Origin of the sequence: Sphingobium lactosutens (genome assembly GCF_013393185.1) — a bacterium.
Taxonomy (GTDB): Bacteria; Pseudomonadota; Alphaproteobacteria; order Sphingomonadales; family Sphingomonadaceae; genus Sphingobium; species Sphingobium lactosutens_A.
The window spans coordinates 111,087-153,623 of record NZ_QJQX01000029.1; the positions used below are offsets into that span (position 1 = coordinate 111,087).

Annotated in this window: 43 protein-coding genes and 1 tRNA gene; 22 read left to right on the forward strand and 22 right to left on the reverse strand. The window is 64.6% G+C overall.

Annotated features, from left to right (window positions below; all coding sequences use genetic code 11):
• Positions 1-125 precede the first annotated feature (125 nt).
• Positions 126-1,340, forward strand: coding sequence for an LPS export ABC transporter permease LptF (gene lptF, locus DM806_RS03845; protein WP_179041913.1), 1,215 nt, complete (start codon positions 126-128; stop codon positions 1,338-1,340).
• A 4-nt stretch (positions 1,341-1,344) separates the two neighbouring features.
• On the forward strand, positions 1,345-2,445 hold the full coding sequence (lptG, locus tag DM806_RS03850; protein ID WP_179041914.1) for an LPS export ABC transporter permease LptG: 1,101 nt from the start codon (positions 1,345-1,347) through the stop codon (positions 2,443-2,445).
• A 181-nt stretch (positions 2,446-2,626) separates the two neighbouring features.
• On the opposite strand, the gene DM806_RS03855 is transcribed toward lptG, so the two are convergent.
• The gene (locus DM806_RS03855) at positions 2,627-3,694 is read right to left on the reverse strand and encodes a fatty acid desaturase family protein (RefSeq protein WP_179041915.1); all 1,068 of its coding nucleotides are present in this window, start codon (positions 3,692-3,694) and stop codon (positions 2,627-2,629) included.
• Between the two features lie 150 nt (positions 3,695-3,844).
• Here DM806_RS03855 and DM806_RS03860 point away from each other — a divergent pair, with 150 nt between their 5' ends.
• Positions 3,845-5,002, forward strand: a complete 1,158-nt coding sequence (locus DM806_RS03860) for an N-acetyltransferase (RefSeq protein WP_179041916.1) — start codon at positions 3,845-3,847, stop codon at positions 5,000-5,002.
• Between the two features lie 56 nt (positions 5,003-5,058).
• On the opposite strand, the gene DM806_RS03865 is transcribed toward DM806_RS03860, so the two are convergent.
• On the reverse strand, positions 5,059-5,955 hold the full coding sequence (locus DM806_RS03865; protein WP_179041917.1) for a diacylglycerol/lipid kinase family protein: 897 nt from the start codon (positions 5,953-5,955) through the stop codon (positions 5,059-5,061).
• Positions 5,956-6,038: 83 nt separating this feature from the next.
• Between DM806_RS03865 and DM806_RS03870 the strand changes: the two genes are divergently transcribed.
• From DM806_RS03870 to DM806_RS03880, 3 genes are all read left to right on the forward strand, one after another.
• A complete protein-coding gene (locus DM806_RS03870; RefSeq protein ID WP_179041918.1) occupies positions 6,039-6,917 on the forward strand; it encodes a metallophosphoesterase family protein in 879 nt (292 codons plus the stop codon).
• A 342-nt stretch (positions 6,918-7,259) separates the two neighbouring features.
• On the forward strand, positions 7,260-7,943 hold the full coding sequence (locus DM806_RS03875) for a DUF433 domain-containing protein (protein ID WP_179041919.1): 684 nt from the start codon (positions 7,260-7,262) through the stop codon (positions 7,941-7,943).
• The gene (locus DM806_RS03880; protein WP_179041920.1) at positions 7,940-8,332 is read left to right on the forward strand and encodes a hypothetical protein; all 393 of its coding nucleotides are present in this window, start codon (positions 7,940-7,942) and stop codon (positions 8,330-8,332) included. Before DM806_RS03875 ends, DM806_RS03880 begins: the two co-directional genes overlap by 4 nt.
• Before the next feature lie 98 nt (positions 8,333-8,430).
• Here the strand turns inward: DM806_RS03880 and DM806_RS03885 are convergent, their stop codons facing one another.
• Positions 8,431-9,282, reverse strand: a complete 852-nt coding sequence (locus DM806_RS03885) for a class I SAM-dependent methyltransferase (protein WP_179041921.1) — start codon at positions 9,280-9,282, stop codon at positions 8,431-8,433.
• Positions 9,283-9,323: 41 nt separating this feature from the next.
• On the opposite strand from DM806_RS03885, the gene DM806_RS03890 reads away from it, so the two are divergent.
• The 5 genes from DM806_RS03890 to DM806_RS03910 all read left to right on the forward strand — a co-directional run bounded on the left by DM806_RS03890 (position 9,324) and on the right by DM806_RS03910 (position 11,793).
• The gene (locus tag DM806_RS03890) at positions 9,324-10,061 is read left to right on the forward strand and encodes a ComF family protein (protein WP_179041922.1); all 738 of its coding nucleotides are present in this window, start codon (positions 9,324-9,326) and stop codon (positions 10,059-10,061) included.
• A gap of 42 nt (positions 10,062-10,103) precedes the next feature.
• Positions 10,104-10,361 carry a glutaredoxin 3 gene (gene grxC / locus DM806_RS03895; protein WP_179041923.1) on the forward strand — a complete coding sequence of 86 codons (258 nt, stop codon included), beginning with the start codon at positions 10,104-10,106 and terminating at the stop codon, positions 10,359-10,361.
• A gap of 5 nt (positions 10,362-10,366) precedes the next feature.
• The gene (locus tag DM806_RS03900; RefSeq protein WP_179041963.1) at positions 10,367-11,197 is read left to right on the forward strand and encodes a carbon-nitrogen hydrolase family protein; all 831 of its coding nucleotides are present in this window, start codon (positions 10,367-10,369) and stop codon (positions 11,195-11,197) included.
• Entirely contained in the window at positions 11,194-11,682 is a 489-nt protein-coding gene (locus tag DM806_RS03905) for a DUF1178 family protein (protein ID WP_179041924.1), read from the forward strand. The genes DM806_RS03900 and DM806_RS03905 overlap by 4 nt, the downstream gene beginning before the upstream one ends.
• 34 nt (positions 11,683-11,716) lie before the next feature.
• A tRNA-Arg gene (locus DM806_RS03910) sits at positions 11,717-11,793 on the forward strand.
• 16 nt (positions 11,794-11,809) lie between these two features.
• Here DM806_RS03910 and DM806_RS03915 read toward each other — a convergent pair.
• Positions 11,810-12,178, reverse strand: coding sequence for a YciI family protein (locus tag DM806_RS03915; protein ID WP_179041925.1), 369 nt, complete (start codon positions 12,176-12,178; stop codon positions 11,810-11,812).
• Between the two features lie 566 nt (positions 12,179-12,744).
• Between DM806_RS03915 and DM806_RS03920 the strand changes: the two genes are divergently transcribed.
• Positions 12,745-13,998, forward strand: a complete 1,254-nt coding sequence (locus tag DM806_RS03920; RefSeq protein ID WP_372859233.1) for a glycoside hydrolase family 16 protein — start codon at positions 12,745-12,747, stop codon at positions 13,996-13,998.
• On the opposite strand, the gene DM806_RS03925 is transcribed toward DM806_RS03920, so the two are convergent.
• The 18 genes from DM806_RS03925 to DM806_RS04010 all read right to left on the reverse strand — a co-directional run bounded on the left by DM806_RS03925 (position 13,983) and on the right by DM806_RS04010 (position 32,850).
• The gene (locus DM806_RS03925; RefSeq protein WP_256869086.1) at positions 13,983-14,912 is read right to left on the reverse strand and encodes a glycosyltransferase family 2 protein; all 930 of its coding nucleotides are present in this window, start codon (positions 14,910-14,912) and stop codon (positions 13,983-13,985) included. The genes DM806_RS03920 and DM806_RS03925 overlap by 16 nt on opposite strands.
• Positions 14,909-15,991, reverse strand: coding sequence for an acyltransferase family protein (locus tag DM806_RS03930; RefSeq protein WP_179041927.1), 1,083 nt, complete (start codon positions 15,989-15,991; stop codon positions 14,909-14,911). The genes DM806_RS03925 and DM806_RS03930 overlap by 4 nt, the downstream gene beginning before the upstream one ends.
• Positions 15,988-17,136 (reverse strand): endo-1,4-beta-xylanase, encoded by a 1,149-nt coding sequence (locus tag DM806_RS03935; RefSeq protein WP_179041928.1) that lies wholly within the window; start codon positions 17,134-17,136, stop codon positions 15,988-15,990. Before DM806_RS03935 ends, DM806_RS03930 begins: the two co-directional genes overlap by 4 nt.
• The gene (locus DM806_RS03940; RefSeq protein WP_256869087.1) at positions 17,133-18,086 is read right to left on the reverse strand and encodes a glycosyltransferase family 2 protein; all 954 of its coding nucleotides are present in this window, start codon (positions 18,084-18,086) and stop codon (positions 17,133-17,135) included. Before DM806_RS03940 ends, DM806_RS03935 begins: the two co-directional genes overlap by 4 nt.
• A gap of 11 nt (positions 18,087-18,097) precedes the next feature.
• Complete coding sequence (locus DM806_RS03945) at positions 18,098-19,051, reverse strand: glycosyltransferase family 2 protein (protein WP_179041930.1); 954 nt, start codon at positions 19,049-19,051, stop codon at positions 18,098-18,100.
• Complete coding sequence (locus tag DM806_RS03950; protein WP_179041931.1) at positions 19,048-19,977, reverse strand: glycosyltransferase family 2 protein; 930 nt, start codon at positions 19,975-19,977, stop codon at positions 19,048-19,050. The genes DM806_RS03945 and DM806_RS03950 overlap by 4 nt, the downstream gene beginning before the upstream one ends.
• The gene (locus DM806_RS03955) at positions 19,970-21,355 is read right to left on the reverse strand and encodes an O-antigen ligase family protein (protein ID WP_179041932.1); all 1,386 of its coding nucleotides are present in this window, start codon (positions 21,353-21,355) and stop codon (positions 19,970-19,972) included. The genes DM806_RS03950 and DM806_RS03955 overlap by 8 nt, the downstream gene beginning before the upstream one ends.
• A 3-nt stretch (positions 21,356-21,358) precedes the next feature.
• Positions 21,359-22,651: a polysaccharide biosynthesis protein gene (locus DM806_RS03960; protein WP_179041933.1), complete on the reverse strand. Its 1,293-nt coding sequence runs from the start codon at positions 22,649-22,651 to the stop codon at positions 21,359-21,361.
• Positions 22,644-23,423 (reverse strand): WecB/TagA/CpsF family glycosyltransferase, encoded by a 780-nt coding sequence (locus DM806_RS03965; RefSeq protein WP_306294740.1) that lies wholly within the window; start codon positions 23,421-23,423, stop codon positions 22,644-22,646. Before DM806_RS03965 ends, DM806_RS03960 begins: the two co-directional genes overlap by 8 nt.
• 23 nt (positions 23,424-23,446) lie before the next feature.
• Positions 23,447-24,352, reverse strand: a complete 906-nt coding sequence (locus DM806_RS03970) for a capsular biosynthesis protein (RefSeq protein ID WP_179041935.1) — start codon at positions 24,350-24,352, stop codon at positions 23,447-23,449.
• On the reverse strand, positions 24,349-25,707 hold the full coding sequence (locus DM806_RS03975; protein WP_179041936.1) for a GNVR domain-containing protein: 1,359 nt from the start codon (positions 25,705-25,707) through the stop codon (positions 24,349-24,351). The genes DM806_RS03970 and DM806_RS03975 overlap by 4 nt, the downstream gene beginning before the upstream one ends.
• Complete coding sequence (locus DM806_RS03980; RefSeq protein ID WP_179041937.1) at positions 25,704-27,122, reverse strand: ATP-binding protein; 1,419 nt, start codon at positions 27,120-27,122, stop codon at positions 25,704-25,706. Before DM806_RS03980 ends, DM806_RS03975 begins: the two co-directional genes overlap by 4 nt.
• Positions 27,119-27,949 (reverse strand): polysaccharide biosynthesis/export family protein, encoded by an 831-nt coding sequence (locus tag DM806_RS03985; protein ID WP_218647355.1) that lies wholly within the window; start codon positions 27,947-27,949, stop codon positions 27,119-27,121. The genes DM806_RS03980 and DM806_RS03985 overlap by 4 nt, the downstream gene beginning before the upstream one ends.
• Before the next feature lie 40 nt (positions 27,950-27,989).
• Complete coding sequence (locus tag DM806_RS03990) at positions 27,990-29,147, reverse strand: hypothetical protein (protein ID WP_179041965.1); 1,158 nt, start codon at positions 29,145-29,147, stop codon at positions 27,990-27,992.
• A gap of 300 nt (positions 29,148-29,447) precedes the next feature.
• Positions 29,448-29,627 carry a hypothetical protein gene (locus DM806_RS03995; RefSeq protein ID WP_218647345.1) on the reverse strand — a complete coding sequence of 60 codons (180 nt, stop codon included), beginning with the start codon at positions 29,625-29,627 and terminating at the stop codon, positions 29,448-29,450.
• Positions 29,628-29,771: 144 nt separating this feature from the next.
• Entirely contained in the window at positions 29,772-31,163 is a 1,392-nt protein-coding gene (locus DM806_RS04000; protein WP_179041940.1) for an exopolysaccharide biosynthesis polyprenyl glycosylphosphotransferase, read from the reverse strand.
• 277 nt (positions 31,164-31,440) lie between these two features.
• Positions 31,441-31,674, reverse strand: coding sequence for a hypothetical protein (locus DM806_RS04005; protein ID WP_179041941.1), 234 nt, complete (start codon positions 31,672-31,674; stop codon positions 31,441-31,443).
• Between the two features lie 207 nt (positions 31,675-31,881).
• On the reverse strand, positions 31,882-32,850 hold the full coding sequence (locus DM806_RS04010) for a magnesium and cobalt transport protein CorA (RefSeq protein WP_179041942.1): 969 nt from the start codon (positions 32,848-32,850) through the stop codon (positions 31,882-31,884).
• 227 nt (positions 32,851-33,077) lie between these two features.
• Here DM806_RS04010 and DM806_RS04015 point away from each other — a divergent pair, with 227 nt between their 5' ends.
• The 10 genes from DM806_RS04015 (at position 33,078) to DM806_RS04060 (ending at position 42,488) form a co-directional block, all read left to right on the forward strand.
• A complete protein-coding gene (locus DM806_RS04015) occupies positions 33,078-33,602 on the forward strand; it encodes a hypothetical protein (RefSeq protein ID WP_179041943.1) in 525 nt (174 codons plus the stop codon).
• A 118-nt stretch (positions 33,603-33,720) separates the two neighbouring features.
• Positions 33,721-34,179: a hypothetical protein gene (locus DM806_RS04020; protein WP_179041944.1), complete on the forward strand. Its 459-nt coding sequence runs from the start codon at positions 33,721-33,723 to the stop codon at positions 34,177-34,179.
• Positions 34,176-34,886 carry a winged helix-turn-helix domain-containing protein gene (locus DM806_RS04025; RefSeq protein ID WP_179041945.1) on the forward strand — a complete coding sequence of 237 codons (711 nt, stop codon included), beginning with the start codon at positions 34,176-34,178 and terminating at the stop codon, positions 34,884-34,886. Before DM806_RS04020 ends, DM806_RS04025 begins: the two co-directional genes overlap by 4 nt.
• A 182-nt stretch (positions 34,887-35,068) precedes the next feature.
• Complete coding sequence (locus tag DM806_RS04030) at positions 35,069-35,767, forward strand: carbonic anhydrase (protein ID WP_179041946.1); 699 nt, start codon at positions 35,069-35,071, stop codon at positions 35,765-35,767.
• A gap of 3 nt (positions 35,768-35,770) precedes the next feature.
• Positions 35,771-37,267, forward strand: coding sequence for a SulP family inorganic anion transporter (locus DM806_RS04035; protein ID WP_179041947.1), 1,497 nt, complete (start codon positions 35,771-35,773; stop codon positions 37,265-37,267).
• Between the two features lie 294 nt (positions 37,268-37,561).
• Positions 37,562-38,419: a TorF family putative porin gene (locus tag DM806_RS04040; protein WP_179041948.1), complete on the forward strand. Its 858-nt coding sequence runs from the start codon at positions 37,562-37,564 to the stop codon at positions 38,417-38,419.
• A 329-nt stretch (positions 38,420-38,748) separates the two neighbouring features.
• The gene (locus DM806_RS04045; protein ID WP_179041949.1) at positions 38,749-39,459 is read left to right on the forward strand and encodes a response regulator; all 711 of its coding nucleotides are present in this window, start codon (positions 38,749-38,751) and stop codon (positions 39,457-39,459) included.
• On the forward strand, positions 39,456-40,769 hold the full coding sequence (locus DM806_RS04050; protein ID WP_179041950.1) for an ATP-binding protein: 1,314 nt from the start codon (positions 39,456-39,458) through the stop codon (positions 40,767-40,769). Before DM806_RS04045 ends, DM806_RS04050 begins: the two co-directional genes overlap by 4 nt.
• Positions 40,770-40,872: 103 nt before the next feature.
• Positions 40,873-41,895 (forward strand): serine O-acetyltransferase EpsC, encoded by a 1,023-nt coding sequence (gene epsC / locus DM806_RS04055; protein WP_179041951.1) that lies wholly within the window; start codon positions 40,873-40,875, stop codon positions 41,893-41,895.
• 302 nt (positions 41,896-42,197) lie between these two features.
• Positions 42,198-42,488: a GIY-YIG nuclease family protein gene (locus tag DM806_RS04060; protein WP_179041560.1), complete on the forward strand. Its 291-nt coding sequence runs from the start codon at positions 42,198-42,200 to the stop codon at positions 42,486-42,488.
• Positions 42,489-42,537: the final 49 nt, after the last annotated feature.

Consider the following 42,537-nt stretch of genomic DNA (forward strand, 5'->3'; position numbering starts at 1 on the left):
TCCTGGAAGCTATAGCCGTCCGGATGGACCGGACGGCGAGCCCCTGTTCGCCCCGCAATTCTACCTGACTCGCATATGAGATGGGTTTGCGGCCAAAACATGGTGATGGGACGACGACTTAGAGAATGCTGACCGCCACCGACCGTTATCTCGCTCGCCTGATCGCTGTGCCGATGCTCGGCACGCTCGTGATCGCTGCGATGCTGCTGGTGCTCGACAAGATGTTGAGCCTCTTCGACTTCGTTGCGGCGGAGGGCGGACCGGTCAGCGTTGTGTGGCGGATGCTCGCCAACATGCTGCCCGAATATCTCTCGCTCGGCATCCCGATCGGGCTGATGCTGGGCATATTGCTTGCCTTCCGCAAGCTGGCGACATCGTCGGAGCTGGACGTGATGCGCGCGGTCGGCCTGTCCTACGGCCGGCTGCTGCGCGTGCCCTATATGTACGCGATCGCGCTGGCGCTGATCAATTTCGGCATCGTCGGTTTCGTCCAGCCGCTCTCGCGCCACGCCTATGAGGCGCTGCGCTTCGAACTGCGATCGGGCGCGCTGGGCGCGTCGATCAAGGTCGGCGAGTTCACCAATCTGGGCAAGCGGATGACGCTGCGGATCGAACGCAGTATGGATGAAGGCCGCAATCTTCAGGGCATCTTCGTGCGCGCGGTCAGTCGCGATGGGCAGTCGGTCGCGGTGACGGCGGCGCAGGGCCGGTTCCTGGCCACCGACGATCCCGACACGATCATCTTCCGCCTGCGCGACGGCGTGCTGGTGAACGACGCGCCCAAATATAAGACGCCGCGCATCCTGTCCTTCTCCAGCCATGACCTGCCGATCGACCTGCCGCAGATCGAGGCGTTTCGCGGGCGCGACGTCGACCGGGAAAAGACGATACCCGAACTCGTGGTGATCGGCAAGAATCAGGCGACGCCCGACAAATTGCGCAACGAGGTGCGCGCCAATTTCCATTTCCGCATGGTCGAAGTGGTGTTCATGCTGCTGTTGCCGCTGGCGGCGCTGGCCTTCGCCATCCCGCCCAAGCGATCGACCTCGGCGCTGGGGGTGTTCCTGTCGATCGTCTTCATCGTCACCTATCACAAGATCAACCAATATGGCGAAAGCGTAGGGGCGTTGGGCAAGATCGACCCGATCATCGCGCTCTGGGTTCCGTTCCTGCTCGCATCGGGTTTGGTCCTGTGGATGTTTCATGTGATCGCGCACCGCCCCGGAGGGCAGCCGATCGCCGCGCTCGAATATGCCTTCTCCAAGCTTGGCAAGCAGGTCGCGCGCCTGCTGCGTTTCGGGCGGCGGCGCGTCCCGGCGGAAGCGGAAGGAGCCGCCTGATCCCATGAATCTCGATTTCTTCCCTTCGCGCCAGATCGGCCTCTACATGATCCGGCTGTTCCTGACCCGCACCTTCGCGGTGCTGATGCTGCTGGTCATCGTGCTCCAGACGCTCGATCTGCTGGGCAATTCGGGCGATATCCTCGCCTATCCGGGCAATGGCGATGCGCAACTGTGGCACTATGTCGGCCTGCGCGCGCCGCAGATCGTGGCGCGATTCCTGCCTTTCTCCGTGCTGCTCGGCACACTGGTCATGCTGGCGACGCTCAACCAGAATAGCGAGATCATCTCGATGAAGGCGGCGGGCCTGTCGGCGCACCAGATATTGGCGCCTCTGGTCGTGGCGGCGCTGGGCGTGTCGGCGATCAGCTTCGTCTTCAACGAGCGCATCGTCGCCCGCTCGACCGCGGCGCTCAGCGCCTGGGAAGCGGTGGATTATGGCCCGATCCCGCCCGACAGTGGGGTGAAGAGCAATCCCTGGGTTCGCGACGGCAATAATCTGGTGAACGCGGCGATCGTCGCGGGACGCGGCACGGCGGTGCAGCTGCGCAAGGTGCAGATCTACAACCGCGTCAACAACAGCCTGACGACCATCGTTCAGGCGCCCAAGGGCCATTATGACGCGGCCGACAAGAGCTGGGTGCTGGAAGACGCGCGGCAGTTCGACGTGGCGCGCGGCACGGTGCGCGATGTGGGGACGGTCCGCTTCGGCCGCGACATCCGCCCCGACCAGTTCACCCTGGCCAAGGTCGATCCCGATGGAATGACCTTCAGCGAACTGGAAGCCGCGATTTCCGACCTGCACGATGCCGGTCGGCCGACGGCGGAACTGGAAGGAAGCCTGTGGCACAAATTGTCCGGGCCGCTATCCGCGCTGCTGATGCCGATCCTGGGGTCGGTCGCGGCCTTCGGTTTGGCGCGATCGGGGCAGCTGTTCCTGCGCGCGGTGCTGGGAATGGCGCTGGGCTTCGCCTATTTCGTCGCCGACAATTTCTCGCTCGCCATGGGCAATCTGGGCGCCTACCCGCCGGTTTTGGCGGCCTGGGCGCCCTTCTTCCTGTTCCTGCTGGTTGGCGAGACGGTGCTGTTCCGCACCGAGGAATGAACTTCAAAGAAAAACGCCCCGGCGACCAAGGGACGTCGCCAGGGCGTTCATAGGGGGCGTTCCGATCCTCAGAGGGGGGGAGAAGTGACCGGAACGCCCCCGATATGGGGGCGCGTTTCCCCGTTTCAAGCTGCAACTGAAAAATAATCGGGCGGCCTGTCACGGCCTCCCGATCTTCGCGTCAACGCGCCGTCATGGTGCTGCGGGCGATCTTGCCGACCAGCGGCATCATCCCCTTATAATTGCCCTTCCGGTAGGGCGATTCCATGTCGAGCGTTTCCATCAGGCGAACGTGCGCCTTGCCCAGCGCGTGATAGGGGACGCTCGGCAGCAAATGGTGCAGCGCATGGTAGCGCAGACCGACCGGCGCCCAGAGCGCGGGCAGGGTGCCGGGCGGCGGCACATTGACCGAATCCAGATATTGCGCCGTCACGGTCATCGGATCGCCCTCATTCTCCCAAAGATGCGCGACCAGCGTGCGTAACTGGTTGATGACGGTCATCGCCGAATGCACGGCCATATAGACCAGCAAGGGCTTCCAGCCGAAGGCGAAGACGCTGCCGACCAGCGCCAGCGCGAACAGGCTGGCGCCTGCTTCCTGCCATGCCCATTGACGGGCGAACTCGCCTTCGGGCGCGCGGCGACGATAGGCGGGATTGATCGACAGCGCCGAAAATTCCGCCACCACCTTGCGCCGCAGCGCCGGGATCAGCAGCGACAGCGGCGTCAGCAGGCCGAAGCGCAGGATAAGGCCGATCGGCGCCAGCGACGCGACGATGATGAACAGCGGCAGCGACCAGGGCTTCATCAGCGCCAGCGGCAGATATTCCGGATCTTCCGCCGTACCGTAGCGGGTGCGGGCATGATGCTGGGTATGGACGCCTTCATACATGAAGGACGGGATCATCAGCGGTACGCCGACGATCAGGTTCCAGCCCAGGCGGAAGCCGGGGAGAGCACCCTTGCGGATATGGGTCAGCTCATGGATGAAGCTCGCCGCGCGATAGAGCGCCAGCATCGCCACGATGCCGCAGGCGACCGCGACCGCCATAGTGTCGATCAGGATGGCGCCGGCCAGAGCGGTCCAGCCGATGAGGGTGGAAGCCAGCAAGTCGGGCCAGTAGATGCGCGGATTGGCAACCGCATATTCGCGCGACATCTCCGCCGCTGCTCGCAGCATGGCGGTGTCATCGGGAATGGCCGCGCGCGCCCGCTGCGCGGCGGCAAGGATGGGATCATGCACTGTCATGCGGCCGGTCCTAGCCTCCAAATGCGCTGATATCATGGCAGCACCATGACATATTCACCATGTTACGCGCCCGGATGCGCGCGTGATTGACATTCCGCAAACAAGCGCCGAACTGCACCGCACTCCATTTTTCCTTCGAAGGCGGCACCTGTGGCGCAAAACGATCTGGTCATTACCCCTGTTTCCGGCAAGACCGACCTCAAGGCTTTCATCGATCTGCCCTGGCGGCTCTATGCCAATGATCCCAACTGGGTGCCGCCGCTGAAGGGCGAGGTGAAGGAATTGCTGACGCCGGGGAAGAACCCCTTTTTCGGCCATGCCGAGGCGCAATATTTCCTCGCTCGCCGGGGCGGCAAGGTGGTCGGCCGCATTTCCGCCCATATCGACCGTCTCGCGCTCCAGCAGCCGGTCGAGCAGGGCATGGGGCCGGGGACGGGCAATTTCGGCCTGTTCGAGGCGGAGGATGCGGAAACTGCCAAGGCGCTGATCGCGACCGCCGAGCAATGGCTGCGCGGCAAGGGCATGACCCGCGTGCTGGGGCCGATCTCGCTCTCCATCTGGGAGGAGCCGGGCCTGCTGATCGCCGGGCATGATCATCCGCCGACGGTGATGATGGGCCATAACAGCCCGGCCTATCAGGCGATGATCGAAGGCGCGGGCTATGCGCCGGTCAAGCAGCTCAAGACCTATGAGCTGGACATCACGAAGAATTTTCCGCCGCTGATCCAGCGCATCGTCCAGTCGGGCGAGAAGAATGGCCGCATCCGCATCCGCAAGGTCGATAAGTCGAAGTTCGACCAGGAAGCTGCGATCATCCTGTCGATTCTGAACGACGCCTGGGGCAACAACTGGGGCTTTGTGCCGATCACCGACGAGGAGGTCGCGCATACCGGCAAGAAGCTGAAGCCGATCGTGTTCGAGGATCTGATCATGATCGCCGAACTGGACGGCGAGCCGGTCGCGTTCATGATGACGCTGCCCGACCTTAATGAGGCGGTCGCGCCGCTTAACGGCTCGCTTTTCCCCTTCGGCTGGATCAAGCTGCTGTCCTGGTTGCGCAAGCCCAAGGCGCGCACGATGCGGGTGCCGCTGATGGGCGTGGTGCAGCGGCTGCAAAGCTCGCGCATGGCGAGCCAGCTCGCCTTCATGATGATCGAGACCATCCGCCGCGCTGCCATTGCCAATTATGGCTCGACCCGTGGCGAGATTGGCTGGGTGCTGGATGACAATCAGGGCATGAACGCCATCGCCGACGCGATCGACAGCAAGGTGAACAAGGTCTACCAGATTTACGAGAAGGGGCTGTAAGGCAGCGCCCCCTCTCCGTTCGGGCTTAAACTTCGCTCAGCTCGAACAGTAAGATATCAACTCTCCCCCGGCACCGCCACCTCGACCGCGCCGGCCGCGATCTTCACCGTAACGGGGGTCTTCGCGAGCACTTCGCCGTCGATCGAGATGCGCTGGCGTGGCTTCGTGTCGAGGCGGAACGATTTACCGTGAAATTCCTCGGTATGGGCGTTGCGGTCGCGCAGCTTGACGAATTTGGCATACCAGTCCCAGGCGAGGCGCGGCTTGCTGCGCCCGACCACGGCCTGGATCACGATCTCGCCGGTGTCGACATCTGCATGGTCGGACAGTTCGACCCCGCCATGATAGGGGCCGTTCAGGATGCGCACTTCGGTCGACCACATTCGCCGCTCCCGCGTTCCGTCGTCGATGGTCAGGCGGAAGGCGCGGAAACCGACCGAGCATTTGAGCGCCCACATCAGATAGCCGATCCGGCCCAGATAGCGCTTCAGCTTGTGCGGCACCGTCTGCCCGATCATGGGGGAGAGGCCGAGGGAAGCGGCGTTCACGAAATAGTCGCGGTCGATCATGCCCAGGTCGACGCGCCGCCGCTTGCCGGTCGCGATCGCCTGCACCGCGCCGTCCAGGTCGAGCGGCAGGCCCAACGTCCGGGCGAAGCTGTTCGCGGTGCCGAGCGGCAGCACGCCGAACACGCAGTCCTTGCCCACGAACTCGTCCACCGTGCCCGACATGGAGCCGTCGCCGCCGCCCACGATCACCATCGGCGCGCCGCTTTCCACCGCATCGCGCACCGTCGCGGCCATCTGTTCGGGGTCTCCCACGGCATGGGCGGCGATCAGGCGGACACCCGCCGCCGCCAGCTTTTCCCTGGCCTGCGTGAAATTGTCCTGCCCGCGTCGGCTATGGGCGTTGACGACGAGGATGGCGTCCTTGGGGAGGGGTTTCGTTTCCATGCCGCAATAACTCCGCACAAGGAATTTAGGTCCGGGGATTCGGGTCCTGGGGAAACTCAATCGCCCGCAATCGTTACTCCGGCATGGCTCGCATCGCCCATCTGTCCGATATCCATTTCGGCGCGCATGATCGCAAGATCGTGGACGCCGCCACCGCCTGGCTGGAAGAACGCCGCCCGGACCTGATCGTCATCAGCGGCGATTTCACCCAGCGGGCGACGGTCGACCAGTTCCGGCAGGCGGCGGCCTGGCTGAACCGGTTGCGCTCGGCGGGACTCAAGACCCTCGTCATTCCCGGCAATCATGACGTGCCGCTCTATGACGTGGTGCGTCGTTTCGCCCGGCCGCTGACGCGCTACAAACGCTATATCAGCCGTGACCTCTGCCCCTTTTACGAGGATGAGGCGGTCGCGATCCTGGGCCTCAACACCGCGCGGTCGTTGACGATCAAGGATGGGCGGATCAATCATGACCAGATGGACATGCTTCGCGACCGGTTTGCGCAGGTGCCGCCGGACAAGACCCGCATCCTCGTCACCCATCACCCGCTCTTCGCCATGCCGATCGGCAAGGGCGGGGAGTTGAGCGAGGCGGTCGGTCGGCATGACGATGCGGTGAAGGCGGCGTGCGAGGCGGGGGTGCATCTGGCGCTCGCCGGCCATTTCCACCGCACCTATGCGCAGGCCGCGCAGAAGATGGTGGCGCATAGCGGCGGCGCGCTGGTGATCCAGGCGGGCACCGCAACCTCGACCCGGTTGCGCAATGCCGAGCCGCAAAGCTTCAACTGGCTGCATGTCCGCCGCAACAACGAGATGGAGTTGCAGGTGATCGTATGGGACGGCGCGGCGTTCCGCCGGGCGAGCCATGTGGAATATCGGCGCGACGGGGAGGAATGGGCATCGCGCGATGTGGCGGATGCGCCGAGGGTCGGTGAGATGGCGTTGCGGCGTGGCTTGGGATGAGGGCGGGCGTAGGAAGCGCGGCGCTTAACTTCGCACATTTCCCGCAGATTTTGATATATTGTGAGGGGTGTTGGAAATTTTATTACGCGATGCGTTGGCTGCGCGGCTGACGGTGAGAAAGAGCGGTCGGCGATTTTATCATGGGTCGCGGCGATAGGACAGATGTTGAGCGGTGATGGCCGGTGAGGGACTGTCCGATTACCGGCGGGTACAAGCTGTTAGCTGCCATACCTGAACGCCGAGAGGCCGTTATCTTGAGGCAACGCGGTCACCGAGCTGCGTAGCAACCAATTATAACCAAAGCGCTTGGCGCTCGGCAAACGCTGTGGCTATACAGCGAACATGGAGACCACTGAATTTGGCATAGGCGCATACACCGCCCTAGAGGCTGCCCGCATGGTCGGGATGAGCCCTGCCACGCTGCGGCGATGGCTCCTTGGCTATGTACATGATGGTCGTTCAGAGGAAGCCCTTTGGCGCCCACAATATGCGCATGACGAAGACGGCGTTCTACTTGGATTTCGTGACCTCATTGAAGCGAGAATTGTTAACGCACTGCGTGAGAAGCGTATCGGTCTTCCTATGATCAGGAAGTGTATTGAACGTGCTCGAAAGATTGTAGGCGACGAGCGCCCATTTTCGACACAACAATTCAAGACCGATGGAAAGACGATCTTTCTCGAGATCACCCGCAATCTCGATGAGCCAGTATTCATCGATCTGCGCAAGAGCCAAGGTGTTTTCAAGAGGGTAGTCGAGCCAAGTTTACAGGATCTGGATTTTGGTCCGACTGGTGCAGAGCGCTGGTGGTTGCTGCATGGTAAGAAAACTATTGTAGCAGATCCTGCTCGTTCATTCGGCCAACCGATATTGACCGATTATGGTATCTCCACTGCCCGAGTTGTTGAGATTGTCGAGGCAGAAGGTTCGGTGGATCGCGCAGCGAAGGTGTACGAGATCAAACCGCGCGTAATCCGTGATGCCATTGCCTACGAGGCCAGCATCGGCAATCGCAAAGCAGCGTGAAGCTCTTAGTCGATAACAACCTACCTCCACGCCTCGCCCGAGGGCTTGCCGCGTTCTTTGATGACGAGCATGTCGTCATCCACATCAAGGACAAGTTTGGCAGAGGTAACCTCTCCGACGAAGATTGGATCAAGATTCTCGGACAGGAAGGACGCTGGTGCGTGCTGACTGGAGATCGCAATATTGCAAAGAAGCGCCCGTCTCGACAGCTATTCTTAGCCTCCGGCTTGATCGGCTTCTTTCCATCACCATCGGTTGCCAAATGGCCAGTAGAGCGCACTGCAGCACGACTGCTGACGCTTTGGCCATCCCTCGTCAACCTATCGGAATCGGTGAGCTCAGGTTGCTATGAAATCAGCGCGACAGGCGACCGCCTACGTGGGTTCTGACGTGCAAGGCGCGAATGTCCAATTGCAAGCTCAGTGAAATTGCAGGTGAACGGCTACAACTGGCGCATTTTACCCAGCCAAGCCGCAAACCCACATCCTCACTCCTTCCCCTTCAACGCCGCCGCCAGCGACATCGTCGCGCTGCCGCGGCGGGCGGGGGCGGCTTGGCTGGGGTCGGGTTTCCAGCCGGACAGGTAGATGAGCGCCATCTGCTCGGCGGTGCGGCCGTCCGGGTCGGCGGCGTCAGCGAAATGGGCGGCGGCGCGCATCAGGACGTCGCGCGTCAACGCCGGCGATCGGGTCGCCAGCGCATTGCCCGCGCCCATGCCGCGCAGGTCGTGCATCAGGCGCACCACGTCGCCGTAGCGGATATTCAGCACCTCCCCGTCGGCAACCGGCATGGCGAAGCCGGCGCGGCTGAGCAGATCGCCTGCCGACCGCACATCGACCTGCGGATGGACATGCTGGCCCGGCCGGTCGCCCTCGGCGGCGAGCAGCGCGGCCTTGAGGCGCGGCAGGCTGCCCGCGCCGGCGAAGGCCGCCAGCATCAGGCCGTCGGGCCGCAGCACGCGGCGCATCAGGATCAGCGCGCCGGGCAGGTCGTTGACGCTGTCGAGCGTACCGCAGGCGATGACCAGATCGAAACTGTCATCGGCGAAGGGCAGGGCATCCTCGTCCGCCTGCACGCCGCCGGCTGCTTTTGCCGCGAGGAAGCCGGGGTCGGCGCAGGCGACGCGCTTGCCCATCGCTTCCAGCGCGGCCCTTGCGCTGCCGTCGGGGCAGCCGATCAGCAGCACTTCGGGCAGATCGCGCTGCACGTCGCCCAACCGGTCGAGCAGTTCGTCGAGCATCGCGCGGTGGAGGAAGTCGTGATCGGCGAAACCGGCGATCATGCGGTCGCGATAGCGGGCGCGGCGAGTGCGGTCGAAAATGTCGGGGCGGGGTTCCATGGCGGGCCTTGTGCAACGGGCGCGAAGTGCGGACAAGGCAGATGATGTCGCTCCTTCCGCTTCTCAAGACCGCGCTGCGCCCGGCGGTCGATTATGCACTGCCGCCGCGCTGCCCCGGTTGTGGGGCGATCGTTGGGGAGGATTTCGCTTTCTGCCTGTCCTGCTGGAGCGGGATGGAATTTCTGGGTGAACCCTGCTGCGCGCGATGCGGCGTGCCCTTTCCGCATGATCTGGGGGAAGGGGCGGCGTGCGGCGCCTGCCTTGCCGAGCCGCCACCCTGGGACAGCGCGCGGGCGGTGCTGGCCTATGGCGATGTCGCGCGGACGGTCGCGCTGCGGCTGAAATATGGGCGGCGCATTGGCCTCGCCCGGCTGATCGCGAGACAGATGGTGCGGCATGTCGGGAGCGAGGAGGCGCTGATCGTGCCGGTGCCGCTGCATCGCTGGCGGCTATGGAATCGCGGCTTCAACCAGTCGGCGCTGATCGCCGATCATCTGGGGCGGCTGACCGGATGGGCGGTCGAGAAGCAGGAGTTGCGACGCGTGAAACGCACGGTACCGCTGCGTGGCATGAACCCGGCGGCGCGGGCAAAAGCGGTGCGCGGCGCGTTCGCATTGAAGCCGGGCCATGGCTTTACGGGACGGCGGGTGCTGCTGATCGACGATGTCCATACCAGCGGGGCGACGGCGGCGGCGTGCGCGAAAATGCTGAAGCGCGGTGGGGCGGGGGAGGTGCGGCTGCTCTGCTGGGCGCGCGTCCTGCCCGATGCCGTGGATTGACAAAGCAGGGCTTTGCCCCAATTTCCGGGGAAAGGAGTTATCATGGCCAAAGTCGAAATCTATACCAAGGACTGGTGCGGTTATTGCGCGCGGGCGAAGGCGCTGCTGACCGACAAGGGCGTGGCTTATGAGGAATATGACATCAGCCTGGGCGGCCCGAAGCGCGACGAGATGCTGGAACGTGCGCCCGGACGGACCAGCGTGCCGCAGATATTCATCGACGGGCAGCATATCGGGGGCAGCGACGATCTGTCGGCGCTGAATCGTGAGGGCAGGCTGGACGCGCTGCTGGGCCTGTGAGCAAGATGCGCGCCGCCCTGTTCCAGATGACCAGCGGGATCGATCCCGCCGCCAACGCCGCCGCCATCGTCGAGATGGTGAAGCGTGCCAAGGGCGAGGGCGCGGACATATTGTTCACGCCCGAAATGGCGGGATGCCTGGACCGCGACCGGGCGCGGGCGGCGGAGACGCTGCGCAATGAAGCGGAAGATGTGGTGCTGGCGGCGGTGCGCGAAGCCGCCGCGCGCGAGGGAGTCTGGGTGCATATCGGATCGCTGCCGCTGAAGGGCGAGCGGGCCGACGGGCGCTGGGCCAATCGCAGCTTCCTGATCGACGATGCCGGGGAAATCCGGGCGCGCTACGATAAGATCCATCTGTTCGACGTCGACCTCGCCACCGGAGAGAGCTGGCGCGAATCCTCGGTCTACGGTCCAGGCGAACAGGTGGTCGCGGCCGACACACCCTGGGGGCGGATGGGTTTTTCCATCTGCTACGACATGCGTTTCCCCGACCTCTACCGGGCGCTGACCAATGCGGGGGCGACGATCCTGCTCGCGCCCGCCGCCTTCACCGTGCCGACGGGGCAGGCGCACTGGCATGTGCTGCTGCGGGCGCGGGCGATCGAGGCGGGCTGCTATGTCATTGCGACTGCGCAGACGGGGCGCCATGAGGATGGCCGCGTCACCTATGGCCATAGCGTGGTGATCGATCCCTGGGGCGACGTGCTGCTCGACATGGGCGAGAGCGCGGGACTGGGGCTTGCGGACATCGACCTGTCGCGCATAGGGGATGTGCGCGGGCGCGTGCCGGCGCTCGCCAACCGCCGTATGATACCGAAGGACGTGACAATTTCGTGATCGTGTTCGACCTGAAATGCGGGAGCCATGGCCATGTGTTCGAGGCATGGTTCGGATCCAGCGCCGATTATGAGGATCAGAAGGCGCGGGGTTTGCTCGCCTGCCCGATGTGCGGCGATGGCGACGTGACCAAGGCGGTGATGGCCCCGGCCGTGGGCGCGAAGGGCAACAGCCGCCCTGATCCCGTGCCGGCGCCCGCTACCCCGAGCGGAGAGCCGGTCGCGCCGGTCATGAATGTCGCGGATCAGGCGAAGATGCAGGCGCTGGTCGAGGCGCTGGGGCAGGCGCAGGCCAAGGCGCTGGAAGGTTCCACCTGGGTCGGGCGCGGCTTTGCCGAACAGGCCCGCGCCATGCATTATGGCGAGCAGGATCGCGCCAGCATCCACGGCGAGGTCGCCCCGGCTGAGGCGAAGGCGCTGATCGACGAGGGCGTGGAGGTCGCGCCGCTGCCTTTTCCTGTGGTCCCGCCGCATGCGAAGAATTGACCGCAGCCGCGACGCGCAATAGAGCCGTCGCCGGGCACCCATAGCTCAGCAGGATAGAGCACCAGATTCCTAATCTGGGGGCCACTGGTTCGAATCCAGTTGGGTGCACCACCTTACCGTAAACAGGTCATTCCAGGCCGGTCAGATCGTGAAACGGCCGGATTTCGATCGCGCTTGGCCCCGACATCGGATTGGGGCATCGCTTCACCCAGGCGACCGCCTCGGCCATATCCTTGACCTCCCAGAGCCAGAACCCGGCGACCAGTTCATCGGGATTCGGGAAGGGGCCGTCGATGACACTGCGGTCGGACCCGTCGAAGGCGACGCGCTTGCCCGCAGAGGAGGGCTGCAGGCCGTCCGCCATGATCAGGATGCCCGCCTCGCGCAGTTCGTCGTTGAACCGGCCCATGGCCGCCATCATCGCCTTCGACTCGGGCGTGGGGGTAAAGCCCCCTTCGCTGTCCTCGGTCGCCTTCACCAACACCATCACGCGCATCCTCCGTCTCCTTCTTGTCGTCTGCGGCATCGACCGGCGGCTTTCGTTCCGGGCAGATCGCACCGGCAATTCCAGCTAGGGCAAGTGTCGGCGATTGAACGGAGCGTGCAAATCCTTTTCGATCGGCGACTCATCCGAATCCCGTCGGAACGCCCGATTTTGCGATGAGAGGAGTCCAATTCACGGCTCGTCGCAAAATGTCCTTGGAACACGATGAGCGGTTGTTGCGAGGAAGCTTTTGTTAACCCCCATCGCCGACCCTTTGGGTTAATCGACATCAAGTTCCAACGAAACCGAAAGCGCGGCTTTCGGGCACCGGAGACCGGACACTGGTCCGCCTATGCCGGAGCACGAATGGCGCGTCATGCCGGCAGGTGTGGGCTGAATGACGATTGGCCCTCGGGCACATAACAACATGGGGAATATCAATGGTCGCCAAACATACTGGCTCCCTTGTGGGAGCCGGGTTAGCCCTGTCGTGCGTCTTCGCTGCCGGGGCTGCCACCATATTGTCGATAAGCACGACGTCGACGACGAGTTCGGGCGGGTCGACGACGACTGCGTCTGTGTCCTCCGCGGTAGCGACGACGACGGCCACTGCGCCGATCGCCAACCCTCCGGCGTCATCGACGTCGATCGCCTTTTCGAGCTTCGACTTCGCAAACGGCACGAAGCTGCCGGACAAGGCGACCTTGTGGGTGGGCAATGCGACGTTCCGGCCGGGGAGCGGCGGCACGGCCTATGTGCCGGTGAAGCTGGACCGGGCGACGCCCAACACGGTGATCGCGCGGATCACCACGGTGAACGGGTCGGGCACATTGCGCGCCATTTCAGGCTATAATTACCAGACGGTCGACAAGGTCGTCATCTTCCGCCCGGGCGATCCACTGGAGCAGACGGTCGAGGTGCCGATCATCGCCGCAACCGCGGGGCAATTCTTCCAGCTCAAGCTGCGCGAGGCGCCCTGGGGCGCGCTGCAGGGCCAGTCGGTGGCGTCGGTCACGGCGAGTTATGCAGCGCCGACGGCGAAGTCGACAGGCAGCTTCCGTGCCGCGCGCACCTTCAAGGCGACGGGTACGCTGCAATTCACGCTGGCCAAGTCTACCCACAAACGGTCGCCCGATGGCGGATGGGATCGCTGGGCGACGTCGCTGTCGCATGGCCGCACCCAGATTGCCAATGAGGAAACCGGCCTCTATCTCGATTCATCGATCTGGCCGGGCATCGAGGGGCCGGTCTATTGGGGAACCAAGGGGCTGGTCCTGCATACGCAGAAGCTGGCGCAACCGATCTACCATGAGGGCCAGAACTGGAAATATGGTTCGTCGGTGCTGGACGGGCGCAACTTCATCGCGTCGCAGATCGGCTATGGCCAATATGAATGGGATGCGCGGATGCCGACCCGGCGCGGGTCATGGCCGGCCTTCTGGCTGGTGTCGACCAGCGGCTGGCCGCCGGAAATCGACGTCTATGAAGGCTTTGGCTATCAGAGCTACTGGGATTTCGACCGCCATATCGGCCAGACCATCCATGGCGGGTCGGGCGGCTACCGCGCCTTCCAGCGCGGCGTCGTGATCCAGACCGAGCAGGCCTATGGGCTGAAGGGCTATACGGAGGATTTCCACCGCTTCGCCGTCGATATCCAGCGCGACTACATCACCTGGTTCGTGGACGGGAAAGAAACCTACCAGTCGGTCAACCCGTTCAAGGGCTTCCGCTGGTATCCGATCATGGACGTCGCGGTGAAGACCAATGGCGCCTATAATGACGGAACGGGCGACATGACCATCCGCAGCTTCAAGATCTACAGCGCGCCATAAGCCTTCTGAGCGCCGCCCGCGAGCGCGTAGAGGCGGCCCCAGCTCTTGATCCACTGCCCGGCGATGTCGACACGATGTGCGCCGGGCAGCAGGATGGCGGGAAGGCCCGCCGTGCGCAGCGCCACGATGCCGACCGACCGGACCAGCAGCACGGGCATCGCCGTATCCTTGCACCGGGCCATGGTTTCGGTGCAGCCGATGCGCCACATGCGTTTGAATACCCAGGACAGGCGGGCGCGTTCGGGTGGTACCCATTCGCTGACCCGCGCGTCGGGCGCCCAGCCGAAACGCGCGCCGGCCCGCGCCAGCCGGGACAGATAGTCCAGATCCTCGCCGCCGCTGCGGTTGAAACGCGGGTCGAACCAGGGACGGTCCAGCATCTCCAGCGCGGCGCGGCGGATCAGCAGATTGTTGCTGGCCCAGAGCATGTCGGTTGCGCCGTGCGGACGTTCCTCGGCCCGGAACACCAAAGTCTCCCGCGCCCAGCGCGGGGCGGGGCCGACGAACATGGAATCGACCGGCCCGGCGACGACATCGGCATCCACCGCCGCCTGGCAGGCAAGCAGCGCGTCGAGCCAGCCGGGCTGGGGCCATTCATCATCATCGATCATGGCGAGAAAGCGCATCGCCGGGTCGCCCAGCGCAGTCGCGACGATCGCGTTGCGCACGGCGCACAGGCCCGGTTCCGGCACGGGCAGCAACGTCACCGGCAGGTCGTAGCCCGCGCCACGTAGCGCCTCCACCACGACGGCGCCTTCCTGCCCGGCCGGATCATTGTCGGCGATCAGCAGCATGACGTCATGCCCTGCGACGATGCCCGGCAGCGTCTCCAGCAGATGGCGCAGTTGCTGGGGACGGCGAAAGGTCGGGACGGCGATCCAGATCGGATGGCCCATGCCGGTCATGCCGGTCATGCCGTCGCCTGCCGCGCCTCGCGCCGCCTGCCGGCTTTTTGCAGCCACTTGATCAGCCGATGCCCGCGCACCTCGACCAGCGCATAGCTGGCCCAGCAGAGCAGCCAGGTCGCGACCAGCATGGCGAGGATGAACAGCCCGTCCATTCCGGTGACGCCGCGACCATGGGCCATCGTCATGGCGCGCGCCACGACGTCTCGGACGAGCGGATGCCAGAGGTAGATGGAATAGCTGATGAGGCCGAGATGGAAGCTGACCGGGTTGGACATGACGGCGCGCGCCGCCGGGCCGTTATAATAGCAGCTCAGCACCAGCGCCGGCATCAGGCAGACGACGAGGATATCGCGCTTGTTCGGCAGCCAGAGCGCGACGCCGATCAGGGCGCAGATCGCCAGGAAGCCGCCGGGCCGGTCGATCAGCGCCTTGCACCAGCGCCGGTCGGCGACGCGATAGGCGAGCACGCCGATCGAGAAGCCGGCAAGGCAGCGCAGCAGGGTCAGCACGGAATCGCTGTCATTGACGTCGAGCGGGCCGCTCGATCCGTGACCCAATCCCGCAACCAGCGCGAGCGCCACCACTGCCGCCGCGCCCTGCAACCACGCAATGCGGGAAAAGGCGAGGAAGGCGATCAGCGGATAGGCCAGATAGGCCGCGACTTCCGTGCTGACCGACCAGCTATTGCCTGCGATCGGCTCCGTGCCCCAGCCCCAGCTCTGTATCATCAGCAGGTTGCTGATGACATTGGGCGCGTCGAGCGTGATCGCCTGATTGCCCGACACGTTGAGCAGGATGCGCGCTGCGAAGACCAAGGTCACGATCAGATGCAGCGGCCAGACGCGGGCGATACGGTTCACAAGGAAGTCCGCATAACTGGCCCAGCCGGGACGGCCCATCACCCGTTCATGATAGCCCAGCGAAATGACGAAACCGCTGAGGATGAAGAACAGGTCGACCGCCAGATAGGCGCGCGAGAAGAGGGGCATGGCATAGGCCGCGAAGGTCGGATTATGCGGAATATGGTAAAGCAGCACCGATACCGCCGCGATGCCGCGCAGGCCGGTGAGCGAGGAAATCCTCATGCGTTATGACTCCGAGGGCTGGCCTGACGCCGCGCGGCGGGGGCGGCATCGAAGGCGGCGCCGATCGCATCCCAGAGCGGTTTGCGGCGCATTTTATCGTCGAGGGGCAGGCCGCGCGACAATTGTCCGTCGGGCCATTTATAGTCGGGGAAGTTGGACAGCCAGCTATAGCGGTCCGACAGGCCCCAGCAGAGCAGCGCCTGCGTTGCCGGATTGTCGAAGGCGACGTCCAGAAACGCCTTGCCGATGGAAGCCACTTCCCGATCGCGCTTGTCGGGATTGGGCGGACCGCCCCGGTCGGCCACGTCGAATTCGGTGATCGAGAGGCTGAGACCGCGGTCGCTCAGATCCTTGAGGAAGCGAGCGAAGATATCCTGGTTGAAGCCTTCACGGAAGGGTTTGAGATGGCCCTGTATGCCGATGGCGTCGACCGGCACTTTGCGCGCCATCAGCCGGTCGACCAGTTTCAGCATCGCAGTACGGCGGCGTTCGCAGCGGGGGGAATCATGCTCCACCCCATAGTCGGTCAGGAACAGCATCGCATTGGGATCGGTCTCGCGGGCGTGGTGGAAGGCGAGATCGATATACTCCTCGCCCAGCGCGCGCATCCACATGCTGTCCTGGCGCATGCCGTCGGCACGGCCCTCATTGGGTTCCAGCGGCTCATTGACCACGTCCCATTCGGCGATCTTGCCGGCATAGCGGGGCATGGCCGCGTCGATATAGCTGAGCATCAGCTTTTCCCGCCCGGCATGGTCGGCTGCTTGCAGCGCGGGTTCCAGCCAGTCGGGATTGGCGGCGTACCAGACCAGCGCATGGCCGCGCGCGCGCATCCTGTGCTCTTGCGCGAAGTCGATGATCTGGTCGGCGCCGCTGAAATCGAAGCGGTCCCGCTTCGGTTCGGTGGTGCCGCGCTTCAGTTCATATTCCTCGACCACGATGTCGCATTCGCGCGCGACGGCGGCGGTGAAATCGGGATCTTCGCGCAACTGGCGCGACTTGATCGCCGCGCCGAACCAGCGGCCTGAACGACGCGCTCGCGTGGCGAGGCTCTCGGTCGGTGCGCCGTCGCGCGCATAGCTTTGCGGCATCGGCGCGCAACCCGACAAGGCGAGGGCGCCGGCCAGAAATTCGCGCCGTCTCAAAGCCGTGGTCCCTTGCCGACGAGCATGTGGGAGAAATCGATCCAGCCGTCCGACATGCGGCGATAGACCGGGTCGGGCATGACGATCTGGAGCAGGACGGTGGCGGCGAGGCGCGGCTTGAACGCGCCGCGGCACAGCGCCGAGAAATAATAGCGCATCGCCCGGCGGCGGCTGGTCGGCCAGATGCTCTTGGCCGCGTGCCAGCCCATATAGGCGGAAAAGGCTTGGCGCGAGATATGGGGTTGCAGGTCGCGCAACCAGATGAGGTTGCCGACATTGTCGCGCACCTGCGACAGGCGGTTGCCGGTCTGGCGGTCGGTCCAGATGGTGCCGGGCCGCTCCGTCATCAGGAAGCGACCGCCCGCGAGCGACAGGCGCATCGCGAAATCGGTATCGTCGCCAAAGCCGACATCCTCGCGATAGCGGACCTTCTGCGCCAGCGCGCGGCTGAGCGCCATGCTGCTGGTCTGGATGAAGCCCCGGTCGCACATCAGATAGCTGTCCATCGTCTCGTCGGCGGCGATGGCGCGCGGGGGCTTCAGGAAATGGCGGCCTGCGCCCCGGTCGGCGACGACCTGGCCATAGGCGACGATATCCTCGCCATGCTGGAGCAGCACCAGCAGGTCCGACAGGTGATGCGGCAGGAACAGGTCGTCGCAGTCGAGAAAGGCGATATAATGGCCGCGCGCATGGTCGACGCCCGTGTTGCGCGCTGCCGCCGCCCCGCGATTGGACTGGACGATCACCGTGAGCCGGGGATCGTCGATGCCGCGCAGCGCGACGTCGGTCTGGTCGGTCGAACCGTCTACGACGACGATGACCTCTATCTCGGCAATGCTCTGCTCCAGCGCGGAGACGACGGCGGCGACGGTTTCCTCACGTCGCTGATAGCTCGGGATGACCACCGAGAAGAGCGGCGTCGCCGTCGTGCCGGCGCTTGTGGGGGCCATTTCCATCAGTTTCATGACGCGCGGCGGGCGGCTTCCGCCTTGCCGAAATGCAGGACGAACCGGTTGACGAGTGACCGGTAGAGCGGCTTGGGCAGATAGGATCGCAGCACCTGCCGGGCGATGATCTTGGGTGGCACGCCGCCTGCGACCAGTCCCACCGCCAGGTCGCGGATCGCCAGCACCGGCCGGATCGGCGCCATATGATAGGCAAGGACCGTCGCACGATAGCCGCGCCGCGCCCGCCTCGTCAGCATATGACCACACCGGTCGAGCCAGTCGAGCGAGGTCTCATAGCCCTTCACATAGGAAGTGCGTCCTGCCTCGGTCGCGTCGAGCCAGACGGTCAGCGGCTGGTCGATCATGCGGAAGCGCCCGCCGGCGCCCTGCAAGCGGACGCAGAAATCGAGATCCTGCCCCTTCTTGAGCGCCGGGTCGAACAGCACTTCGCGCGCCATGTCGGTGGGCACGACCATGGTGGAAGTCTGCATGAACTGGTTGGCGCAGAAGAGATATTCGCCGACATCCTCGCCCTCGCGGATGCCACGGTCGGGACGGATCCAGTAGCGGTCGACGCCCCGGTCCACTTTCATCCGCGAATAGAGGACGGTGCGGCCGTCATCCTTCGCCAGCGCCCTGGCCATGATCGACAGCTTGCCGGGCAGGAACAGGTCGTCGGAATCGAGGAAGGCGATATATTGGCCGTTCGACGCCAATATGCCATTGTTGCGCGCCGCGCCGCCACCCGCATTGTCCTGCCGGATATACCGGACGCGCGGGTCGCCGATCGCGTCGATCACCGGGCGCGGATCGTCCTTCGACCCGTCGTCGATGACGACGATCTCCAGATCCTGCCAGTCCTGCGCCAGCACCGACCGGATCGTGTCGCCGACAATGTCCGCCCGGTTATAGAGCGGGATGACCACGGAGAAAAAGGGACGGTTATTCTGATGCGTCGCATCGCTCATGCGCCATGCACCTTTCGATATTCTTCATAATGGAAACCGGCGAGGCCGGCGACTTTGCCGGCCGCGCGATAGAGGCGGCCGAGCCGCTGGATGCGCTTGCCCCGGTCGAGCGTCAGCAGCGCGCCCAGTGCGCCCGACGCCGCGCCGCCCAGGATGCGGGGCGTTTCGCCGACGAGCGCGCGCAGCCGCCCCTTGTGGAAGCGTTCGACCATCATGTCGGTCATGCCGATGCGATAGCCGCGCATCAGCAGCCATTTCTGCGTCACCCGGCTGGCGGGGATGAGTTCGGTCACGACCGCATCCTCCGACCAGGCGAAGCGGTGGCCGGCGCGCTGCATGCGGGAAAAGAGCTGCTTGTCCGACCCACCGGTCAGCGCCATCCGCTCGTCGAACGGGGCGTCGCCCATGGCGCGCAGGGCGGAAGCGGCGATCAGCACATTGGCGGTGCTGTCGACCAACTCGACCGGACCGGACTTGCCGCGCATCTTGGGCTGGAGCAGGGGGTGGGGGGCGGCCCAGCCGGGCACCGGGGCGTCCATCTCGCGCAGCACCGCGCCGCCGACGACATCGGCATGCCATTGCAGCGCCGCGCCGACCATGGCGTCGAGCCAGCCGGGGGAGGCGGCCTCGTCATCGTCGAGCATCGCGACATGGGTGACGTCGGGATGGCCGAGCGCCTGCGCGACCAGAGCGTTGCGGACGCGGGGGATGCCGCGTTCCGCGACCAGGATGGCGCGGATCGGCCAGCGATAGCCCTGGGTCGCGATGCGCTCCACCACGGCCATGCCCTCCTGCCGGGAGGCGTCGTTGTCGGCGACGAGTATTTCGAGCGGAAACCGGGTGTCCAGTTGCGCGATCGATTCGAGCGTGCGCAGCAGCCCCTGGGGCCGATTGCAGGTGGCGATGCCCAGAACGACCTTAGTCATGGGCAGTCTCCTGATTACCGGCCAGATAGCGCCGGTTCCAGGCCGGGCGCGGGCGCGCCTTGAAGGTGGCGTGCGCGGTCGCGATCGCCGCGAGGAAGATCACCCAGACCTGGCGATCCTTGTCGAAGAAGGAGGTTTCCAGCAGATTCTGGTACATTACGAAAACCCATATGGCGAAGGCCGGCACCATCAGATGCTGGTTCTCGCGGGTGGACCCCGTCAGGAACCAGTAGGCCGGCAGGGCAAGGAAGCTGAGCAGCAGCATGAGGACGCCGAGCGGCCCGGTCGTGACCCAGATTTCCAGATAGCCATTGTGCGAATGGGCCGTCAGCATCTGGAACTGCTGGTTCAGATAGTCATGCGCGGGCGATTGCGCGCCGACCTGCCAGAAGCCGCCGAAGCCCGCGCCCAGATAGGGATGGTCGGCCAGATAGTCGAACACCACGCGCCAGATCGACACGCGCCCGGTGAAGGCGGTGGGATCGGCGAACAGGCGCTCTACCGTCGGCTGATAGGCGATGTAGAGCGCCAGGAAACCGACCATGCCGAAGCCCAGCATCAGCAGCAGGATCGCGCGCTTCTGGGTATTGCCGCTGAGGGCGCGATAGATGTTGCTGATCGCCAGCATGCCCACGCACAGCGCCAGCGACGTCTTGCTCTTGGTCCCGATCACGAAGACGAAGGCCATGACCGCGAATAGTGCATAGTACCATTTACGCTTGTCGATCCACGCATTGCCGCAGACAATGAAGGTCAGCGCCATGACAGCGCCGGCGATATTCTTGTGGAAGAAGAAACCGCGCCAGGCGCCGATCAGCGCCTTGTCGCTTTCGGTTGGCGGATGGACGGCCGCCGACGTCAGCGGCAGCGAGATCCAGCAGATGAGCAATGAGACGATCAGCGCCCAGCGCAGGGCGTCGAACAAGCGTCGCGGCCCGATCAGCGACAGGGCGCAGAAGGTGATGTAGATCACGATCAGCTGCTGCATCGCGCGCTTGAACGACACGAAGGGATCGACACCCCAGGCGCAGGTAATGAAGAACCATATCAGCATGATGGCGAGCGGCCAGAAGCTGAACCTGTAACGCAGCGGCTGCTTGCGGATGGCCTGCACCGCCGTCAGCAGCAAGGCGAAGCCGATGAACACCGCCTGCTTGAACAGATCGGACCCGTCATTGGCCTGGGCCATCGCCACCAGTTCGTCCTGCGTGCGCGATCCGAAGGGCTGCTGGCCGATGAAGACCATCATCAGGAAGACGAAGTAGAAGATCTGGGCGATGAGGACCAGCGTATCGCTGCCGCCGTCCGTGATGGGGGCGGTGCGGATGGTCCTCGTCGGGGTCGGGGCATGACCGATGCGGCGCCAGCTTGTCGCCATGGTTCAGCCCTCCGCCTGTTGCGTGCGGCGCCACTGGCGGTCGAGCCGCCAGATACCCAGCATCATCACCAGCTGCGACAGGACCACGCCGCCGATCGACAGCACCGGATCGGCGCCCAGCACGATCAGCGTCACCGCGACGACGCCGACGCCGCAACTGCGCAGGCTTTGCGCGGCGAGCGGGCGGAAGGCGCGGCGCGCCTGCGTCATCACGCTCATCGGCGTCTGCACGCACTGGACCAGGGAAAGCAGAGCGCAAAGCCCGACAGCAAGGACGACGGCCTGATGGTCGAGCGTGGGCTTGAGGATCAGGCCGGGGAAAAACTCCAGCACGATCGCCGCGACGACGCAGGTGCCGAGCCACAGCATGACGAGGGCGGCCATGAACATGCGTTCGGACTTGATCGCCGCGCCATGGTCGCCGCGCGCGACGGCGCGGGTCATGCGGGGGCGCTCCAGCTGGGTCAGGGCGGTGATGCAGACATTGACCGGGCGGAAGAAGAGCATGCCGACCGCGATCGGCGCGAAGGCGGTCGGACCGGCCAGCAGGGTCACGATATAGCTGTGCGAATTGGACGTCGCCTCGGTCGACAGCACGCCGACCAGCGTCCAGGCCGATTGTTCGCGCCATACCGGACGATAGGCGCGGAGCGCGCGGCCCGGCCCCATCGCGCCATGGCGGCGCAGGAAGGCAAGGCCGAAGGGCAGCATGCCGATCAGGCTGGCGGCGACCAGCATGCCGCCGATCGCAGGCAGGCTGGCGCCGGTGCGCATGGCGATCGTCAGGCCGATCAGGATCGTGCCGGCATAGGCAAGGTCGGACCGTGCGGCGCGCATCGGGGCATGATGGGCGTAGGCGTTGGACCGGCCGAACCAGCGGATCAGCGAGAAGGTGCCGGCCAGCCCGAACAGCAGGGCGGCGGCAGGAGAGGCGGTGGCCCAGGCGATCGCGGCGCAGAGCAGCCCCTGGCTTGCCGCCAGCAGCAGGTTGACCGGGAAGAAGAAGTCGAAGCGGCGCGCGTCCGCTTCCTCGCCCTGGTTGACCGCAATCGTATAGGGCGTGGATACCAGCGCATTGGACAGGCCGTAGCCGAACTGGATGATCACCAGCAGGAACGCCAGCGTACCGATCGCCGACGTCCCCAGATGGTGGATGGAGAAAAGCTGGACGGCCAGATGGCTGACCGACACGATCGCCGACGACAGGCTGGCCAGACCGAAGCGGCCGAGCACGCTGCCCAGGCGCTGGATGCGGCCCGTCGCCGGGCGTTGTTCAGCGACCTGCGCTTCAGCCATGGCGATGCTTCCAGATCAGCCAGAGCGCATGGGGATTGGTGGTGAGATACCGCCAGGCGAGTTGGCGCGGCCGCGTCACCATGCGGTGCAGCCATTCCAGCCCGGACTTCTGCATCCACATCGGCGCGCGTGGATAATCGCCGGTCACATAGTTGAACAGGCCGCCGCAGGTGACGATCCAGCCGGCCTTGATGCGGTGGCGGTTGCGCACGCAGAAGGCCTGCTCGCGCGGCTTGCCGGTGCCGACCCACAGGACATCGGGGGCCGCGGCATTGATCGCATCGATCACCGCATCCTCATCCTGCGCCGACCAGAAGCCGTTGCGCCGTCCCGCCAGTTGCAGTCCCGGCGCGAGGGCGGTGATCCGCCGGGCGCATTCGGCGTTCACCGCTTCCGCGCCGCCCAGCAGATAATAGGTCACGCCCAATGCCGCCGCGGGCTTCAGGCTGTCGATGAACATGTCCGTGGTGCTGGACCGGTCGGCGATCTCCGACCCGCCCAGCCAGCGGGAGGCGGCCACTACGACCTGCCCGTCCGCATGGATCAGGTCCGCCTGCGCCAGGTCGGTGCGGAAGGCGGAATCGCTGGCATTCATCGACAGGCCCTGGCCGTTGCAGTCGAACACCAGCCAGGCGGGCTGGTCGAGCGATCGGCGCAGTGGCGCTTCACGCAGCATCTTGTCGATCAGCGCCTTGAGCGATAGGGTCGACACCGCAATGCCGCCGACCTGTGCGACCGGGGCTTCCGCGCGCGCGCCGTCCGGCCAGGGCATCGGGTTGCCGGCAGCCAGATCGTTCATGCAATCACCGTCCCGGCGATCGGCACGCCATGGCGGTCGAGATCGTCGATGACGCGGCGCATAGCGGCGATCGCGGTACTGCCGCGCCGCACAACCAGCGTAACCGCGTCGAAGCCGGCGAGGATGCTGCCATAGGGTGTCTGCTCACCCTTGCGCTCGGCAAGGTAGAACAACATCGTCATGTCCTTGAGGCCCCAGCCCCCTGCAGTTTCCGCCAGCGGGCCACGGGTCACGAGGCTGGACGCGCTGCCCGATGCGCGGCCGGCGGTCATCAGCCACAGTCCCTCCACCGCCGTCTTGGCGGCGGGGAGCAGCGCGGCGCTGCCGATCAGCTGCTCGGCCAGGCCTGCCTTGTTGGCGACGCGGAACAGGCGGTCGAGCGAGGGGCGGTCCATATCGACGTCGACCGCCATGGTCGGACCGTCCATCTGCGCCATGACGACGGCCAGATTGGCCGCCATGATCGCTGCTTCATCCCCGGCCTCTATCGACAGCACCGCCATCTTGAGCGCGGCGGGATCGCCATCCTTGGCGACCGCCCGCATCTTGGACCGGATGGTGCGCATCTTGGCGGCATAGGGATCTGCCGGGTCGAACGCGGCTGCAACCAGCGGATCGACGCGCGGGTCGCCGACCGACAGCAGCGCGAAGCCGCCCTGCAGCGCGCCGAGCATGCCGGCGTCCTCGCTGTCCAGTAGCCCCAGGTCGAGGGCGGCGTCATGCAGCGCCAGACCTTCGGCGCGGGCATGGGCTTCGATCCGGGCGACATCGGCTTCGGCGAGAAAGCCATGCTCAACGGCCAGGCGGGCGAAGCCCTTGCTGTCACGGGCGCGAGGGCGGGAGGCGGCGGCGCCGCCAGGGTTCATCTGCGGCGGGGCGCCTGCCGTGGAACGCAGTCTCATGCGGCCTCCTTATGCTTGGGGAACCACCCGGCCCGGGCAGGGGCGGGCATCAGTTCGGTGATGACGTCGACTTCGGTGGCGCGGACGACACCGGAAGCCGAGCGGACGCGAGGATTGACGATTTCCATCAGGATGACCGCCGCCACGCCGCCGACCAGCCCCAGCGCGACGCCGGCGACCAGCCACAGCGGGATATTGGGCTTGGCCGGCAGCAAAGGCACCACTGCTTCGTCCAGCGGGCTGGCGTTGGGCTGCGAGATTTGGCTTTTCAGAGTTGCTTCATTGAAGCGCTGTCGCACCGTGTCATAGGTCTGGCGCGCGGCGTCGACGTCGCGCTGGAGCACCATCAATTGATCCTGCACGTCCGACATGCGGATCATGCGGTCTTCCTGCCCGGCCATATTGGCCTTCAGGTCGCCTTCACGGCCATTGGCGGCGACGCTGTTGGCGCTGACCGCGCCGGCCTGGCTGGCGCGGGCTGAGCCGAGCTTCGACTGGAGTTCGGCCAACTGGGCGCTGGCCGCGGCCATGGTCGGATGGTTCGGACCGAGCGTCTTGGCCAGTTCGGACACGCGGGCCGATTGCGCCGCGACCTGTTCCTGCAGGTTCTGGACGATCAGCGACCCTTCGATGTCCGACACGCCGCCAGCCCGCGCCTTGGACCGGGCGGCGGCGGCTTCGGCCTGCGCTTGCGTCAACTGGTACGACATGTTCTTCAGCTTTTCGGCCTCAAGATCCATGCGGTTGATGCCGATAATGTCATGGGCGCGCTGGAAATCGGACAGGTTTTTCTGCGCAAGCTCGTAGCGGCGGCGTACTTCCTGCGTCTGTTCGTCGAACCATTTGGCCGATCCGCGGGCTGGCGAAGCGCGCAGTTCCACCTGCTCGCGCATGTAGATCTTCGCCACCAGGTTCGCGACCTTGGCCGCGACTTCCGGGCTGGGGTCCAGATATTGCAGCTGCAGCACATTACTCTGGCGGCCGGTGGTGATGATCAGGTTGGCGCGGACCATCGCCGCCGCCTGCTGCAACCGCGCGGCGGCCGGCATGTCGGACGGCAAGGCGTCGACAAACCCGGCTTCCTTGGCCACGGCGTTGATCACCTTGGCGCTGCGGATCACGTCGGTCTGGGTGCCGATGATGCTTTCGACATCGACCCGGCTGCCCTGATCGTTGGACGTCGAGGTCGGGTCGGTCTGCGACAGGTCGAGCAGCAGCGATGCCGTGCCCATATATTGGCGCGGTTGCAGGAAGGCGAGCACCGCGATGAGGAGAAACAGGATGCCGCCGATCGTTGCGGCGGTCCGCCAGCGCGCCTGGAGCGCGGCCAGCAAATCAATGGGGTTCATGCTCATAGCCCGTCCACTCCTCGCAGCAATGCGCGCATTTCTTCGGCCGGCGACTGTTCGGGCGGTGCGGCGGCCACCGGCTGCTTGGCCATCAGCAGCAGGAATTGCGGCGCCAGCGTATCCTCGAACATCCACAGCTCGCCATTGGGCGTCGCAACCAGCGCGGGTTGCAGCCGGGCCATGGCATCGCGTGCCTGGCCCTCGTTGATCGATCCGCCGCCCAGCACTTCATGGCCAAGGCGCACCAGCCGTTCATAGGAAATGGCCAGCATTTGCGCCGCCACGATGGCGGCCAGGCCGATCATCCGGCGGCTGGACCCCGCTTCCCACAGGATGCGGCGGAACAGCGCATGGGTCGCCTCGCTCATTTCGGTCCAGCCGGTCAGCGCGTCGGCCAGTCCCTGTTCCGCATCCGCCAGCGTCACCAGTTCGCGGCCGGAGGCCTCGGTAATGAGCGCGGCGTGCATGCCGAACAGGCGGGCATGATAGGGCGACCCCATGGCTGCGCTCGCCAGCGCTTCCATCGCGTCCGGATCGATCGCCAGCCGCGCATTGATGGCACAGCTGGCGAGCAGCCTCTCCAGCTGGGGGCGGGGGATCGGGCTGACCCGTTGGGGCACCAGATGGCGACGCAGCGAGGGATGGGCTGCGATCAGCCCGTCAATGTCGCTGGCGATGCCAACCAGCACCACCTGCACCGGAGAATGAATGTCGGTCAGCAGCTTGAGCAGCGTGGCGACATCCTGTTTGGCGCTGTCGGATTCGACCCGGTCATATTCGTCGATGATCAGGATGGAGCGTTCGCGCACTTCCTCGACCAGCAGGGCGGCGAGGCGGGACACGTCCAGCCGTTCGCCCAGCATGACCTTCAGCCGCTCGCGCCCGGCGCTGCTCATCGGCAGCTCGGACAGGAAAGGGCGGAACAACGAGTCGAAATCGGACTCACCGCTCGCCGAAGCGTAAAGGGCGACGCAGCCCGCCTCGTCGGCGAGGTCGCCGAACACGCGGGCGAGCGAGGTCTTGCCCGATCCGCGCGTGCCGAACACGACGGCATGCTTGCGCTGTACCACGACGGCTTCGACCAGCTTTTCCAGCTCGCTGTTGCGACCGGCAAGGCCGTGGCGGTCGGTCACGGGCATCGCCGTGTTGAAGGCGGCATAGATGCTGTCGCGGCGCAGGCTGATCGGCCGGATCGGCGCCGTCATCGCGCTCATCGACAGCGGACGGGGCTGCGGCTCCGGCGCTTCGGCCTCGTCCGCCGCGTCGTGGCGAAAGCCGGGCAGGGCGCGCATCTCGGGCTGCAACACCACCTCGTCCGGGATCAGCCGGTCGTTGCGTTGAGCATTGCCGCGGGCGGAGGAGAGAAACCGGGTCAGAAGGCCCGGTCGCTCAGGCAGGATTCCTTGATCTATCGCGGTCAAAACAGCTTCTCCCGGATGATGAGGACGTCTTCAGGCTGAACCGGATCGTCCAGATTGGCCTGAATTTCCTTCCCCCCCCGGCGTACTTTTATGCGTTTTGTCGAGCCTGCCAGCGTCGGGCCGCCCGCCAGCGCCAGCGCCTGGCGGAAGCTCTGTCCCGGCGCGAAGGAAAAGGCGCCGGGCTGCTGCACCTGGCCATAGACATAGATTTTCTCGGCCTGCGGCACGAACAAGGTGTCGCCGGGCTTGAGTGGCCGATTGGCGCCTGCCGACATATCCGCCAGGGAAATGCGGATCGGCGCGCCGCCCTCGGCCGGCGTCAGGATGACCGCGTTCGCGCCGTCCTTGGTCGATCCGCCGGCCTTGGCCAGCATCGATGCGACCGTATAGGGGCGGTCGAGCGGATAATTGCCCGCCTGCGGCACATTGCCCAGCACGGTCACGAACCGGCTGACATAGTTGCTCACCTCGACGCTGACCGACGGCTTGGTCAGATAGCCGCCGCTGGCATAGCCGGCCGCGATATCCTGCGAAAGTTGCGTCGTACTCTTGCCGTTCGCCTGGATCGGCCCGATCAGCGCGAGCAGGATCGTGCCGTCCGCCTTGACGCGCGTGGTCGTGGACAGGTCGGGCTGGCCGAACACGGCGATCTTCACCTCGTCATCCGGGCCGAGCAGATAGCCGGCTGCCGCGGCGGGCTGCGGCGCGGCGGGGGCGACGGCCGCGGCGGTGGTGGTCGGCGCGGGCGCCGGAGCGGGTGCCGGAGCGGTCTGGGCGACCGCCGTCACCGGCAGCACGATCAGCGTCGCGGCCTGAAGGACGGTCAGGGTCTTGGCTGCTTTCACAGGTCTATACTCCCTGGATGAATCAGAATTTTACGGACGCGCCCAGTGTCACCTGGGTGCCGCTGAATTGAGAAATGTCGGTGTCGGTCCGGCGCCGATAATGCTGTCCGTCGAGCGTCAGCGCGAAGCGGTCCGACAGCTTGCGGCTCAACACCGCGCCCAGTCGCTGGTTCCGGTCGGAATTGATGGTGAAGGGACGCAGCGCGGCGTCCTGACGGAAGGTGCGACGCTCCCATTCCGCGTAGAGGCCGGCAGATGTCAGTTCGGAAATGGCGAATTCGCCCTGCACCCGATAGCTGGTTTCGATCGCGAAGCCGGCCGCGATCAGGCTGTCGTTGACAATTCCCCTTTCCGTGGTGGCGGTCAGCTTCAGGCGGGAAATGGCATTGGTGGAAAGACTTATCTTCCAGCCCAGCCCGTCATAGCTGCCGACGGCGGCGGAATCGCTGTCGACATCCAGCCAGCGCACGTCTGCATCGATCTGGGTCAGCGGCGACACCGCGCGTTCGAAGCGCAGGCCGTAGCTGTTGATCCGGTTCTCTATGCCCAGCGTGTCACGCTTGCTGTTCACCCGTGCATAATAAGCGGTGAACGTGCCCAGGCTCGGTTTGCTGTAGCCGATGCCGCCCATGAACGTGTCGCTCGTCTGGTCGGCATAGTCGAACTGGTTCGCGTTGCGCGTCAGGTCATGGCTATATTCGGCGACCGGGAACAGGCCCGGACGTTCGCAGCTGAACTTCGCCCCGAAGGAGGTGAAGCGCTGGAGATTTTCGGTCGCGCTGTTCAGGTCGCCATAGTCGGCGCGCTGCTGCCGGTAGGCGGCGCGGGGCGTGACGAGGCAGGTCGCGCCGAAGCGGATATTGGCCTTCGCCTCGGTATCGACGCGCAGCTTGCTCCGCTGCTCCTCTGATATGAAGCGGTCGTAGCCCAGCTTGCCCCGGAGCAATATGTCGTGCCGCCCGATCGGCCGGCCGAAGGTCGCCTCGACCGAGGGGGTGACGATGAGGTCGCTCTTGGGATCGTCCACCGCATCGTCGACGCGATAGACATTGTCGTCATAGAGCAGATCCAGGCCGGCGGTCAGGTGGAAACCATAATCCGCCAGGCGCTTGTCATCGGAAGGCGCGCGCGGCGTACCATCTTCCTGCGCATGCGCAGCAAAAGGCGCCGCCACCAGAATCGCGGCAGTGCCGATCGCGGTGCGCACGAAGCGGCGGCCGCGCGGCCTGTTGTTTATATCGGGCGCGCAACTGCCCCTCCGCATGAGCGGACGATGAAATGCGATCAAAAACAGGAATCCTTGTTGCGTTGCAGCAATGAGGGCATGCTAACCCTCTTTCCACCTCGTGCACACTCGCCGAAATGCAATTGGTCGCAGCAAAGCAACGCTTCGGATTGTCCGAAACGGGCAGGTTGCAGGCCGAAACCCGCGAATTCCTATTTGTTAATCTGGCAGCAAGCTAAGTGGCGCGCTTTTGGCCTAGAGAATCACCCAGGCAATCGCCGCCACGGTGGCCAGCAAGGCGGCCACGCCGGCCCATCGGGAAACGAACTGCACGGCGGTTTCGAGCCGGTCGGTGAGTTCCCGCCTGGCGCGGCGACGGGCCGGAACGCGCGCTTTTTCGCGAATTTCTCCGGCCGAAGGGTGCGCAACGATCACAGCAGATTCTTGGTTCCGCATGACACAAAAAAATCCCGCCTGTTCCTGATGGAAGGCGGGATATATGTCGTGGGTTAACAAAAGGTAGGAATTGAGGGCGGCAGAATAACGGCTCGTCGCATTCCAACCGCCCGCAAACTTTTGTTAATAGGCGTTGCGGTGGACCAGGACGTTCAGCGTGCCGACCATGATGGCGATGTCGCGCATCAGGCTCCAGCCATGGAGATATTCCAGGTCCGCCTCGACCCGATTGAGGATGTCGCGCCGGGTCTCGGTCGCGCCACGGAAGCCGCGGATCTGCGCCAGGCCGGTGATGCCGGGCTTGAGTGCGTGCCGATGCCAATATTGGCGATCGACTTCCCAGAAAAGCTGGTCCTCCGCCGTCGACCCCAGCGCATGGGGGCGGGGGCCGACCAGGCTCATTTCACCCATCAGGACGTTGATGAGCTGGGGCAGTTCGTCGATGCTGGTCTTGCGGATGAAGGCGCCGACGCGGGTGATGCGATCGTCGTCGCGCCGCGTCGAGGTGGTGCCGTCCGTGCCTGCCTGGTTCACGCGCATGCTGCGGAACTTGAGGATGTGGAAGATGCGATTGCCGCGTCCGATCCGTTCCTGCCGGAAGAAGACCGGGCCGGGCGAGTCGAGCTTTATGAGGATGGCCACGACCGCCATCGCCGGGGCCAGCGCGATCAGCACCGGCACGGTCAGGACGATGTCCAGCAGCCGCTTCTTGGCCCGGTTGGCTAGGTTCAGCGGGCCGCGGGCAACAACCAAAGTCGGCATGCCCCGGCAGTTCTGGACCGCGAGCGGCGCCATGGAATCGAGGTCCGGGACGATGATTTCGCCGACGATATTGCCGCCCTTGAGCATCTGCGCCCAGTCATCCTTGCGATCGACCGCTGACGCGATGACCACACGGTCGAATTCTTCCAGGATAGTGCCCAGGCGATGGAGCATATAGGGATCGTCGAGGTCCGGGCGCAGGCCGGCCGCGTCGGCCTCGATCACCGTCATGCCATCGACATGGTCGGGCATGACTCCGCCATCGACGATCAGCAGTTGCGCGAACAGTCCGTCGCCGAAATGGCGTCGAACCGCATGCACGATCATCGTCCGCTGCAACATGATCAGCGCCGCGCTGGTGAAGATGCCCGACGACACGCCCAGGCGCGACAGGCTGCCGGTCGCCTTCAGCGAGAAGACCACGAGCAGGAAGATCAGCAGCGTGCCGGCCAGCGCCATGATCGCGCTGCGGCAGGACGAGGTCATGCTGGTGAGGCAGCGCGGGTTGAAGGCCTGATTGTGGAAGGCGAGCACGCCGTAGACAATCATGCCGCCCGTCAGCGGCTGCCACAGCCAGCTTGACAGCACGGGCAGGCCAGCGGTTTTCAGCCCGAGCGCGAAACCCGTCGTCAGCGCGACCATGTCCGCAACCAGCAGGAACAGACACAGGATCAGCCGGACGTTCCGCAGGCTGGCAGCGGTAGCGGGCTGGAAACGAGGAATATCTTTGATCGCCAGATCGATTTTCGACATCTGCAACCCTTTTTAGCGTCATGACGTCATGACTGTTCACCGTGCTGCCATTGCCGCCCGGTTTCAGGACATCCCCTGCGCATTGATTTATGTTGCGAAGCAGCACGCCATAATAATGCGACGCTGGCAATCGGGAGAAAGGCGCAAGGACAAGCTTTTCCGACGACTTGAGCGGCACTGTGGACATGTCGCCCCAAAGTCGCGACGACCTGAGCGGGGTCGGCGCTGCGCTGCGGTAGAAATGATCAGAAAGAAAGCCGCGTCGATCGTCGTCGAATCAGTGAATGAGCCACCAAGCAATAATGAGGATGACACCCGTAAGGGCAGCCGGACCTGCCCATCGGGACAGGTGCTGGATCGCCCGTTCGGCCCACGTGTGAAGCGGGGTGCGATCGGTGGATGGGGTGGCGGCATAGTCGGCCATCCGCGTCGGCGGATCGTGGCGCGGCAAGGGGGACGGCGCTTCAGCGTCGATAATCCTCTCGCTCGGATCGGTCGGAAGACCTGTCATATGCGTCGTTTCCGTCTTCGACTGTCGACCGATTGGCCATTTGGCTCCAACCTGGGTCAGGCGCATAAATGATATAGCTTTTCCCGGCCAATTGCCAGTTTTGCCTTATAGGACAGGGAATGGCGCAAAAGGGTTATGGTTCAACCGGCCGAAAGATGGCCCGAAAGGCCGGATGCCCCTTTCGACTTGGGCGGGATCGGGTCTGGGCTACAGCCATTTCAGCTTCTTGAACCGGCTGTAGAGCAGGGCGCAGATGATGGCGATCACGCCCAGTACGACCGGATAGCCATAGCGGTCCTTGAGTTCGGGCATATATTCGAAGTTCATGCCGTAAATCCCTGCGATGGCTGTCGGCACCGCCAGGATCGCGGCCCAGGCGGCGAGCTGGCGGGTGATGTCGCCGGTACGCTGCTGTTCGAGCAGGTTGGAGGATTCGAACACGCTGTTCAGCACCTCGCGCAGATCGTCCACCATGGTCTGTACCCGGCGGACATGGTCGCGCACGTCGCTGAAATAGGCGCGCGCCTCCGGGTCGATGCAGGGCAGTTCCACTTTCACGAACTTGGTCGCGACTTCCTGCATCGGCAGCAGGATGCGCTGGAAGCGGATTAGCTGGCGGCGCAGGTTGAAGATGCGGGTGATTTCCTCCCGGCCGAGGAAATGGTCGATCATCTGCTGTTCCATCGCCAGCACCTCCTCCTCGATCCCCTCGATGATCGGCAGATAGCCGTCGACGATGAAGTCGAGAATGGCGTGGAGGATATAATCGACCCCCTGCGCCAGGCGCGACGGCACTGCCTCCAGGTCATTGCGCAGCGTCAGGTGAGCGCGGGCGGACCCATGGCGGACGGTGATGATATGGCCATGCCCGACGAAGATCGACGTTTCGCCATAGCAGATGGCGTCCCCCTCGACATGGGCGGTGCGTGTCACCACGAACAGCTGGTCGCCATAGAGGTCGACCTTGGGCAACTGGTTTGCATTGATCGCATCTTCCACCGCCAGCGGATGAAGGCTGTAGGTGCGCGCTAGCAACTGCATTTCGTCCGGGGTCGGGTCGGCGACGCCGATCCACACGAACTGGGACTTGTCCTCGCTCGGCGCGACTCGCTCATCGATCGAGACGGAACGCACGCGCTCACCATTGCGATAGAGATAGGCGGCAACGACGGTCATGGATGCTTCTGTTTCCTTCTTGTTTCCGTCGATTAGCAGAAGCTGGCGCCGCCGTCTCTTTTGACCTGCGGTTCGCTGTACCGGCGCATCTACCCATATGATTTTTGCCAAAGGGGGTAGCGTCTGACTTCACCCTGACATAGTTGCGGTGAATAGGGGGCGCATGACGAAGCGTGCTGGATAAGGCTGGAGAGGGCCGACGGCGCGCGGGACCGGAGCCTGAAAACTTGACCATAATCACAATCGATTTCGAGGCATCCTGCCTGCCACGCCACGGACGGTCCTTCCCGATCGAAGTCGGCATTGCCGGCGACGGGATGGCGCGCAGCTGGCTGATCCGCCCGCATGACCGCTGGTTCGGCTGGGACTGGACCGTGGAGGCCGAAGCGCTCCATGGCCTCAGTCGCGCGCGGATCGAGGCGGAGGGGCTTCCGGTTGAAACCGTGCTGGCCGAACTCGGGGTCGCGACGGCGGGGCGGCGGGTCATCGCCGACAGCCTGATCGATCAATATTGGCTCGACACGCTGGCGGAGGCCGCAGGAACCGTCTCACCCTGCCGCATCGAGCATGTCGCGACCCTGTTCGACGAGCAGGGCGCGGACGAGGCGCGGATTGCGGCAGCGGTCGACCATGCCGACAATAGTGGCGCCATGCGTCACCGCGCGGCGGGCGATGCCTTGTGGCTGGCGGCGCTGGTGGACCATCTGACCGGGCGCGTGCAGCCGAGGCCGGTATTGCTCGCGGCGCAATGAGGTGCTGAGTTGCGCCAGCAATGATTTGTTACACTCAGCCAATTACGCAGACATTCATCGGACCTACACCCGACGCAATCACCCGGTCGTTCCGGCCGGGCGCAGCGGAGTAGCCTCCATGTTCCTGACCATTGCATCCCAGTTCGTCGCGGCGCTCGCCGCGTCCGCTACCCCCGTCCACAGCGCCGAGATCAGCCACGGCGCCAAGGCTTATGTCGCCAGCTATCATGCCCAGCCGGCCATTAGCCTGCGCGAGGTTGAGCCGCGCTTCGCCAATCGCGGCGCGATCCCCGTCTGCCGCTGGCAAGCCGACCTGACTGTTAACCGCGCCGTCGCTGCGCAGGGGCAGGCCGTTGCCGCCTTCGGCAAGACGATTCACCGCTTCGCACCGCTGTCGGGCAGCTATGCCGGCACTTGCGCTTCCGCGCGCAGCCAGATTGATGCGCAGGTCGCGCGCTATGCGAAAGCCAAGGCCGCCGACGCCGTCGCCGTCGCGCAGCAGGACCGTGCCATTCTGGTCGACGAACTGGACAGCGTGCGCGCACTGACCGTGCAGGACGCCAAGCAGCGCGGATGAATCCACCACTGGTCCTGATTGCCGAAACCCAGCAGGATTTGCGGCACAATGTCCGCGAGTTTCTGGAGCAGACCGGGTTTCGCGCGCTGCCCGCCGCTTCGGCGAACGATATCTTCAATGCCCTGACGAGCGCGCCGGTGGGTGCGCTCGTGCTGGACGCGGCGCTGCGTGGGCCGGACGGACTCGACCTGTGTCGGGACGTGCGGGAACGCAGCGACGTGCCGATCATCCTGGTCGGCGCCAACAGTTCGGAGGTCGACCGGGTGGTCGGGCTGGAACTGGGCGCCGACGACTATATGGCCAAGCCCTATTCCGCCCGCGAACTTGCCGCCCGCCTGCGCGCGGTGTTGCGGCGGGGGCGGGGAGAGCGGGCGCTGGGCCTGCGTCGTCAGACCCAGGCGATCTTCGAAGGCTGGGTGGTGGATTTTGCCCGGCGCGAAGTGGTCGCCCCCCAAGGCGAACTGGTCGAACTGACCGCGGCGGAATTTTCGCTTCTGGCGGTGTTCCTCGACCATCCACAGGCGGTCATCGCTCGGGCGCGGCTGATGGAACTGGCGGGGGTGCGGGACGCGCCTTCGTCCGATCGCAGCATCGACGTGCTGGTCAGCCGCCTGCGTCGCAAGCTGGGGGAGGGCGGCCGACCTGCGCCAATTGTTACTGTGCGGGGCGTCGGATACATGTTCAGCGCGGTCGTCGACCGGCGGTAAGCCGAAGCTTCCTGCGCCGAATGGCGGTTTTCCGCGGTTCGGCGCGTCTTTTCCGCCATTTATCAGCCAGACATATTATTTAACAAATGCGCTGCGTCGCAGCAAAATCCCTTCTCTATCCTTCAATCTACACCGGTCCGCCCCCTGACCGGCAACGCAATAGAGAGAAGAGGATAGACTCCATGAATGAGCTTATCGGTCGCGTCGTCAATTTCGAGACGAAGGTTTTTCCGAACGAGAGCGCGCTCTACAACCAGCTGGCCAGCCATGGCCAAAGCCCCAAGGCGCTGATGATCTCCTGCGCCGACTCGCGCGTCGTTCCCGAACAGATCATGCAGGCCGCGCCCGGCGACCTGTTCGTGTGCCGCAACGCCGGCAACATCGTGCCGCCGCATGCCACCCAGAATGGCGGCGTGACCTCCACCGTGGAATATGCGGTGATGGTGCTGGGCGTGCGCGACATCATCGTGTGCGGTCATAGCGACTGCGGCGCGATGAAGGCGCTGTCCACCAACGCCGACCTTACCGCCATGCCCAATGTTGCCGCCTGGCTGCGCCACAGCCATGCCGCGCAGAAGGTCTGCCGCGAAAGCTATGCCGACGACCTGAGCGATGCTGAAAAGCTGCGCAACATGGCGCTGGAAAATGTCGTTGCTCAGCTTGCCCATCTGCGCACCCATCCATCGGTCGCGTCGGGCATCGCCCGTGGCGAGATCGCTCTTCACGGCTGGTATGTCGATATTCACGCCGGCCAGGTGCTCGGCCTTGACGGCGAAACCGGGCGCTTCTCGCCCTTGCGTGAAGGCCAGACGATGCCTGTCGCGCTTCCCCACGGTCGTCGCCTTGCCGGCGAATCAGCTTATGCCCAAGCGGCGGAGTAAATCATGTTGAAGGCTCTTTCCGGCGGCTCTTTCGGCCGCGACTTTACGGCGTCGATCGTCGTCTTCCTGGTGGCCATGCCGCTCTGCATGGGCATCGCCATTGCGTCCGGTGTGCCGCCGGAAAAGGGCCTGATCACCGGCATCATCGGCGGCATCGTCGTCGGCCTGCTGGCGGGTTCGCCGCTTCAGGTCAGCGGCCCGGCTGCGGGCCTTGCGGTCATCGTCTTCGAAATCGTACGCGAACAGGGGCTGTCGGCCCTTGGTCCCATCCTGATCCTGGCCGGCGCGATCCAGGTGGTTGCCGGTCTGCTGAAGGTGGGCGGCTGGTTCCGTGCCATCTCTCCGGCGGTCGTGCACGGCATGCTCGCGGGCATCGGCGTGCTGATCGTGGTCGGTCAGTTCCATGTGCTGTTTGACGACAAGCCGCTGTCGAGCGGTCTGCACAATCTGATCGCCATGCCGGGCCAGATCCTTGGCCTGTCGAACGGCGACGCGGCCACGGCCTTTGCGGTCGGCCTCGTCACCATCTTCGGCATGCTGGGCTGGGAGAAGTTCCGCCCCGCTTCGATGAAGCTGGTGCCGGGCGCGCTCGTCGGCGTCGTGCTGGCGACCATCGTGGCCTTCGCGCTGGGCCTGAACGTTGCGCGCGTGGTCGTGCCGGAATCGATCGTTGCCGCCGTGACGCTGCCCGAACAGGGGCTTCTGGCACAGTTGATGAACCCGGCGGTCATTGCCACCGCCTTTGCCATCGCCTTCATCGCCAGCGCCGAAACCCTGCTCTCGGCTGCTGCGGTCGATCGCATGCATGACGGCGTGCGCACCAACTATAACAAGGAACTGAGCGCGCAGGGCGTGGGCAACCTGCTCTGCGGCTTTGCCGGCGCACTGCCGATGACTGGCGTCATCGTCCGTTCCTCGGCCAACGTCCAGGCCGGAGCCAAGACCCGCATGTCGGCAATCCTGCACGGCGTCTGGATCCTGGGCTTTGTCGCGCTGCTGCCCTGGCTGCTGCGTGAAATCCCGATGGCGGCGCTCGCCGGCATCCTCGTCATCACCGGCGTTCGCCTGGTGAGTGTCGCGCATGTCAAGCATCTCTTCCACCTCTACGGCCCGCTTCCGGCCGTGGTGTGGGCGGCGACGCTGATCTGCGTGGTCGCGACTGACCTGCTGACCGGCGTGCTGGTGGGTATCGGCCTCTCGATGATCGAACTGCTGCCGCATGCCAAGAAGCTGCGTCTGAAGGTCGAGGAAGAAAGCCGGGCCGACGCGCATGAAGTGGCGCTGCGCGGGACTGCCACCTTCCTCAGCCTGCCCAAGCTGTCGGCGAAGCTCGAATCGCTGCCGGCTGCCGGCCTTGTCATCCTGAATGTCGAGCGTCTGGGCCATATCGACCATACCTGCGCGGAAATGCTGCGCGAGTGGGTCGATCGCCGTCGCGGCGCTGGCTCCCCGGTCGAGCTGTTCGGCGCAACCGGACGGATGCGCCAACTGGTCGCCTGACCCCACCCCCCTCGAATAAGGCGACCCCTTGGCCGCCGTGCCTCCCCCTAGGCGCGGCGGCTTTTCTTTGTTCTGTTTCCATTCAGCAATCAAATAGAAATATATGTTATCATTATAGAAATTAACCGTGCTTTCAATATCACAGTGATCTTTATCCTTTCGCAGTTGCAGTAAAAGCGGTTTGCCTGCGGGCCGGGAGAGAATAGTCCAGAGACATCCGCAGGCATTGGGGACGATCAACCAAAGATCTCCGAGCCGTGGATGCAGGACGGAACATTCCAACGTAAAAGGGGAATGTTCATGAAGTATCAGATCGCCTGTGCCGCCCTCGCGCTTCTCTCCAGCGCACCGGCCCTCGCTCAGGAAGAACCCGCCAGCCCCGTCACCGTCTCCGGCAGCGTCGGCCTCGTGTCCGATTATCGCTTCCGCGGCGTATCGCAGTCGGACAAGGCCATGGCCGTGCAGGGCGGCATCACCGCTACCCATGAAAGCGGCGCCTATGTCGGCACCTGGGCATCGAACCTCGCCGGCTGGGGCACCTTCGGCGGCGCCGGCATCGAGCTGGACCTGTTCGCAGGCTATGCCATTCCGCTCAACGAAAGCACGACGCTGGACGTCGGCCTGACCTGGTACATGTATCCGTCGGGCGCGGACGAAACCGATTTCGCCGAACCCTATGTCAAGCTGTCGAGCCAGCTGGGACCGGTCAAGGGCCTGCTCGGCGTCGCCTATGCGCCCAAGCAGCAGGCGCTGGGCAAATGGTATAACAGCGCCGACACCTATGCGCTGGGCATCCCTGACAGCCCCGGCAAGAAGAACGACAATTTTTATGTCTGGGGCGATGTCAGCGGTTCGGTTCCCAACACCCCGGTCACGCTGAAGGCGCATCTGGGCTGGTCGAAGGGCAATAGCGGCCTTGGCCCGAACGGCACCTCGGTCGCGCCGACCGGCAAATATATGGACTGGCTGGTCGGCGCCGACCTCGCCATCCCCGGCACCCCGCTGACGCTGGGCGTCGCCTATGTCGATACGGACATCGCCCGTGTCGAGGAAAATTATCTGCGCCCGAACCTGTCGGTCGCGGATGCCGACAATGCCGGCAAGTCGATCGTGCGCAGCCAGGTCGTCTTCTCGCTCACGGCCGCTTTCTGATCCGTCAAAAGAGGTCGGCCCGCCATGTGGTGGGCCGGCCTCTTTCCTAGTGGTCCGATTCTGACATTTGGTTGCGTTCTCGGCTAGGAAGTGTCCAAATGTCAGAATCTTTTCGGACCACTAGAAGATTTTGATTCTAGTGGATTTTTCGATTTTGGCATTTGCGACCTCCTATCCGGCTAGTGGGATGCAAATGCCAAAATCAATCCACTAGACGTGACAAATTGTTTCTACAGTCGCGATCGGCCCTTTCGGATGGGCGGCGCGGTTGACCCCTGTCAGGGTGGGGCCTATCTCTGGCGCATGACCTTGTCCGCGCTGACGCTCCCATGACCGCCCCGTCGATCATCCTTGTCGAAGACGATCCGCCGCTGCGCACGCTGACCGCCCGCGCGCTCCAAGAACATGGCTATCAGGTCCGCCCCGCATCGTCGGGACCGGAAATGTGGGTGGCCTTCGATGCCGGCCCGGTCGATCTCGTCGTGCTCGACGTCATGCTGCCTGGCACCAACGGCATTGATCTGTGTCGCCAGATCCGCCGCAAGAGCGACGTGCCCATCATCTTCATCAGCGCCAAGGGCAGCGAGACGGACCGTATCGTCGGCCTTGAACTCGGGGCCGACGACTATCTCCCCAAACCCTTCGGCACGCGCGAGCTGATCGCCCGCATCCGCGCCATCCTGCGCCGCGTCGGCGTGGAGCGCGGCCCGGACGAGCATCGTGAGAGCGAAGCCCATTTCGACGGCTGGAGTGTCAACTTCCCCCGCCGCGAACTGCGCTCGCCGACCGGCGCGATCGTCGACCTGACCGGCGCGGAGTTCGACCTGCTCGGTTCCTTCCTCAGCCACCCGCAGCGCGTCATCGCGCGCGAGCGGCTGATCGAACTGTCGCGCACCCGCATGGGCGACAGCAGCGACCGCAGCATCGACGTCCTCGTCAGCCGCCTGCGCCGCAAGCTATCGACCGAGGACAAGGGCGCGCCGATCACCACCGTCCGCGGCGTTGGCTATATGTTCAACGCAGAGGTCAGCCGCGCTTGAGGCGTCATGTCAGGGGATCGCTGGGGCTGCTCGGCCGGCTCTTCGCGATCCTGCTGCTGACGGTCACGCTGGAATTTGCGGTCGGCACGCTGATCTACGAGCGGGCCAGCCATCTGTCGCTACAGGATGACGAGGCGCGTCGCCTCGCCGAACATCTCGTCATCGCCCGTAAGCTGCTGGTCGAACAGCCGCGCGGCGAACGCCCCGCGCTGGGGCTGCAACTGACGACCGACCGCTATGACGTCCACTGGTCGCCGGCCGCCCCGCCGCCACCGCCGCTGTCGCCCGAACTGGAACGGATGCGGCGCCAGATCATCGACTGGGAACCGAGCCTGGAGAAATCGGGACTGTGGCTGCGCCTGACCCCCGGCCGCCATTCGGAGATCAATGGCGGGCTGCAACTGCATGACGGCAGCTGGCTCTATTTCGGCATGCATCATAGCGGCGGCAAATGGGCCTTCACCATCGGTCGCATGGGACTGGCGCTGATCCCGGTGCTGGCGTTGCTGCTGGCGGGCCTGCTGCTGATCCGCCGGACCCTGGCACCGCTGCGCGACCTTACCCATGCCACGCACAAGATCGGTCGAGGGTCGGAAGTGATCGTGCCGGAAGCCGGCAGCAACGATGTGCGCAACCTCATCACCGCCTTCAATGCCATGCAGGCGCGCATCCATCGCCTGATCGACGAGCGCACCGAAACGCTGGCGGCCGTTGGCCATGACCTGCGCACACCGCTGGCCCGGCTGCAATTGCGGCTGGAAATGGTGAAAGACCCCGAGGTGCAGGAAGCCATGGGCGGCGACCTGGAGGAAATGGGCGCGATGCTCGAATCCCTGCTCGCCTTCCTGGGCGGGGAAAAGGATCCCGAACCGCTGGTCCGCACCGACATTGCCGTCAGCGTCGCGACCGTGGTCGATGCCTTTCAGGATCATGGCGACGATGTGACCTATGAAGGGCCGGACCATCTGGAGATGGAGGTGCGCGGCCTGTCGCTGCGTCGCGCGGTGCGCAACCTGATAGAGAATGCGCTGCATTATGGCGATCGTGCCCGCGTGTCGTTGGCACGCAAGGGCAGCGAGGTGCTGATCCGCGTCGATGACGACGGCCCCGGCATCCCGCGCGAACGGCTGGAGGAAGTGTTGCGGCCCTTCTCGCGTCTCGACGATGCCCGTCAGCGCAATACGCGCGGGCTGGGCCTTGGCCTTGCAATCGTGCAGAAGGCGGTGCAGGCGGAGGGCGGCCAGTTCATTCTCGCCAACCGGCCCGAAGGCGGGCTGCGCGCGGAAATCTGCCTCCATTTGCCCAAATAGCCGTCCCGCGGCTAAAAGAGAAACTGTCGGCCCCCAAGCAAAACTCGTTTATCGCTGCGCCCGTGCTCAAGCTATGCCGTCGCCATAGAGATATGAGGCGGATATGATCGCAGACGGACCGGAAGACGACCGTAGCTTAGAAGAGCTTAGGGTCGAGGGATATTGGGATTTGGACCAGCTTGTCGCTGACCTGAGCGCCGCGCGCAGCCGCTGGCGGCAGGCGCAGCAGCATCATGCCGAATATGGCGCGGAGGGTTTCCCCTCGCGCGCCAACCTGGCCAAGATCATGCAGTCGCTTTGCGGCGCGCTGTTTCCGCTGCGCCTCGGCCCCAGCTTCGTGCGGCTCCACAATGAGGACGCCTATGTCGCGGAGACGCTGCAAACGGTCCTCAGCCGCCTATACGGACAGATCCGGCTGGAGCTGATCTACGCGCTGAAGGACGAACCGGCGCAAGTGGTGGATCGCGAAGCCGCGCGCATCATCGGCGGCTTCGCGCAAAGCCTGCCGGCGCTGCGCGTGCTGCTCGACACCGATGTCGACGCCGCCTTCCTGGGCGATCCCGCCGCGCGCAGCGTGGACGAGGTGCTGATCTGCTACCCGTCCATGCTTGCGATCATCCATCACCGGCTGGCGCATCGGCTGCACGAACTGGGTGCGCCTTTGGTGGCGCGGATCATTTCGGAAATCGCCCATGGCAAGACCGGGATCGACATCCATCCCGGCGCGACCATCGGTCAGTCCTTCTTCATCGACCATGGCACCGGCGTCGTCATCGGCGAGACGGCGATCGTCGGCAATCGCGTACGCCTCTATCAGGGCGTGACGCTGGGCGCGCGCAGCTTTCCGGCGGACGAGAAGGGCCAGCTCGAAAAGGCGCTGCCGCGCCATCCGATCATCGAGGATGACGTGGTCATCTATGCCGGGGCGACGGTGCTCGGCCGGATCATCGTCGGCAGCCGGTCGGTGATCGGCGGCAATGTCTGGCTGACCGACAGCGTGCCGGCGGATTCCAACGTCCGCCAGGCCAAGGCGCATTATGAGGTCACGAGCCGCGTCGAGGTATCCGCCCCCCACCGCGTCCACGCCCTGCTGGAAAGCACAGACGGAATCGGGGAGAATATCTGAGGTAGGCGCTTGGCGAGGATGGATGAGTGACGGAAGGCTTGTCTCATACCGTCATCCCCGCGGAGGCGGGTCGAAGAGAGTCACGTGCCTCCCTTCGACATCTCCTCAGCCTGGTGCTGGACGCAAGGTTAGGAGATGGGTTTCCGCGTTGGCCTGCGGCCGCCCTTCGGGTCGCGGGAATGACGAAAAGGGTGGGTAGCGGACTGGCGGATTATCTCGCGTGACTATATGGCAGGCGATATAAATTAAGCGTCATGCCAGCGAAGGCTGGCATCTCAGGGCGTGGTGCGCGACAGTTGGGTATGGCGCGAGGCGGTTGCACTTACATTATGACCAACAAGCCGAGAGGCGTGCTCTATATCGGGGATACTGCTGAGCTTGCGGCGCGTATCGAGCAGCATCGCAGCGGGACTGGCTCGGCCTTTTGTAGGAAATATGGCCTGACGCGCCTCGTTCTGGTGGAAATGCATGATGACATCACATTGGCCATTGCTCGCGAAAAGGCGCTCAAGGCATGGAAGCGAGACTGGAAAATCCGACTGATTGAGGAGAGCAATCCCGATTGGCTGGATATAATGCATCTTATTCTATGACCGCCTGAGACCCCAGCCTTCGCTGGGGTGACGGGTGTGGAATGGCCGC

Coding starts and splice junctions, on each gene's coding strand:
- lptF (WP_179041913.1), top strand. CDS start 126: ATGCTGACCGCCACCGACCGTTATCTCGCTCGCCTGATCGCTGTGCCG.
- lptG (WP_179041914.1), top strand. CDS start 1,345: ATGAATCTCGATTTCTTCCCTTCGCGCCAGATCGGCCTCTACATGATC.
- DM806_RS03855 (WP_179041915.1), bottom strand. CDS start 3,694: ATGACAGTGCATGATCCCATCCTTGCCGCCGCGCAGCGGGCGCGCGCG.
- DM806_RS03865 (WP_179041917.1), bottom strand. CDS start 5,955: ATGGAAACGAAACCCCTCCCCAAGGACGCCATCCTCGTCGTCAACGCC.
- DM806_RS03870 (WP_179041918.1), top strand. CDS start 6,039: ATGGCTCGCATCGCCCATCTGTCCGATATCCATTTCGGCGCGCATGAT.
- DM806_RS03875 (WP_179041919.1), top strand. CDS start 7,260: ATGGAGACCACTGAATTTGGCATAGGCGCATACACCGCCCTAGAGGCT.
- DM806_RS03885 (WP_179041921.1), bottom strand. CDS start 9,282: ATGGAACCCCGCCCCGACATTTTCGACCGCACTCGCCGCGCCCGCTAT.
- DM806_RS03890 (WP_179041922.1), top strand. CDS start 9,324: ATGATGTCGCTCCTTCCGCTTCTCAAGACCGCGCTGCGCCCGGCGGTC.
- grxC (WP_179041923.1), top strand. CDS start 10,104: ATGGCCAAAGTCGAAATCTATACCAAGGACTGGTGCGGTTATTGCGCG.
- DM806_RS03900 (WP_179041963.1), top strand. CDS start 10,367: ATGCGCGCCGCCCTGTTCCAGATGACCAGCGGGATCGATCCCGCCGCC.
- DM806_RS03915 (WP_179041925.1), bottom strand. CDS start 12,178: ATGCGCGTGATGGTGTTGGTGAAGGCGACCGAGGACAGCGAAGGGGGC.
- DM806_RS03925 (WP_256869086.1), bottom strand. CDS start 14,912: ATGACCGGCATGACCGGCATGGGCCATCCGATCTGGATCGCCGTCCCG.
- DM806_RS03930 (WP_179041927.1), bottom strand. CDS start 15,991: ATGAGGATTTCCTCGCTCACCGGCCTGCGCGGCATCGCGGCGGTATCG.
- DM806_RS03940 (WP_256869087.1), bottom strand. CDS start 18,086: ATGGCCCCCACAAGCGCCGGCACGACGGCGACGCCGCTCTTCTCGGTG.
- DM806_RS03945 (WP_179041930.1), bottom strand. CDS start 19,051: ATGAGCGATGCGACGCATCAGAATAACCGTCCCTTTTTCTCCGTGGTC.
- DM806_RS03950 (WP_179041931.1), bottom strand. CDS start 19,977: ATGACTAAGGTCGTTCTGGGCATCGCCACCTGCAATCGGCCCCAGGGG.
- DM806_RS03955 (WP_179041932.1), bottom strand. CDS start 21,355: ATGGCGACAAGCTGGCGCCGCATCGGTCATGCCCCGACCCCGACGAGG.
- DM806_RS03960 (WP_179041933.1), bottom strand. CDS start 22,651: ATGGCTGAAGCGCAGGTCGCTGAACAACGCCCGGCGACGGGCCGCATC.
- DM806_RS03965 (WP_306294740.1), bottom strand. CDS start 23,423: ATGCCCTGGCCGGACGGCGCGCGCGCGGAAGCCCCGGTCGCACAGGTC.
- DM806_RS03970 (WP_179041935.1), bottom strand. CDS start 24,352: ATGAGACTGCGTTCCACGGCAGGCGCCCCGCCGCAGATGAACCCTGGC.
- DM806_RS03975 (WP_179041936.1), bottom strand. CDS start 25,707: ATGAGCATGAACCCCATTGATTTGCTGGCCGCGCTCCAGGCGCGCTGG.
- DM806_RS04000 (WP_179041940.1), bottom strand. CDS start 31,163: ATGTCGAAAATCGATCTGGCGATCAAAGATATTCCTCGTTTCCAGCCC.
- DM806_RS04005 (WP_179041941.1), bottom strand. CDS start 31,674: ATGACAGGTCTTCCGACCGATCCGAGCGAGAGGATTATCGACGCTGAA.
- DM806_RS04010 (WP_179041942.1), bottom strand. CDS start 32,850: ATGACCGTCGTTGCCGCCTATCTCTATCGCAATGGTGAGCGCGTGCGT.
- DM806_RS04020 (WP_179041944.1), top strand. CDS start 33,721: ATGTTCCTGACCATTGCATCCCAGTTCGTCGCGGCGCTCGCCGCGTCC.
- DM806_RS04025 (WP_179041945.1), top strand. CDS start 34,176: ATGAATCCACCACTGGTCCTGATTGCCGAAACCCAGCAGGATTTGCGG.
- DM806_RS04030 (WP_179041946.1), top strand. CDS start 35,069: ATGAATGAGCTTATCGGTCGCGTCGTCAATTTCGAGACGAAGGTTTTT.
- DM806_RS04035 (WP_179041947.1), top strand. CDS start 35,771: ATGTTGAAGGCTCTTTCCGGCGGCTCTTTCGGCCGCGACTTTACGGCG.
- DM806_RS04040 (WP_179041948.1), top strand. CDS start 37,562: ATGTTCATGAAGTATCAGATCGCCTGTGCCGCCCTCGCGCTTCTCTCC.
- DM806_RS04045 (WP_179041949.1), top strand. CDS start 38,749: ATGACCGCCCCGTCGATCATCCTTGTCGAAGACGATCCGCCGCTGCGC.
- epsC (WP_179041951.1), top strand. CDS start 40,873: ATGATCGCAGACGGACCGGAAGACGACCGTAGCTTAGAAGAGCTTAGG.
- DM806_RS04060 (WP_179041560.1), top strand. CDS start 42,198: ATGGCGCGAGGCGGTTGCACTTACATTATGACCAACAAGCCGAGAGGC.